The sequence below is a fragment of the Thiocapsa marina 5811 genome (genome assembly GCF_000223985.1).
Classification (GTDB): Bacteria; Pseudomonadota; Gammaproteobacteria; order Chromatiales; family Chromatiaceae; genus Thiocapsa; species Thiocapsa marina.
In genome coordinates, this window is record NZ_AFWV01000008.1 from 1 (window position 1) to 56035 (window position 56035).

55 protein-coding genes and 1 pseudogene (1 of these 56 cut by a window edge) are annotated in these 56035 nt (G+C 63.9%); 35 read left to right on the top strand and 21 right to left on the bottom strand.

Annotated features, from left to right (window positions below; translation table 11 throughout):
- The 6 genes from THIMADRAFT_RS12290 to THIMADRAFT_RS12310 all read left to right on the top strand — a co-directional run.
- Window positions 1-515 (top strand): ATP-binding protein (locus THIMADRAFT_RS12290; protein WP_007193366.1); only part of this gene is annotated, 515 nt, incomplete at its 5' end.
- 265 nt (window positions 516-780) lie between these two features.
- Window positions 781-2004: a hypothetical protein gene (locus THIMADRAFT_RS26655; protein ID WP_007193367.1), complete on the top strand. Its 1224-nt coding sequence runs from the start codon at window positions 781-783 to the stop codon at window positions 2002-2004.
- Between the two features lie 565 nt (window positions 2005-2569).
- Entirely contained in the window at window positions 2570-3511 is a 942-nt protein-coding gene (locus THIMADRAFT_RS12295) for an ADP-ribosylglycohydrolase family protein (protein ID WP_040731349.1), read from the top strand.
- Entirely contained in the window at window positions 3508-4284 is a 777-nt protein-coding gene (locus THIMADRAFT_RS24775) for a metallophosphoesterase (protein ID WP_007193369.1), read from the top strand. Before THIMADRAFT_RS12295 ends, THIMADRAFT_RS24775 begins: the two co-directional genes overlap by 4 nt.
- Window positions 4285-4363: 79 nt before the next feature.
- The gene (locus THIMADRAFT_RS12305; protein WP_007193370.1) at window positions 4364-5323 is read left to right on the top strand and encodes a metallophosphoesterase; all 960 of its coding nucleotides are present in this window, start codon (window positions 4364-4366) and stop codon (window positions 5321-5323) included.
- Window positions 5324-5572: 249 nt separating this feature from the next.
- Window positions 5573-5854, top strand: a complete 282-nt coding sequence (locus THIMADRAFT_RS12310; protein ID WP_007193371.1) for a hypothetical protein — start codon at window positions 5573-5575, stop codon at window positions 5852-5854.
- Window positions 5855-5907: 53 nt separating this feature from the next.
- On the opposite strand, the gene THIMADRAFT_RS24780 is transcribed toward THIMADRAFT_RS12310, so the two are convergent.
- The 3 genes from THIMADRAFT_RS24780 to THIMADRAFT_RS24785 form a co-directional block, all read right to left on the bottom strand.
- Window positions 5908-6285, bottom strand: coding sequence for a hypothetical protein (locus THIMADRAFT_RS24780; RefSeq protein ID WP_007193372.1), 378 nt, complete (start codon window positions 6283-6285; stop codon window positions 5908-5910).
- 191 nt (window positions 6286-6476) lie between these two features.
- Entirely contained in the window at window positions 6477-6635 is a 159-nt protein-coding gene (locus THIMADRAFT_RS27130; protein ID WP_007193373.1) for a hypothetical protein, read from the bottom strand.
- Window positions 6636-6699: 64 nt separating this feature from the next.
- Entirely contained in the window at window positions 6700-7323 is a 624-nt protein-coding gene (locus THIMADRAFT_RS24785) for a hypothetical protein (RefSeq protein ID WP_007193374.1), read from the bottom strand.
- Window positions 7324-7850: 527 nt separating this feature from the next.
- On the opposite strand from THIMADRAFT_RS24785, the gene THIMADRAFT_RS12325 reads away from it, so the two are divergent.
- A complete protein-coding gene (locus THIMADRAFT_RS12325; RefSeq protein ID WP_007193375.1) occupies window positions 7851-8285 on the top strand; it encodes a hypothetical protein in 435 nt (144 codons plus the stop codon).
- Window positions 8286-8604: 319 nt separating this feature from the next.
- On the opposite strand, the gene THIMADRAFT_RS12330 is transcribed toward THIMADRAFT_RS12325, so the two are convergent.
- On the bottom strand, window positions 8605-8931 hold the full coding sequence (locus THIMADRAFT_RS12330; RefSeq protein ID WP_007193376.1) for a hypothetical protein: 327 nt from the start codon (window positions 8929-8931) through the stop codon (window positions 8605-8607).
- A gap of 128 nt (window positions 8932-9059) precedes the next feature.
- On the opposite strand from THIMADRAFT_RS12330, the gene THIMADRAFT_RS12335 reads away from it, so the two are divergent.
- Window positions 9060-10049 carry a hypothetical protein gene (locus THIMADRAFT_RS12335; protein WP_007193377.1) on the top strand — a complete coding sequence of 330 codons (990 nt, stop codon included), beginning with the start codon at window positions 9060-9062 and terminating at the stop codon, window positions 10047-10049.
- Window positions 10050-10113: 64 nt separating this feature from the next.
- On the opposite strand, the gene THIMADRAFT_RS12340 is transcribed toward THIMADRAFT_RS12335, so the two are convergent.
- The 4 genes from THIMADRAFT_RS12340 to THIMADRAFT_RS27920 form a co-directional block, all read right to left on the bottom strand.
- Complete coding sequence (locus THIMADRAFT_RS12340; RefSeq protein WP_007193378.1) at window positions 10114-10998, bottom strand: cysteine hydrolase family protein; 885 nt, start codon at window positions 10996-10998, stop codon at window positions 10114-10116.
- Complete coding sequence (locus THIMADRAFT_RS12345) at window positions 10938-11150, bottom strand: alkylphosphonate utilization protein (RefSeq protein ID WP_007193379.1); 213 nt, start codon at window positions 11148-11150, stop codon at window positions 10938-10940. Before THIMADRAFT_RS12345 ends, THIMADRAFT_RS12340 begins: the two co-directional genes overlap by 61 nt.
- 153 nt (window positions 11151-11303) lie before the next feature.
- On the bottom strand, window positions 11304-11702 hold the full coding sequence (locus THIMADRAFT_RS12350) for a YkgJ family cysteine cluster protein (protein ID WP_139052819.1): 399 nt from the start codon (window positions 11700-11702) through the stop codon (window positions 11304-11306).
- A gap of 32 nt (window positions 11703-11734) precedes the next feature.
- Window positions 11735-12109, bottom strand: a complete 375-nt coding sequence (locus tag THIMADRAFT_RS27920) for a hypothetical protein (protein WP_007193381.1) — start codon at window positions 12107-12109, stop codon at window positions 11735-11737.
- A gap of 32 nt (window positions 12110-12141) precedes the next feature.
- Between THIMADRAFT_RS27920 and THIMADRAFT_RS12360 the strand changes: the two genes are divergently transcribed.
- Window positions 12142-13041, top strand: coding sequence for a spermine/spermidine synthase domain-containing protein (locus tag THIMADRAFT_RS12360; RefSeq protein ID WP_007193382.1), 900 nt, complete (start codon window positions 12142-12144; stop codon window positions 13039-13041).
- 106 nt (window positions 13042-13147) lie between these two features.
- On the opposite strand, the gene THIMADRAFT_RS12365 is transcribed toward THIMADRAFT_RS12360, so the two are convergent.
- Window positions 13148-13384: a VanZ family protein gene (locus THIMADRAFT_RS12365; protein ID WP_007193383.1), complete on the bottom strand. Its 237-nt coding sequence runs from the start codon at window positions 13382-13384 to the stop codon at window positions 13148-13150.
- A 157-nt stretch (window positions 13385-13541) separates the two neighbouring features.
- Window positions 13542-13709: a hypothetical protein gene (locus THIMADRAFT_RS27455; protein ID WP_007193384.1), complete on the bottom strand. Its 168-nt coding sequence runs from the start codon at window positions 13707-13709 to the stop codon at window positions 13542-13544.
- Between the two features lie 45 nt (window positions 13710-13754).
- Here THIMADRAFT_RS27455 and THIMADRAFT_RS28590 point away from each other — a divergent pair.
- Both THIMADRAFT_RS28590 and THIMADRAFT_RS27465 read left to right on the top strand, forming a co-directional pair.
- Window positions 13755-13925, top strand: a pseudogene (locus tag THIMADRAFT_RS28590) (hypothetical protein); the annotation flags it as partial.
- 242 nt (window positions 13926-14167) lie between these two features.
- Window positions 14168-14305 carry a hypothetical protein gene (locus THIMADRAFT_RS27465; protein ID WP_233490247.1) on the top strand — a complete coding sequence of 46 codons (138 nt, stop codon included), beginning with the start codon at window positions 14168-14170 and terminating at the stop codon, window positions 14303-14305.
- 75 nt (window positions 14306-14380) lie between these two features.
- On the opposite strand, the gene THIMADRAFT_RS12375 is transcribed toward THIMADRAFT_RS27465, so the two are convergent.
- The 5 genes from THIMADRAFT_RS12375 to THIMADRAFT_RS12395 form a co-directional block, all read right to left on the bottom strand.
- The gene (locus THIMADRAFT_RS12375; RefSeq protein ID WP_007193386.1) at window positions 14381-14764 is read right to left on the bottom strand and encodes a hypothetical protein; all 384 of its coding nucleotides are present in this window, start codon (window positions 14762-14764) and stop codon (window positions 14381-14383) included.
- 48 nt (window positions 14765-14812) lie between these two features.
- A complete protein-coding gene (locus tag THIMADRAFT_RS12380; RefSeq protein WP_007193387.1) occupies window positions 14813-15349 on the bottom strand; it encodes a GNAT family N-acetyltransferase in 537 nt (178 codons plus the stop codon).
- Window positions 15350-15924: 575 nt separating this feature from the next.
- Window positions 15925-18342, bottom strand: a complete 2418-nt coding sequence (locus tag THIMADRAFT_RS12385) for a TOTE conflict system archaeo-eukaryotic primase domain-containing protein (protein WP_007193388.1) — start codon at window positions 18340-18342, stop codon at window positions 15925-15927.
- Window positions 18343-18450: 108 nt separating this feature from the next.
- Window positions 18451-19020, bottom strand: a complete 570-nt coding sequence (locus THIMADRAFT_RS12390) for a PIN domain-containing protein (protein ID WP_007193389.1) — start codon at window positions 19018-19020, stop codon at window positions 18451-18453.
- Entirely contained in the window at window positions 19021-19479 is a 459-nt protein-coding gene (locus tag THIMADRAFT_RS12395) for a helix-turn-helix domain-containing protein (protein ID WP_007193390.1), read from the bottom strand.
- A 501-nt stretch (window positions 19480-19980) separates the two neighbouring features.
- On the opposite strand from THIMADRAFT_RS12395, the gene THIMADRAFT_RS12400 reads away from it, so the two are divergent.
- Window positions 19981-20805 (top strand): M48 family metallopeptidase, encoded by an 825-nt coding sequence (locus THIMADRAFT_RS12400; protein ID WP_007193391.1) that lies wholly within the window; start codon window positions 19981-19983, stop codon window positions 20803-20805.
- A gap of 27 nt (window positions 20806-20832) precedes the next feature.
- Here the strand turns inward: THIMADRAFT_RS12400 and THIMADRAFT_RS12405 are convergent, their stop codons facing one another.
- Window positions 20833-21465 (bottom strand): DUF1826 domain-containing protein, encoded by a 633-nt coding sequence (locus THIMADRAFT_RS12405; RefSeq protein WP_007193392.1) that lies wholly within the window; start codon window positions 21463-21465, stop codon window positions 20833-20835.
- Between the two features lie 363 nt (window positions 21466-21828).
- On the opposite strand from THIMADRAFT_RS12405, the gene hemP reads away from it, so the two are divergent.
- On the top strand, window positions 21829-22041 hold the full coding sequence (gene hemP, locus THIMADRAFT_RS12410; protein WP_007193393.1) for a hemin uptake protein HemP: 213 nt from the start codon (window positions 21829-21831) through the stop codon (window positions 22039-22041).
- A gap of 914 nt (window positions 22042-22955) precedes the next feature.
- Window positions 22956-23609 carry a peroxiredoxin gene (locus THIMADRAFT_RS12415; RefSeq protein WP_007193394.1) on the top strand — a complete coding sequence of 218 codons (654 nt, stop codon included), beginning with the start codon at window positions 22956-22958 and terminating at the stop codon, window positions 23607-23609.
- Between the two features lie 248 nt (window positions 23610-23857).
- Here THIMADRAFT_RS12415 and THIMADRAFT_RS12425 read toward each other — a convergent pair whose 3' ends face one another.
- Both THIMADRAFT_RS12425 and THIMADRAFT_RS12430 read right to left on the bottom strand, forming a co-directional pair.
- Window positions 23858-24181: a type II toxin-antitoxin system HicB family antitoxin gene (locus THIMADRAFT_RS12425; protein ID WP_007193395.1), complete on the bottom strand. Its 324-nt coding sequence runs from the start codon at window positions 24179-24181 to the stop codon at window positions 23858-23860.
- Window positions 24174-24449, bottom strand: a complete 276-nt coding sequence (locus THIMADRAFT_RS12430; protein WP_040731294.1) for a type II toxin-antitoxin system HicA family toxin — start codon at window positions 24447-24449, stop codon at window positions 24174-24176. The genes THIMADRAFT_RS12425 and THIMADRAFT_RS12430 overlap by 8 nt, the downstream gene beginning before the upstream one ends.
- A 118-nt stretch (window positions 24450-24567) precedes the next feature.
- Between THIMADRAFT_RS12430 and THIMADRAFT_RS12435 the strand changes: the two genes are divergently transcribed.
- From THIMADRAFT_RS12435 to THIMADRAFT_RS12455, 5 genes are all read left to right on the top strand, one after another.
- On the top strand, window positions 24568-25800 hold the full coding sequence (locus THIMADRAFT_RS12435) for a TolC family protein (protein WP_007193396.1): 1233 nt from the start codon (window positions 24568-24570) through the stop codon (window positions 25798-25800).
- Between the two features lie 203 nt (window positions 25801-26003).
- A complete protein-coding gene (locus THIMADRAFT_RS12440; protein WP_233490248.1) occupies window positions 26004-27074 on the top strand; it encodes an efflux RND transporter periplasmic adaptor subunit in 1071 nt (356 codons plus the stop codon).
- Window positions 27074-30172, top strand: a complete 3099-nt coding sequence (locus THIMADRAFT_RS12445; protein WP_007193398.1) for an efflux RND transporter permease subunit — start codon at window positions 27074-27076, stop codon at window positions 30170-30172. The genes THIMADRAFT_RS12440 and THIMADRAFT_RS12445 overlap by 1 nt, the downstream gene beginning before the upstream one ends.
- A 58-nt stretch (window positions 30173-30230) precedes the next feature.
- Complete coding sequence (locus THIMADRAFT_RS12450; RefSeq protein WP_007193399.1) at window positions 30231-30629, top strand: hypothetical protein; 399 nt, start codon at window positions 30231-30233, stop codon at window positions 30627-30629.
- Window positions 30630-30680: 51 nt separating this feature from the next.
- A complete protein-coding gene (locus THIMADRAFT_RS12455; protein ID WP_007193400.1) occupies window positions 30681-30983 on the top strand; it encodes a DUF3240 family protein in 303 nt (100 codons plus the stop codon).
- A gap of 186 nt (window positions 30984-31169) precedes the next feature.
- Here THIMADRAFT_RS12455 and THIMADRAFT_RS12460 read toward each other — a convergent pair whose 3' ends face one another.
- Window positions 31170-32090: a DNA ligase gene (locus tag THIMADRAFT_RS12460; protein ID WP_007193401.1), complete on the bottom strand. Its 921-nt coding sequence runs from the start codon at window positions 32088-32090 to the stop codon at window positions 31170-31172.
- Between the two features lie 352 nt (window positions 32091-32442).
- Between THIMADRAFT_RS12460 and THIMADRAFT_RS12465 the strand changes: the two genes are divergently transcribed.
- Window positions 32443-33876 (top strand): FAD-dependent oxidoreductase, encoded by a 1434-nt coding sequence (locus tag THIMADRAFT_RS12465; protein ID WP_007193402.1) that lies wholly within the window; start codon window positions 32443-32445, stop codon window positions 33874-33876.
- Window positions 33877-34259: 383 nt separating this feature from the next.
- On the opposite strand, the gene hemE is transcribed toward THIMADRAFT_RS12465, so the two are convergent.
- Window positions 34260-35324 (bottom strand): uroporphyrinogen decarboxylase, encoded by a 1065-nt coding sequence (gene hemE, locus THIMADRAFT_RS12470; RefSeq protein WP_007193403.1) that lies wholly within the window; start codon window positions 35322-35324, stop codon window positions 34260-34262.
- A gap of 575 nt (window positions 35325-35899) precedes the next feature.
- On the opposite strand from hemE, the gene uvrD reads away from it, so the two are divergent.
- The 7 genes from uvrD to THIMADRAFT_RS12505 all read left to right on the top strand — a co-directional run bounded on the left by uvrD (window position 35900) and on the right by THIMADRAFT_RS12505 (window position 45067).
- The gene (uvrD, locus tag THIMADRAFT_RS12475) at window positions 35900-38074 is read left to right on the top strand and encodes a DNA helicase II (RefSeq protein WP_007193404.1); all 2175 of its coding nucleotides are present in this window, start codon (window positions 35900-35902) and stop codon (window positions 38072-38074) included.
- A 205-nt stretch (window positions 38075-38279) separates the two neighbouring features.
- A complete protein-coding gene (locus THIMADRAFT_RS12480; protein ID WP_007193405.1) occupies window positions 38280-39494 on the top strand; it encodes a 30S ribosomal protein S1 in 1215 nt (404 codons plus the stop codon).
- A gap of 115 nt (window positions 39495-39609) precedes the next feature.
- On the top strand, window positions 39610-40695 hold the full coding sequence (locus THIMADRAFT_RS12485) for a TRAP transporter substrate-binding protein (RefSeq protein ID WP_007193406.1): 1086 nt from the start codon (window positions 39610-39612) through the stop codon (window positions 40693-40695).
- Window positions 40692-41879: a radical SAM family heme chaperone HemW gene (gene hemW, locus THIMADRAFT_RS12490; RefSeq protein ID WP_007193407.1), complete on the top strand. Its 1188-nt coding sequence runs from the start codon at window positions 40692-40694 to the stop codon at window positions 41877-41879. Before THIMADRAFT_RS12485 ends, hemW begins: the two co-directional genes overlap by 4 nt.
- A gap of 171 nt (window positions 41880-42050) precedes the next feature.
- On the top strand, window positions 42051-42251 hold the full coding sequence (gene rpmE / locus THIMADRAFT_RS12495; RefSeq protein ID WP_007193408.1) for a 50S ribosomal protein L31: 201 nt from the start codon (window positions 42051-42053) through the stop codon (window positions 42249-42251).
- A gap of 361 nt (window positions 42252-42612) precedes the next feature.
- Window positions 42613-43551: a malate dehydrogenase gene (gene mdh, locus THIMADRAFT_RS12500; protein WP_007193409.1), complete on the top strand. Its 939-nt coding sequence runs from the start codon at window positions 42613-42615 to the stop codon at window positions 43549-43551.
- Between the two features lie 220 nt (window positions 43552-43771).
- Window positions 43772-45067 (top strand): citrate synthase, encoded by a 1296-nt coding sequence (locus THIMADRAFT_RS12505; RefSeq protein ID WP_007193410.1) that lies wholly within the window; start codon window positions 43772-43774, stop codon window positions 45065-45067.
- Window positions 45068-45094: 27 nt separating this feature from the next.
- Here the strand turns inward: THIMADRAFT_RS12505 and THIMADRAFT_RS12510 are convergent, their stop codons facing one another.
- Window positions 45095-45703, bottom strand: a complete 609-nt coding sequence (locus THIMADRAFT_RS12510) for a glutathione S-transferase family protein (protein ID WP_007193411.1) — start codon at window positions 45701-45703, stop codon at window positions 45095-45097.
- 205 nt (window positions 45704-45908) lie between these two features.
- Between THIMADRAFT_RS12510 and THIMADRAFT_RS12515 the strand changes: the two genes are divergently transcribed.
- The 8 genes from THIMADRAFT_RS12515 to gltB all read left to right on the top strand — a co-directional run.
- Window positions 45909-46988: a pilus assembly protein PilM gene (locus THIMADRAFT_RS12515; RefSeq protein ID WP_040731382.1), complete on the top strand. Its 1080-nt coding sequence runs from the start codon at window positions 45909-45911 to the stop codon at window positions 46986-46988.
- Entirely contained in the window at window positions 46989-47606 is a 618-nt protein-coding gene (locus tag THIMADRAFT_RS12520) for a PilN domain-containing protein (RefSeq protein WP_007193413.1), read from the top strand. It abuts the gene before it with no gap.
- 22 nt (window positions 47607-47628) lie between these two features.
- A complete protein-coding gene (locus tag THIMADRAFT_RS12525) occupies window positions 47629-48234 on the top strand; it encodes a type IV pilus inner membrane component PilO (RefSeq protein WP_007193414.1) in 606 nt (201 codons plus the stop codon).
- Entirely contained in the window at window positions 48231-48761 is a 531-nt protein-coding gene (locus tag THIMADRAFT_RS12530) for a pilus assembly protein PilP (protein ID WP_007193415.1), read from the top strand. The genes THIMADRAFT_RS12525 and THIMADRAFT_RS12530 overlap by 4 nt, the downstream gene beginning before the upstream one ends.
- 19 nt (window positions 48762-48780) lie before the next feature.
- Entirely contained in the window at window positions 48781-51096 is a 2316-nt protein-coding gene (gene pilQ, locus THIMADRAFT_RS12535; RefSeq protein WP_007193416.1) for a type IV pilus secretin PilQ, read from the top strand.
- Between the two features lie 331 nt (window positions 51097-51427).
- Window positions 51428-51952: a shikimate kinase AroK gene (aroK, locus tag THIMADRAFT_RS12540; RefSeq protein ID WP_007193417.1), complete on the top strand. Its 525-nt coding sequence runs from the start codon at window positions 51428-51430 to the stop codon at window positions 51950-51952.
- Between the two features lie 225 nt (window positions 51953-52177).
- Complete coding sequence (aroB, locus tag THIMADRAFT_RS12545) at window positions 52178-53260, top strand: 3-dehydroquinate synthase (RefSeq protein WP_007193418.1); 1083 nt, start codon at window positions 52178-52180, stop codon at window positions 53258-53260.
- A 438-nt stretch (window positions 53261-53698) separates the two neighbouring features.
- A protein-coding gene (gene gltB / locus THIMADRAFT_RS12550; protein WP_007193419.1) for a glutamate synthase large subunit crosses the window boundary here: on the top strand, window positions 53699-56035 show its 5' portion. Its footprint extends 2319 nt past the window's final position; 2337 of the gene's 4656 nt are visible here — the first part of the coding sequence; its start codon is at window positions 53699-53701; its stop codon lies off the right edge, out of view.

Consider the following 56035-nt stretch of genomic DNA (forward strand, 5'->3'; position numbering starts at 1 on the left):
ATCTCGTCTCCCCCTACGTCGGCGAGACCGAGCAGAACCTCGCACGGCTCTTTCGCGACAGCGACCCCGCCCACAGCCTGCTGCTGCTCGACGAGGTCGACAGCTTCCTCGGCGACCGACGCGAGGCCCGCCACAGCTGGGAGCGCACCCAAGTCAACGAGCTGCTCCAGCAGATGGAGCAATACCCCGGCATCTTCGTCGCCGCCACCAACCTCATGTCCGGGATCGATCCCGCCGCGCTGCGCCGGTTCGACTTCAAGCTGCACTTTCGGGCGCTCGCACCGGCGCAACGGCTTGCGCTCTTCGCGCGCGAGGCGCTCGGGGATGTTTCCGCCCCGGTTCCGGCCGATCTCGCGCGGCACCTTGCGGCACTGGAGGGGCTCACGCCGGGCGACTTCGCGACCGTGGCGCGGCAGCGTACACTCCTCGGCGAGACGCTCACGCCGGAGCAGTTCCTGCGGCGGGTGGCTTCGGAGTGTCGGATGAAGGGGGAGGCTCGGCACAGTGTGGTCTGACATCTGCGGGTACGGGGACCCATGGTCACGATCAAGCGGGACCATGTCGGCGCGGAGCAGATCCGGATCCACGCAGCCGAATGACGGACTCGGCAGGTTTTGGGATGAACCTCCGCAAGGGCCCCTCTCAGCAGATCAGCCACCCGAACCTCAAGGGAAACGTGATACCCGATCCGCTGTTTGGCTTACGCTCCTCGCTTGGTTGAGCATGAACGGGTTCTGACACTGATGGGGTGTCGCCGCACTAACAGAAAAAGAGATAGCAATGCCATTAGTTGACCTTTGGAAAGCACGCAGATCATCAATCGAGCAGATGACTATTGAGCAAATTGCATCAATTGCGGGAGATGGCAAACTCTTAGACAACTCCGACTGCCAAAAGGAACTTCGCCAATATCTGAACGAAGCATCGACCGATTCGTTAGCCGATTACGCGACATACTGCCTCGAAAACTCCTTTTCAAAAAGCGGCCAAATTCTTCAGGATGTTGTTAACGAACTAGGCAGACGATTAGAGTATATTGTCGAGGACGGCCGCTACCAGGGCGTGAAAAACGCGATCGGATTTGATGGAATATGGCAAGATCAATCTCACACCCCATGGTCCCTAGTGGTGGAGGTCAAGACAACTGACGCTTACCGTCTGTCCTTGGACACTGTTGCAGGCTACAGAAATGGACTCATTGAATCAGGACGAATTACAGGCTCATCCTCCGTACTGATCGTCGTCGGCCGCACAGATACCGGTGAGTTAGAGGCGCAGGTCCGGGGATCCCGACATGCCTGGCAAACTCGAATCATCGGGGTGGAGTCACTAATCCAGCTTGTTCGCGTCAAGGAATCAGCGGACAGGCAAGACACTGTGTCGAAGATACGCACACTTTTATCACCAATCGAATACACGCGCATTGATGACTTGGTCGGCGTTGTATTTGCGACAGCAAGAGATATTGAAGAATCGATTGATGAGGTCGCTGACCGGAGCGAAGTGAGATCCGAGAAAGGCGTAGACATCATTGAGAAAACCGCACCAGAAAAACTGGGAGAGATCCGGGAGAGGGTCATCGCGGCCACTTCCTTTAAGTTTGATTTGTCGCTGATAAAGAAGTCTAGGGCGATGTATTGGTCTCCCGATCAACGCCTTCGGGTAGCATGTGCAGTTTCGAAGAGATACGATAACCCAGGAATCGTGAGGTACTGGTATGCGTATCTACCCACATGGGATTCCTTTCTTGAGCAGGGTGAACAATCATTCCTAGCTTTAGGATGTGTCGATCTTGAAGTTGCATTCCTGCTGCCACTAGATTTTGTGCGTTCAGTTATTTCCCATTTGAACGTCACCGAGAAAAACTCTGGACGCAAATACTGGCATGTCAAGATTATCGAGCCAACACCAGGCGAGTATAGCCTACAAGTGCCTTCGCCTGGCTCCAACGAACCACTTTCCCCTTACCTGATTTCACTCGCCGTGGCGACGCCGAGCAGTTAAAGATGGCCTTGGTGATTGAGACGCCTAACCGGTCTTGCTCGGAAAAAGACCAATGCGGCCTGGCAAAGCCGGATGTTTTCTCTAGTGAGGATCATATCTTAGTAGTCTCGTGCAGCGCATACATAGCCACAATAAGTATCAAACTGGTCGGGGCTCGAAATCACTTTAGTGGTTGATCAACTCTTCTGCAGTCGAGCCGGCCAGCAGCTGCGAGTTCGAACCAACGCGCGGCGTAACTGAGAGTGTCGCAGGGCCGGGCAATCAGCGTAGACCGGGAATAACCGATCACAAGACCTCCTCGTCCGCGATGTGAGCTGACCCCGGATGATGCGCTGGCCGGCCCGGCTTTCGCCAAGGTCACGCCGTCAGCCCTCACCGAGAAAGGGATCCGGCAACGCGGGCACAGATTCCCAGCCCCATACGACGACGGCTGTCGCATAGCCGCGCTATCCTTCGGAGGTAGCGGAATGTGGACAAACAGGATCGACTGACGCCGACTAAAGACGACGGAGATCGTAACCCTTACTCGGACAGGATCGAGCCTCACCCGATGGAGAAGAAACCGATGACCCGAACCGACGACAGCTCGACCTTTGCCGATCGCGGCCGTGCGGCCTTGCTCGCCCATGCCTGCGGCGACCGTTTCGGCGCCCCGCTCGAGTTCGTGCAGGACGCGAGCGTGCGCACCCGCCCGGTCCACTTGGGTCATTGGACCGACGACACCCACATGTCGCTCTATCTGGGGGAGGCCATCCTGGAACATGGACCGGGGCCGCTCGATCCCGACCGCTTCGGCACGCGGGTGGGCGAGGCCTTCGTGCGCTGGAGCCATGACCCGCTGACCCCGTCGACCGCGCCGGGCAACACCTGCTTGACCGGGGCCGCCCTCTTCGAGCGCGACCGCGATTGGACCGCCAGCGGGGTCCGAGACTCCGACGGCTGCGGGGCGGTGATGCGGATCGTCCCCCTGGCGCTGGCCTATCGGGGCGACGACTTGATCGAGGCCGCGCGCATCTCGGCGCTGCTCACCCACGCCCATCCGAACGCGGTCGAGGCGGCCATCGCCGGGGCCTGGCTGGTGCGGGCGATCCTGGAGACGGATCGTTGGGATGCGGCGTTGGTGGACGAAGCCATCCGGGGGCTCGACGGGCCTTGGCAGCAGGGTGGCGAGGTCGCCGCAAGTCTGCGCGCGGCCATCGCGTGGGCGCAGCGCGGCGAGGACTGGCTCGACGAGGAGGCCATCCCGCCGGGCGACGGCGGCTGGCGCTCCGGCAGTGCGCTCGGCCTTGCGGTGGCGGCGGCGCTGCGCTGGCCGGCCGATCTGGGTGTGGCGGTCGAGAAGGCCGCGCGGATCCGGGGTGATTCGGATTCGGTCGCCTGTCTCGCCGGCGCACTGCTTGGCGCGTCGCTCGGCACGGCGGCGATCCCGGCCGAGTGGCTCGACACCCTGCCGCAGCGCGAGCAGATCGCCGGGCTCGCGGATCGCCTGCTCGGGCTCGGCGCATGACAGCCACACGCCCGCCGTTGGTGGCGATCGGCGACCTGCACGGCCATCTGGACCTGTTCGAGCGCCTGCTGGAGCGGATCGACCGGGAGGTGCCCGATGCACGGATCGTCACCCTCGGCGACTATGTCGACAACGGCCTGCAGATCCAGGCTCTGCTGGATCGCCTGATCGCGTTGCAGGCCGAGCGACCCGGGCGCTTCTTTCCGATCCTCGGCAACCATGATCTCGCGCTGCTGCGGACGTTGGGGTGGCCGGGGAGCGTGCCCGACGGGGCTTGGTACGCACGCTGGAGCGCACGCTACTGGAATCCGGGACGCGGAACGGCCGACGCCTATGGAGCGCACGACCTCGCGAGCTTCGCCGCGGCATTCCCCGAACAGCATCGGCGTTTCTTGTCCGATCTACCGTGGTTCTACGACGACGGCGAGGTCTTCTGCGTGCACGCGGGATTGGATGTCGGCCCGATCGTCCCGCAGCGCGCGGCGCTCGAGAGCAAGACACTGCCCGCGGAGCCGTCCTTCATGCCCGACGCCCTGCGCGACAAGGCCAGGGCGACGCGGCACGATCCGAGCTGGGAGCGCGTCGTGGTGAGCAGCCATACCCATCTGCCCGGACAGGTGATGTTCTCCGCACCGCAGCGGGTCTGTCTCTCGGCGACCTCCGATCACGGGGGTGGCTTGCTGGCGGTACAGTTTCCCGAGCGACGCTGTTGGTGGACCGACGGAGACGAGGCGACCGAGGTCAGGTTCCCCGCAGGATCGGCATCCGGGTGATCCGCACGAACCCGTGTCCCGCCGAGCATCCTCGTCCCGCCTGCGCGGGCCGTTCGAGAGCGTCAACACAGGAGCGAACATGTACGATCTGATCGGCGACATCCACGGCTGTGCCAATGCGCTCAAGGCGCTGCTCGCGAAGATGGACTACCGGGAACACGACGGGGTCTGGCGACATGCGACACGCCAAGTGATCTTCCTGGGCGACTTCATCGATCGGGGACCGCAGCAGGTCGAGGTGATGAAGATCGTTCGCGCGATGGTCGACGCAGAGGCTGCGCTGACGGTCATGGGCAATCACGAGTTCAACGCCGTGGCTTGGGCTACCCCGATCTCGCCGGGCACGGACACCTATTTGCGGCCCCGCACCGACGACAATCGCCGGCAGCACGCGGAGTTTCTCGATCAAGTCGGCGAGGACAGTGAGGACCACGAGAAGCTGATCGAGTGGTTTCGCGGCCTGCCGCTCTGGCTCGATCTGCCCGGTCTGCGCGTCGTGCATGCCTGCTGGCATACGCCCTCCTTCGATGCCTTGGCGGAGCACCTGGACGCGCGACAACGCATCCGCGACGAGGCGGCCTGGGTCGCACTCACCCGAAAAGGCGACCCCGCCTACGAGGCGCTGGAGACGGTACTGAAAGGCTTGGAGATCCCGCTTCCCGAAGGCGTCGCGTTCAAGGACAAGGACGGCAAGGTCCGCCGGCATGTCCGCACCCGCTGGTGGAAGGACCACCCGATCACCTATCGGGATCTTGCCCTCGCACCGACCGAGGTCATCCCGCAGATCCCGCACGAGCCGGCACCCGAGGGCATCCTGCCGGGCTATGTCGGCGACAAGCCGGTGTTCGTCGGCCATTACTGGATGAGCGGCACGCCGCGGCCGCTGTCCCCGCGTGTCGCCTGTCTGGACTACAGCGTCGCCGCCGGCGGGAAGCTCTGCGCCTACCGCTGGGACGTCGAGCGTGAGCTTTTCGACGCGCATTTCTGCTGGGTCGACGTGGATCGCAGCCAACCCGCAACGCGAGGATCGGCGTTATGAAAGAGCACAAGGTCATTGAAGATGACCCACGCTGGACGGCTCCGGTTGCGAGCCAATGGGTTGATCCTTGGCGCGGCACGCGGGACCCGTCGTTTCCATTCGGAACGTGTCAGCGGCGGAGTCTCAAGTACCGTTAGGTTCTTTCTCTGTCTAAGCCGAATCTCCGGACAATAGGCATCTCGGAACTCTGTCGTTTCCGAGCTGGAATCCAAGCGTCACTCATGTACCCGGTAGAATTGGAGGATAACGATGAGCAAGTTCAATGAGGTTCCCGTAGAAAGCGATACGAGAATCCTGTTCCAGGAACTGACGACGCTCGGCACGTATGATGTCTTGCATCAAAAGTGGATCTGGGATGGCATCACCGCAGAGAGTATCATTTTCGCAAACGAGGACATCACAGACGTGACGGATCATGATCTTGAAATGCAAGTGAAGGCATTTCGGAATCTGGCGGCAGACACAAGCATGACGCTAAAGCGATCGGAATCCGGCTTTACCTTTGTCAACTTCAACTTCGAAGCGGACTAACCGGAGTTGGATGCGAAGTGTTTTTCTCAAGACCGACGATCCAACCCACCGATTCAGATTGATTGCGAGCTTTTCCCGAGCAGAGACAGGATCGCGAGCATTGTATTGAACTCCGCACGATCAGGATCATATCCCTTCATCAAAAAGCATTCCGCCAGAATGGCGGTTAGCGATTCCAAATCCAACTCCGAAATGATCTCCAATCGTTTTTCACCGGACATTGCGCAACTCGAAAATTCGCAGCTGCCAACGTCGAGAAGGTCTCTGATGTAGACCGGTTCTTCGAGATCTCCCGCAACGACATGGAGTCCTTCAATGCGATAACCTTGATGTTCGCCTCTTCGTGTCGCTTTCCATGCGTCGAACTTTTGCAGAACGTGCGCGTAGAAGTTATTCAAGAGTTCTTCGCGGTCTTTTCGCGATTTTTCCATGTCGGTGTGACCTCGTTGTCTTGTTCCGTAAGGATTGTTTGCCTGAAGCGGCCGCACGGGCGCTGCTCTCAGGGGCCTGACGCTGTTGCGCAGCACGTCATCTATGCGCACCCATCGCCCTGTGGCCGCAACAGTCCGAATTGGCCGGACCGGGCAGCACTTTGAGGTTGAGATGCGGGAATCGACCCGGTCTATTCGTCGAGCTTGAGCTCTCCGGACTCGATGAGCTTCTTGATCCTGCGCATGGTCTCGACCGAAACACCGCAGTCGCCCCAGCGCTCGTCGCGACTGAGTTCCTTCTTGGGCTCTTGTTGTTCTTTGTCCCGAGGTTCTTGTGTCTCGCGTTTCAAAACATCTGCTCCGGTGTTGGATTCATTACGCGTTATCCGTGTGATCCCATGATGAAACGACCGGTCAGTCGCGTGGACCCATCAGGGAGCGCAAAGGTACCGTTCGCCCTCCGATGCGCACCGTCGTCTGACCCAGGCGGATCGCCCGCCCGAAGCGCGCGACCTCGTGCCCCTCAAGGTCGAATTGCACCGCCTCATCCGGGCTGTAATTGACCACATACCCGACAATCCAGCCGAATCCGGGCACTCCAACGTCCAGTGGCAGGCGCTGGCGAGCCTGTTGGCTGAAGGTATCGGGTGGGGCGTCGGTATCCAGAGGAATATGCAGCAGACGCACGCCCCCCAGGAGGGCAGCAACGTGGATGGGACTCGGGACGCTGAGCGCGGTCAGGATCACCCCATGGGGTTGAAACGCTTCGCGGTAGGCGGCCTCTTCCTCGGCGTCGAGTGCGGCCCGGGTCGCCGCAAAGGCGTCCTCGACCACCTCGGGTGGAATCTCGAGGGCCATGGCGAGCGGGCCGTGAAACTGATCGGCGCGACGCAGGTCGCCTTGCTCGATCGCGGTCAACCGCCGCAGGCCCTTGGTGACGTTTGCATAGCCCATGCGCCTGAGCAACTGCATGCGCGTCAGGCCCCGTTCCTCGCAGCGGCGCGCGATCAACTCGGGTAAGGGATAGGTGGATTGCATTCTGGGTGTCCTCCGGTCGGAAGTGCGGATCACGCCGCGTGCTCGGTAGGCAGACAGAATGCCACCGATCTGCGACAGAGGATGACGCACCGCCTATGTCCAATCGGTCGTTAGGCCTGCCGAACTTTGCTTGGAGCCAGTCGCCTGTTCGGCGCGATCCGCTGCGCGGAACGGCGGCTCTGGCATCGTGGTGCTCCGTCGGCTCTCACTTGGGCGGGCTCAGCAGGGCGGAGCGCCGCGAGGTGGCGGGCGGGTGAAGACTTCGAGGAAAAGGGTCTCGTCGAGTTGTGGCGGTTCCGGAAGGCGGCTTTGACCTGTATCGGCAGCACAGGTAGTGTTCGCCAAGACAATCGGAGCAGAGACCGAGGCGCTTGGGCAGCCGAAGTGTTATGTAGCTTCGCCGCGTCGGCAGCGAGTTGACCGGGGGCGCTGCCCACGCGAACCCTACGGAAAGCTCGGTGTCGACGGACGGAGAACCACCCCCTGGGCCCACCGCCTACCCCTATTGATTGCGAAGGAGTTGCCTCATGACCGCCGCCCGACGCTCCTACCTGTTGCTTGCCGGCGCTGCCCTGATCGGCCACTTTCCGGCGCATGCCGCCCAACCTGCGATCTCCGCCGCGGAGATCGACGCCTTTCTGCAGAAATGCACGTTCATCGACATTCCCTACGAGGCTTCGGAGCGCCTACAGGGGGTATCGATCCGGGGCATGACGCCGATTCACTACATCGCGGCCAGTTCCGGGGAGGGCGATGTCTGGGGATTCGAGTTCAAACTCAGCGTTGCCGAGTTCAAGCGCAGGGCACCTGATCTCGCCGGACGCGTCGACATGCCGATACCTGTAGATGAACGCGAGTACGTGGTCGCTCTCTATCGGGTGCTCGAGGAGCCGTCCCATGAATCGGAGCCGCTCCGGCTTGTGTGTCGTAGCGAAGCTATAGAGGGGGACGATGAGCCTTAGGGGCCCTCCCCGGCGACCATCTTGCTTTGGCTTATCGGAACGGCTGCGGAGCGGCTTGGATTGCATGAGCAGCTACACCCGGGCAGTCGTCAACGCCGCGCCTACTTGCGCCTGTTGCTCGCTCGGCTGCTGCTGAGGCCGGAGGACTGCAAAGCGGCTCGGCGGACCTGGACGATGCCATCGGGCCACGAGACCAACGTCTAGCGGGTGAGCGTGCCGCCCTGCTCGCCGAGTGACTCGGGCGAACGCAGTTGAGGAGATACCTCAGGGCCGAAGCCCTTTGCTATTTCATGGCTTTGCGAACTCCGCGATCCTCCACTCAACGATTCCGCAGGCAATAATCCCCGCTGCTCGACCAACCCGACGGACACCCGGCGCCGATCTTCGGCACCGCCGGTCGCGCCTGCGTGCCCGCCAGACAGTAGGCACCGCTCGTTGAATAGCCGCTCGGGCAGGATCCGCGTTTCTCCAGCGCCGCGCGGGCCTTTGCGCCGGGTTTGCAATAGGCACCGCTGGTGCTGTAACCGCTCGGACAATTGCCCGACTTGGCGATCGGCTGCACCGGCAACGCCGAATCCGCCGACGCGGCGAGCGAGATCAGCGCCGCACCGACGAGCGCGCACCTGAGGGTTGCGATGACGGACATAGTTGCACTCCTGTTTTTGCCGTGTCGTAACGTCGGACGATGCCGCAGGGATGCGACATGACCTGTCGTAAAATCCCGGATCATGCCCGGCATCAAGCCCCTCAGATGCTCGTGAGGCCCGTCCCGCAATGAAACGCAGAACCTTCATCCACGCGATGGGCGCCGCCGGCGCGCTCGGGCTGTCCGGCCAATGGACCCTTGCCGAGGCCGTCGACCGTGCGGCGAGCGTCCAACCGCTGACCCCGGTCTTCGACCGCCTGCCGAGCGTCCTGGCGGCGGCCCGAGCGCAACCGTCCCCCGGTTTCGCCACGTTGCTCCCCGACGGCACCGATCCAAGCCTCGCCGCGCGTGAGCTTCTCGAGGACTGGGACACGCACCTTCACCCCTTGGTGATCGCACTCGGTCCCGCGGCGGAACGCATCCTGGATCGCCTTCCCGAGCGGATCGCGATCCCCGCGGATTGCGCTCTGTACCGCACCGGATCCACGCAAGGTCATCACGCGGCCGAAGCGCTGGCGCTGCGCCTGGACAGATGCGCCAGCGCCCTGCTGCTGATCGACCCCTCGGATGATCGGGCGCGACGCGATGCCCCGATCTGGACCCGACACCTGGCCGCATCCGAGGTCTATCTGCGCGCTGCGGTCGTTCTCGACACGCCGGCCGACGGTCTCGACCCCGATTGGCGCGCATCCCTGGACGGCCCGGTCATCGAGGTGGGCAGGGCGTGCGGCGATCTGGATACGGCGGCGCTCATCGAGGCCATGCTGCCCGGTCTGCCCTTCTTTCAACCGGCGATGATCTGCTGCGACCCGGTCGATGTGAACACCATCCTCGCCTCGGGACCACGCGCCCGAACCACGGCGGTGCGCTGGACGCGACCCGACGAGCGCACCGCCGCCATCGCCGACGCCTGCGCAGACCTGGTGACGACACGCAGCCAAGGCGCGCTGGGCTGGCTCAACACCGACCTGCAGTTCACGATCGACGAATGGGATGTCCTGAACACCCTGCTGACCGAGCGGCTCCCTCCGAACGCCGATCTGCTGCTGATTCCCTTTCCGGACTCGACGCGAGGCCACGGCGAGCGGGTGCTCAGCTTGACGGTGGTGGGGGATTAGGTGGAGCCGTGACCGGCACGACATGCGCTGGTTGATGGCGTTCCTGACGGTTTTGGGCTCGGCCTCAGAGCCCCATGAGCTCCCGCAGCTCCACGCTCCCGAGCACCTGGCAGTAGATCATGTTGAGGATCTCCAGCTCGCGCCGGTGCAGCTCGTCGGTGCCCGCGGCACAGCCGTCCTCGACCACGATGACGTTGAAGCTCTCGTCGGCGAGGCTGCGCACCGTGGAGGAGACGCACTGATCGGTAAAGATCCCGGTGAGCACGACGTTGCGGATGCCCAGGTTCGTGAGGATCAGGCGCAGGTTGGTCCCGGTCAGGGCGCTGTCGGTGGTCTTGGTCACCACGATCTCGCCGGGGAGCGGTGCCAGCTCCGGGACCAGTTGGCTCGCCGCGCTGTCCTTGGGCAGCAGCAGGGCGTTCCAGCCCGGCTTCTTCTGGCTGAGCGAGCGATCCCGCCCGTCCTCAAGCAGACAGGCGATGCGCGCGTGGATGACGTCCATCCCCTTCGCGCGGAAGGCGTCCTGTAGCCCGCGCGTGGTCGGGATCACGATCTCGCGCATGCGCCGGTGGAAGGGGAACCAGCGCGCCGCCTCCTGCGAATCGGACGGGATCTCCAGGTAGAGATTCTGCACGTCGATGCACAGCAGCGCCGTCTCGGCCGGGTCCAGCACCAGGTCCTCGGGCTCTGGGGCCTGCGCGTAGTAAAAGGAGCGGTAGGCGGTCTTCCAGCTCGTCGGGTTCTCCGGATGACGGGGCGGGCGGGTGGAGAGCGCGGTCGAGCCGTCGGCGCCGATGATTCCCGTGCCTGTTGCCCCTGTCGAGATCGCGATATAGGGCCGGGCGGCGCCCCCGCGGGGCGTGTCGCGACGCTGCCGTTTGTGAACCCTCAGACCTTTTTGAGAAAACAGGTCTTGAGCACCAAGCCTTTCACCTTGTCCGCGTTGCACTCGATTTCCTCTTCATCCGAGGTCAGGCGGATATTCTTGATCACCGTGCCTCGCTTCAGAGTCACGGAGGTGCCTTTCACCTTCAGATCTTTGATGACCTGAACCGAATCGCCGGCGTTCAACGCCGTTCCGTTGCTGTCTTTGACGTTCATTTCTCGATCCTTGGTCCTGATGTTGCGATGGGCTTGCGGGTGTGTTCTGGGCGGCGGCTCGCCGTCGCGCTCACGCAACCGGAGGACGCTGAACGTCGAGCGGCGCGGTCGTGCGATCCCGACGCGGATCCTCGGTCCTCGACCGGGTTCGGGTTAAACCAGGACCTGGCGTGTCTGCCCGAGAAAGCGATGGATCGCCTGCTCGGTGCGGCGATCGATCATGGCCTCGGGACGCTTGCCGCGTGGACACGGCATGTGCGGCGTCGTCCCGAACAACCGGCAAATCAGCGGGCGCTCCGCATAGACACGGCAACCCTCGGGCCCGAGATGCGGGCAACTCCACGCGGCCAGCGCAGCCGCATGCTCCGCCTCGGTTCTGGTCGGGAGTCTGGCCATCTCTTCGCTCGAAGCGGTGACCGGACCGCAACAATCACGACATCCGGGCTCGCATGCGAAGGTCGGGATCTTCCGCCGCAGCGCCTGGATCATCCGGTCGTTGCGGTCCACCGTCCATCGCCCTCCTCGCGCATCTGCCGTTCGACTCTCGGCCATTCCGTCACCGACAGGTCAACCCCTCGAGCGGTTCACTTGCCTTCGGGCTTCGGCGCAGTCGTCTTCAGCGAATCGGGCAGGTCGCGCGAGCCGGCGTGCTCGACGATGTACTCGCGGATCAGCTTGCGGATCACCTGCGACGGCGTGAGGTCTTGCTCGGCGCAGATCTCCTCGAAGAGCTGCTTTTTGACCGGATCGATCAGCACCGTGATTCTCGCGCTGCGGTTTTCCATGGCACTCAACCGATGTGCATGATATTTGTTTTGAATGTTAATGTGATTAACATACAAAAACCACTGGATCATTGCATGACGGGGGCCGGCGCCATTGTTGTCCGACGCGTTGCACCGGACCGCGTCGGGTGACGGAGCACCGACGGGACGCGTGCAGACATGCACCGTGCGCATTCAGAACAAGTCATCCGAAGAGAGACGACGCCGTGCAGCAACCCGTACTTTTGGAGTTACCCGGTGGGGCAGTGGGCGAGTACGGCCGTCTGCGGGTTCTCGAGTCAATGACCTGCGACCCGGAGCGACTCTACGAGCGCATTTTGAGCGGACGCTACGGCAAGCCGTTCATCGTCGAAGACGGCCGGACCCGGCGTCTCTACCTCAGCCTGAGTTACGTGCAGAGCTCCATGCGCATCGCGGATCCATACGCGCTGGATTTCGCCTACACGCGTAAGATGATGGCCTTCCTGTTGTTCGTGCCCGAGCCCGAGCATGTCGTGATGGTCGGTCTCGGCGGTGGTTCGATGGCCAAATTCTGTCATCGCCATCTGCCGCACACCCGCCTGACCGTGGTCGAGGTCAACGCCGACGTCATCGCCCTGAGCGCCGAGTTCGGGGTCCCCGAGGACGAGCGCCTCGTCATCGTGCGGGCCGATGCCGCCGACTACCTTCCCGCCGACGAGCACGACACCGACGTCCTGCTGCTGGACGGCTTCGATGCGGACGGCATCTCGCCCGCCTTTCTCAGTCGTGATTTCTACGCAGCGGCCCGCGGCCGGCTCCGGTCCGGCGGCGTGCTGGTCGCCAATTTTTGCGGATCCCCCGAGGGATGGCATGCGCACTTCATGCTGCTCGACGAGGTCTTCGAGGGGCGAGTCCACCTCGGACGCGTCACCCACGACGACAACTACATCGCCTTCGCGTTCGCCGATGCCGAATTTCCGCTCGACTGGGCGAGGCTGGATGAACTGGCAATCACGCTGAATCACCGATTTCCACTTGATTTTCGCTTCCTTGTCGAGCGCCTCCGCGACGGAGCCGATCTGCGTCGACAGCTCCGGAGGCAAGCGCACAGCGCCTTACAGCACAGAGAGCGGAGACGCGGTTGAAGGACGCTTGACGATGACCGGCGTCGTCGTCCCGAGGGTTTGGTCGAATGGGCGAACGACTGGAACGCCAGGACACCCGCCTGCCCGGTGACGCTCAACCCCGGCATCATGGCCGGCTGCGGCTCGGCACGCCCGGGCGCCGAAGGCGCCAGCCGACCCACGCACGCAGGCCGATATAGAGCAAGACACCGGCCAAATTCGCGACCAGGTCGAGCCAGGAGAACTCGCGATAGGACAGTGGCCACTGCACCAACTCGATGACGAGCCCATAGCCGAGCAGCAGCCCCCAGCGCGGCAACTCCCGGTCGCGACCCGGATAGCCACCGTCCGCCAGTGCAGCCATGACGCAAAAGGCCAGCAGGTGGTTGACCTTGTCCCACGAGAAGCCCGTGGGCTCGCGGCGAACGGCGCGAACGCAAGCCAGGCCACCACCAGGACGCTACCCCAGAGCGCCAGCCGAAAGCCTTGCCGAAACACGCCCTCCGGCATCAAGACCAACATCAGGAGAGGTCCCCCGGGTGGCATTGCAAGTCCGCCCGGTCGCAACGACCGGGCGAGCCGATCGCCTGCAGTGCCGTCTCGCCATTGCCGCTGCGGGTGAAGCCGGCGCGCGGCTTCATTGAACAGGTTTCCGGAGGCTCTGCGAAGAGCGTATCGGATTCGGGCATGAAGGCGCTCCGGATGGCGTGGCTCTCATGTCGATTCCAGGTCCGATGGTCCCCACTGTTGCCGACGGACGCAAGACCTTCAGACTCAGTCCGGCAGCCGGTCGACAGCCTTACGTGTTTACGAGCGATACGCGACTTTCCGGTCGACCGGCAGCGATCCGTGCATCGGGCGCCGCCGTCATCGCCCACGAGATCGCGCATGTGCTGGCGGATCACTCCAACGAACGCTTGACCCAGGAACTCGCGGTCCAGGGCGGGCTGATGCTGGTGGATCTGTTCGCCGAGGAGCCAAGCACGAGGTGCTGCGCGGGGCGCTGGGCATCGGGGCGAAGCGCGGTTTGCTGTGCCCTACAGCCGAACCCACGAGCGCGAGGCGGACCGCATCGGCTGCGATCCGATGGCGCGGGCCGGCTTTGATCCGCGCGCCGGCGTCGCGCTCTGGCGTGGCCGAGATGACCATGGTCCTCGCCACCCCGGACGACGAGCTCGCCGGTTTGGTGTTCGAGGTCGCACGTGAGGGAGAGCGCGAGGTGTTCGAAGGTCGCTACCATCGGCGACGGGCTGACGCTGGCGCGCAAACGGTGAAATCCACGTGAGGTTCAACGCGACGGCTCGATGCGGTCACGCCAGGACGGGTGGCCACAAACGCACGGCTTCGTTCGGGGCCGGCTCTAGCGGGAGACCCCGCAATACAGCCGCTCCACCCAGTCCCGGAACCAGGCGGGTCGCGCCAGAAGAATGTACGCGAGCAGCACCGACGCAAGCGGGACGGCGAAGGCCGCGGTATCGGCGACGACGATCAGCAGAGCCAGAACCAGGCGATGGGCGAGACGCATGACGACCTCGGGGTTGGCAATGTTCGAAACGCGGGCGGGATCCGGGTTGCTCCTGCGCCGGTGGGTGATTCGATTGCCGGGCAGGCCGAAGGCGAGGTGGCCGGAAACAGCCTTCGGGCAGAAGGGATCGGGTCCGACGCTCGGCGTCCAACTCGGCACGGGCTCGCGGTACGGCCGACACGGCACGGTCGACCCGGTGTCCGATCGGGCAGTGCGCATCGACCGACGCCGTGCACGTCTCGCTCGCCGGCAGCCTCGCTCGTCCTGTCACACCTCGTTCGCGCACGACGACGGGCCAACCGCGCCGAATCCTTCGTGGAACACGACAGTTCCCTGCGGCAGCGTCCCGTCGAAGGACACGGCGAAGAAGACCTCCGGCGGGACGCCCTCGAGGACGAGCTGCGGGCAGTTCTCGAACCCGAACCTTCGGTAGTATTCCGGATGCCCCACCAGGCAGCAGCCGCGCGCCTGCATGCCCTCGAGCCGCGACAAGCCTTCGCGCACCAGGGCTTGGCCGATCCCGCGGCGCTGAACCTGCGGCAAGACCGACACCGGGCCGAGTCCGTACCAATCCCGCGTACCGTCCGACAAGACCACGGGCGAGAAGGCGATGTGGCCGACGACACGGCCATCGAGCACCGCGACGAGCGAGAGGGCGAGGGCCTCGGCGGCGCGGAGCGCGTCGATGATGACGTGTTCGGTCTGGTTGCTGATATCCAGGTCGCGAAACGCCGCGATCGTCACCTCGGCGATCTCTTCGATGTCGTTTTTCGTCTCGTTCCTGATCTCGATGTCCGGCGTCATGATCGCGTTCTCCGCCGCTCGGAACCCACCGGACGTCGTCCTACGCCAGCGCCCGCGATCCCGCTTACGCGTTCGGTGGCGTCGCTTTGGTGGACCTGATCGGCGGGTGGAATGCCTAAGTCTCGCAGTATCCGGTCAGGGTCTCGGGTTGTCGATTCGGGATGGCATCCTTTGCGGCTTACGCCCTTCTGCACTCCCTTGAATGGGTAGATTGCCGGGGCGCGGACCGCCCGGCCGCAGGCACTCCCCATTGCCGCAAGGTCGATCGGGGCCGGAACGGCTGAGCTGATCGCGGGAGCGATTCGTCGAGGGGAGGAGCCGTCTCCCGTCAACCGCAAAAGACTGACCGGTCCATCCTGGTTGCGGACAGCCCGACCTGGTATCGGGGTGACCGGATCCCATCCCAGAGCCGCCGCGTCGACGTTCGTAATTTGGAGCAACCTCAAGAGAGCGGATGCTGCTCTCGTCTTACAAGGGGCACGATCGCGCACACACGGCGACCTCTGTTGACTGCGTCAGCGACAAGAAATGCCCCGCTTCAAAGACTCACTCGACGGCGGCGACCGGCAGAACGATCACCAGCCAGCGAGCTCAGATTGCATTGCGATGCGATAGCCGATCGCCCGATAGCCCTGTTGCCGTCGAGCCCACATTCGCAGCAATGTCGGATGGCCGGTGTCGACGAAGTCGATGATGCGGACGTTGGTCTTCGATGCGTGCTCCCGATGCAGTCGGCCGGCGTATTGCTGCAAGCTTCCCTTCCAGGAGATCGGCATTGCCAAGACCAAGGTGTCGAGCGGTGGGTGATCGAACCCCTCTCCGACCAGTCTGCCGATGGCCAGCACGACCCTTGGCGCCTCCGGCGGCAGCGCATTGAGCTGCGCAATCGTCTCGGATCGATGCCGACGCGGCATTCGGCCATGCAGGACAAAAGGCGCTGGAGCAATGCCGTCCAAAGCCGTGCGCAGGGACGACAAATGGTCGGCTCGCTCGGTCAGCACCAGGATCTTACGTCCCTGTTGAAAGCGTTCGAGAACGGTGGCTGCGATGGCCCGGGTGCGCGTCCCGTCCATCGCCAGGTGGCGGAAGATTCCGTGAATGGCGGCGTCTGCCGGCAGTTCGATCGGTGTCTGCAGCTCGTGGGGGATGACCGCGAGGTCGTGTGGAGCATCGGGCGGCGTGGCGGCCGTGTGCCGCAGCGGTCCACACTGCATGAAGATGATGGGATCCTGCCCGTCGCGGCGTGTCGGTGTTGCGCTCAGTCCCAGGACATATCGGGCTCTGACGCGCTTCAGGATCGCCTCGAAGGATCGCGCGCTGATGTGGTGGCACTCATCGACGATCACCTGGCCATAGTCCTCGACGAGCGACTTGACCTCGCCCTTGTGCGAAAGGGATTGCATCACCGCAATGTCGATCTGACCGCTGGGCTTGGTCTTGCCGCCACCGATGATGCCAACCCGATCGCGTCCGACGTCCAGGAACGCCAGCAGACGCTCATGCCATTGCTCGAGCAGGTCCGTGCGGTTCACAAGAATCAGCGAATTGACTCCCCGCCGTGCGATGAGCGCCGCGGCCACGACGGTTTTACCGAAGGCGGTCGGGGCGCTGAGCACACCCGTCTCATGCTTCAACATGGCCGTGACGGCGGCTTCCTGATCGCGGCGCAGCTCGCCCTGGAAGTGCAATGCGATTGCGTGTCCAGCAAACCGCTCGTCATGCAGGTCCGCCTGGATCCCGTTGTCACTCAGAAGCTCCAGCGCGGCATCCAGGCAGCCGCGCGGCAGCGCCAGATGCTGCGGGTAGCTCTCGGCGCAACCGATCACCCGAGGTTTGCCCCAAACCGACAGGCGCATCGCCTGCAACCGATAGAAATCCGGATTCTGGAAGGCGGCAAGCCGGATCAGGCGGTTCGCGAGCGGCTGTGGTAGCTGTGCTCTTTCGAGGTAGACGCCGTTGGCCAGCGTGATCCCAATCCGCTTCGGTAAAGGACCAGGGAGCCTCTTGCTCGGCGGCTTTGGAGGCTTCCATGGCCGCGCCAGATCCTCCTCGTCGATGAAGCTCACATCGAGTGGCTGAGCACCGCCGACCGCCTTCAGAATCGTCGGCTCGATGTCCCGCGGATCCATATGCCGCACGGAGGCGAGGAAGGTCCACTGGTCTGCATAGGCGCACCAGTCGCGGTCGACGAAGAGACTGCGCTGTTGCGCGCGCGGCGCCTTCTGCAAGGGCAAAGCGATCAGGTTGCCGAAGCCACCCTTGGGCAGCCGGTCCTGATTGGGAAAGAGCCGGTCGTAGGAGCTCAGCCTGAGCTGTCGGGTCCTCGCGCACGTGTGGCTGATGAGGGCGGCGCCGAGCCGTCGGACATCGCTCGCCGGAACGCCATCGGCGAAGAAGATCCAGGCGTGTGCGCCTTCACCCGAGCGGGAAATCTCAAGCGCGACCGGGACGCCAAGCTCATCGCATGACTGCGCAAAGGCCAGTGCGTCCTGTCGCCATTCCGCCTCGTCGAAATCGACCGCGAGGAAATGGCAGCGATCATCCTCGAGCAGGGGGTAGACGCCGATCGTGTGCTTGCCCGCCAGATGGCCGTAAATGACGGTATCGGTCAGTGGGAGGAGTTGGCGATGGCTGCAATCGGAGCACTTGATGTTTCGTTTGTCGCAGAGGCCTTCTCGCCACTCGTTCGCGCAGGCGGGTGTGTATCCGGAGTGACCACTTTTCTTGCTTTCCCAGCGGACCGGATAGACATCGTCGCGACCTCGGAAGAGGCGTCGAAACAGGGCCACCTTCTCGGCGGTCGAGAGCGGTGATTGATCCTGCTCCGACTCTGTCCGCCGGGACTCGGGCGATTGGCGCCACTCGATGCCGTGGGCTTCGAGAAGCGCGATCAGGCGCGCGTTCTCGGCCTGAAGCACGGCAATCTCGTCCAGGTCACGCATCGGGATGAAAATCCGTGCCAAGGCATTCCAGCGCCCCTCCAGCGTCAACACGCGTCAGTACACGGGCTTTCCGAGTATGAGAACAGGTGCCGTAGACGTGAGCCATGACTGGATCGACAGGCTTCGCTTGGACTTCTATCGGATGGACAAATCAGATTCTCAGATCAGGGCGATCTGGCTCTGCAGGAACCCGGCGACGCCGGGTAGCCCCTGGCGTCGCATCGTGTCGATGAAGGTCTCCGCCGAGAGCGGTGGATTCTTGAGTGCCGCACGCTGGAGCTTCGCCGCCGTGGTCACAACCGCCGGATCGAGATCGGCCAAATCGAGGATGAAGTCGTCGGGATGGCGAGCATTGATGTCAAAGTCGGCGAGCGCCTTCTGTGGAAAATCTCGGAGATTCGTCGTGACGATGACCTGGGCACCGGACCGGATGGCGGCCGCCAGCACATGCCGGTCGTTCGGATCGGGAAGGAAAAGCCGATCGATCAAGTCCCCGTAGCCCGTTACCAGGCAATCCGGAACGGCCTTGTTGATGAGCGTCATCGTGCGGTGCAGCTTGGCCTCATCGAGCTCGGGCCGGTGTCGCAGCAGAGCCGTCAACCATTCGTGCTGGATCTCCTCCGTCCAGCGGGCGTGAAAACGCCGCGTCTGAGCCAGCCGAATCATCAAATCCCGCAGCGGCGCCGGGTAAAACAGGCACGCATCGTAGATGACCGTGAAGCTCGCCACCTAGTACCCCAGACCCAATTCCTGAGCCTGGGCCGCAAGCTCATCTGCGGCATCGGCAGTCTGTTGATCGAGCCCTTCGCGATAGGCCATCAGATCGGAGAAGCGGACACGACGATGCCGACCGACCTTGTAGAAGGGAATGGCGCCGCCCTCCAGTTGCTTGACCAGGAAGGGGCGGGAGACATTGAGCAGATCGGCAGCCTGCTGGGTCGTCAGCTCCGCGTGAATCGGAACCAGTGACACCGCGTTCCCCTGCGCCATCTGATTCAGGATGTCGACCAGCATGTGAATCGCCGAGACGGGCACTGTCACATCGGTCTCGCCATCGATCAGCCGCAGCCGAGCCGACTCGCCTCGCCCAATGCAGGCGGCCAGCAAACGGCTACTCTCCAGCGCCAACGAAGCCTCGGCCTCCGTTGGCATCCGCACCCCAGGGTAGACCGGTGCAGCATGACTCATCGCTCGGTTCCTCTGTTCAATCACTTGAGGCGAAGTATAGTTGAATCTCGCCCACAATCGAAACATTCGAAACGCTGCGATCTACCCAGCTGCGCGTCACCAAGGTTTCCCGATCTCGCGCCGGCAGCCCGCGAGCTCTCAGGCACGTCAGAGACCGCAATATGACGTCAAGCGAACGCAGACCTAGGCTCACTGACCGACCCCTCCTGGGGCCCAGCCGCCGCCCACACCGGCGACTCGACTGAAAGCTATCCGAGTCCAGCATTCGCCGACATCCCCGGGGTCGAGAACCGGTCTTTGCGGGGGCCAATCCGTTGCGGCTTGCCCCGACAAATCGGCTCCTCACCGGAAACCGATGTACGCGCCGCTCCTCGACGCCAGGAGCGTCCCGTGAAGTCCCCGACGAGTATCCGCCACTGCTGCACAGTCATCCGGCGGCAATGTTCAACGGCGTTCAATCTGCGACCATAGCCCTCGAGCCCGTATCGCCGACGTCACGCCATGCCCATCCGCCGCCCCCAACCGTTTTGCTTCCTCCTCGTGCCGATCCTGCTCTCGGCCGCCCTGCTCGGCACCGGATGCGAGGAATCCCCCACAGGCCGCAAGCAAGTCACCCTGGTGCCGGAGGCGCAGATGAGCGCGCTCGGCGAGCGCAGCTTCGCGGAGCTGCTGCGCACCCTGCCGTTGAACGACGATCCCGACGTGCGCGCCTACGTCGGCTGTGTCGCCGAGGCGTTGGTGGACGCCCTGCCGCAGCCGCACGGGCGGTGGTCCATCGCCGTCTTCGACGACCCGACACCCAATGCCTTCGCGTTGCCCGGCGGGAAGATCGGCGTGCATGCCGGCATGCTGCACGTCGCCCGCACGCCCGATCAGCTCGCCGCCGTCATCGCCCACGAGATCGCGCATGTGCTGGCGGATCACTCCAACGAGCGCTTGACCCAGGAACTCGCGGTCCAGGGCGGGCTGATGCTGGTGGATCTGTTCGCCGAGGAGCCGGGGAGTCTCAAACACGAGGTGCTGCGCGGGGCGCTGGGTCTCGGCGCCGAATACGGGCTGCTGCTGCCTTACAGCCGAACCCACGAGCGCGAGGCGGACCGCATCGGCCGTGATCTGATGGCGCAGGCGGGTTTCGATCCCCGCGCCAGTGTGACGCTTTGGCGGAACATGGCCGCCGCCGGCGGGGGCCAACCGCCGGCCTTTCTCTCCACTCACCCCTCCCACGACAACCGTATGCAGGAGCTGGACGCGGACATGGAACAGGCCGTCGAGATCTACCGGCAGGCCCGTGCCACTGGGCGTGAGCCCGCGTGCTCGCCGCCGTGAGGATGACGTCATGTGACGCGCTCCGAGCTAGTCGTCCCGGAGGGCATCCATGGCCACGAGGATCCGCGGCTCCGAACCCGGCGCGACCATCGGGGAGCGATGGATCGCACCGCCGTCCGCGTTGCCCTGCCAGGCGCTGCCCTTGAGCAGCACAATATCGAAGGGTAGGGCTTGTCCGGTTGCAGGGGCACCCGCGGCGCTGTCGGGCAGACCCCGCGGGCCGATCCCGGAAGCGTCAAGCCATTCCGTCCCCGGACCGCACCAAGTGCAGAGCATTCGGATGCCGGTGCGATCGACATGCCAGCGGGGACACATAGCGCGATCAAGACGCTCGATGCGCAGGCCGATGGCCGTGCAGTCGAGCAGGTCGCCGTAGAGCTCCAGCAGGAAGGCGAGCTCGCGCCGAAGCGCCGGGTGTGCAAACGCCGGCGGCAGCGGCAGAGTATCCATATCGGGAACGCCATCGGCGGCGAGCCGGACGACCGCCCGCAGGCCGGACCAGCCGCTCGCTCGGAGGCCCGCGAGTGCGTCGAGGAGATTCGGGCTGCCGGGGGGCGAGTGGACACAGATCTGAGTCTCCGGGATGAAGATCCGGGTCAGATCGGCCAGGGTATCGGCCCGTTGCACCGCGTCGCTCCGGTTCACGGACTGCACGCTCATAGCTGACACCTCCGGGCTGAACGATTGAATCCGGGCGATGCCGGATGGCAGTCGCCCCTATTGGGATCGGCGAGGGCCGCGAGGATCCGTTTGGCGGCTCGGCGGACAGGATGCGCGGAGGCGGTACCTCGCCTCGGTGTTTCGCTCATGTGCCTCGGATCGGGGCGATCGCACACCGGCTTGGCTGTAGTAATGAATACGATGTTATAGCGTTACATTTCGAGACGTAAACCCCGCGGAGAATCTGGTTGTCGGCGATCGCCCGCACGTGCGACCGGCCGATCGAAGTCATCCCCTGTCGGAGCACGCCGCACTGCACGCCGGTCCCGCCGGATTGCCGACCACCGGCACGGGGATGGCCTCATGAGCGCCGCGGTCGAGCCTTCGGGGCATCCCCGGCGGTCGCAGCCGCATCCCGAGCTCCGAGACGCCGTCTTCAGCGCCGAGCTTTTCGATCCGGGCGGGGAGTTGCGCATCCTGCATCGCGGCCGGCTGTATCGGCTGCGCGTCGCGCGCGCCGGTCACCTCGAGCTTGTCGGTCCGAAGGAGACGTCGCGGACGCCCGGTCTGTGCTGAGGGATCGGCGCTGTCCGCAGCGATGCACGGACGCGCTCAAGCTGCATGGGGGGCCGAGGCAACGACGCGATCACACTCTGTTTGTCGCAATCCGAATGACCGAGACCGGCCTCGCGCCCGCACCCGTTAAAGTGCACATATGTGCGCTTCTAATTGCGATATCTCAGGGTAAAGCAGTCGGGAATGGGCCGATACTGTGCATGTGGGCGGCGCGCGAGTCGCCGCCTCGGAGCCCTGCCGCCCCGGCCGGTACCGAGGGCACGGGTGATCAGTCATTCAGGCGGACGCGCCGAGCGGCCCACGAGCGGGGAGCCGGCGTACGGGTCCGCTAGCAACGAGGAACAGTACATGCCGAAACAAGACGGGAGCGGTCCCCGCGGACTCGGGCGCGGTCGTGGTCCGGGGCAAGGTCACGGGCGTGGACGTGGCCCCTGCGGTGGCGGGCGGATGCGCGCGGGACGCGGCGGTGGCCGGCGCGGCACGCTCGCGGCCGGCGAAACTGCGACCCGACATCCGCATTTGCATGCGCCCGCGGCGCCGCCTCTGAGCGAGCAGATCGCGCAGTTGAGGGTGAGGCTCGAGCAGTTGGAGACCAGAGGGACGTCGGAACCCTTGTGACGGTAGCGCCCCACTGTCCGAAATCCGAATGACCAAGACCGTCGGCGCGAGCGTCTCGAACCCCGACGCCGGACACGATCCGGATCCATCGCGAGGCTGTGCAGGCTACGAGCCAAGGATCGCCCCTTCGCACCTCGCGTGATCGTTATTAGAAATCGCTTGATATAACTCAATCGTCGTTGACGATGGCCGCCATCGCAACAAACGACTTCTTAGGTTCATCACCGATCGCTAATCTAGCGTCAACCTCACGCGAGGGACGACGCAACAACCACTGAACACCGGGAGATCGAGCCATGACCAACGAGACCACTTCAGCCCCCGCCATGCCGCGTCTGAACGAGCCGGCGCCGGCCTTCGATGCCCCCACCACCCACGGGCGCAAGACCCTGGAAGACTATCGCGGCAAGTGGCTGGTGCTCTTCTCGCACCCGGCCGACTTCACGCCGGTCTGTACCACCGAGTTCATGGGCTTCGCCCGCCGCCATGCCGATTTCCAGGCGATCGACTGCGATCTGCTCGGCCTCTCCATCGACAGCCACTACAGCCACGTCGCCTGGGTGCGCAACATCAAGGAGAAGTTCGACGTGGAGATCGGGTTTCCGATCATCGCCGATCTCTCCATGCAGGTCGCCAAGGCCTACGGCATGATCCAGCCCGGCGCGAGCGACACCTCTGCGGTGCGCGCCACCTTCGTGATCGACCCGCAAGGCGTGCTGCGCGCGATGCTCTACTATCCGATGAGCAACGGCCGCTCCATCGACGAGATCCTGCGTCTGGTGAAGGCCATGCAGACCTCCGACGCCTACAAGGTCGCCACGCCCGAGAACTGGCAGCCGGGCGAGCAGGTCATCGTCCCGCCGCCGGGCAGCGTGGAGGAGGCGAACGCACGGGTGGCAAGCGGCGAGTACGACTGCGTGGATTGGTACTTCTGCAAGAAGTCGCTCTGAGTCAGCATCCGGATTGATTGATGCGCGAAGCCCCGGCCGAAAGGTCGGGGCTTTTTTGCGTTCCGGTCTGTGTTCGGTGAATGCACGATCGATCGCCACGCGAAGGTCATGGTGCTCGCCGCCGAGAGCGATCGACTGCAGCTCAACATCGCAAGCCGACGCCGGTCCGGATTCCGGACAGGTCGATTCGCGTGGCCGAGAGCGGGGCGGTTCCGCTACAACGCCATCACCGCGACGCTGCGGAATCATCAGGGCCTTGCGACCGCGGCCTCGATGCGCTTGGCGATCCACTGATTCAGGCTCAACCCTTCGGCTTCGGCTCGCGCGGCGGCGCGACGATGGACCTCGGGCGTTAGCCGGAGCGGTATCCTGCCTTTGAAGGTGCGGTCGGGCTGCTCACCACGTTCCGCGCAGAAGGCGAGGTAATCGTCAATGCTGTCGCGAAAGGCCTGCTCGACCTCGCGATAGGTCTCACCCTCGAACGTGATAACGTCCCTAAGCCCGACCACTCGCCCGATGAACGCGCCCTCGTCCGGCTCGACGGTTCCCACATAACCCTTATATTCAAGCATCGCCTTGCTCCCCGGCGGGTGTTATTCCCGCCGCTTCGAGGAATTCCCGTACGGACCGCACGGCCCCGCGCTTCGTCTGTGGACTCGGGTGCGGGCGGTGAAACACCGCGCGGACACCCTTGAGAGCAACCCTCACTCGGCTTCCGGCGCCTTCACTGACCTCAGCGCCAAGCGCCAGCAAGAGTGCCTCGATCTCGCTCCATCGGATGTCCGCGGGAACAGGGTCCGTGAAGATCCGGGACAAGATCAGTCGCTGGCGTCGGTTCATCTGCCAACGATATCAGATCGCCATATCACGTCTAAACCACATTTGGATTCAGCATCGATTCAGTTTGACCCCCTAGTCTCTCCCTCGTGTCCACCTCACGCAGGTCGCGATCGGAGCCATGTCCCGTCCACTTCTCATCATTCCGTTGATCGGTCTGCTGCTGACCGGTGCCGGCAGTGCTGCGGCGACGACCCTCGCCGAGGCGGTCGGCGCCGCGCTGGCGCTCGCAGAGCAGACGCCGCGGGTGACCGCCGCTCGGCGGGAGGCGGATGCGATCCGCACGCAGGCGGGAAGTCTCGTCGCGCAAGATCCCGCGCTGCGGGTGAAATATCTGTCCGACGAGCTGACCGAGGGCGGCGGGGCGAACGAATGGGAGGCGATGGTCGATCTGCCGCTCTGGCTGCCGGGTCAGCGCGGCGCCCGTCGGGAGGTGGCCGGTGCGCTCGATAGCCAAGCCGGAGCTCTCGAGCGTTTGCTGCGGTGGGAGATGGCCGGACGGGTTCGACAGGCCGCCTGGGAGGCCGCCTTCGCCGAGGGCCGGTTGCGCCAGGCCGAGATCGCCTTGGAGGCCTCGCGTACCCTGGAGGCAACGGTCGCCAAGCGCACGACGGCCGGGGAGCTTGCGCGGGTCGATCTCTTGATGGCCCGTCAGGAGACACTCGGCCGCGAGGTGGATCTGCAGTCCGCGCAGGTCGAGGCCCGACGTGCACACGACGCCTATCGGCAGCTGACCGGCGCCGACCGCTTGCCGGAGCCCCTCACCGAATCCCCGCCGCCGACATCCGATGCAGCACGGGGCACAGCGCCGGTGCTGCCGCCGAACCATCCGCTGTTGGCCGACAGCGACGGCGCCCTAGCCCGGGCGCGCGCCGATCGCAAGCAAGTCACGTTGGACCGGCGCGGCCATCCGACCCTGAGCCTCGGCGGCAAGCGCGCTCAGGAGCTGCGCGGCGAAGACACCCTGGACTCATTGCAGATCGAGGTCAGCATGCCCTTCGGTCTGGCCAGCCAATCCGCGCCTGCCCTGGCGTCGGCCGAACGCGCCTACACCGAGCGCCTCACCGAGCTGCATCGCATCCGTCTGGAAGCCGAGCAGGCCCTGGCCAGCGCCGACATCGAGCGTCTCGGCGCGGCCGAGGCCCTTGTCGTCGCCGAGCGCCGTCACGCGCTCGCGCAGGACGCGTTGCGTCTGATGCGCCGCGCCTTCGATCTCGGCGAGACCGATCTCGCCGAGCTGCTGCGCGCCGAGGAGCGCGCTCGCGAGGCGAGCATGGATCTGGAGCTGCGTCGCCTGGAGCAGGGCCGCGCCCTGGCCCGGCTCAATCAAGCCTTAGGAGTGATCCCGGAATGAGCCTTATCCGTCGTGTTGTCGATGCAGAAATGGGGCAGAAGCAGCCGCCAGCCCCCTGCCGCCAGCCTCCAGCTACGGGGTTGCCCTGCTTTGTCGGGTCCGAGGTCAAGTCCCGTCAGGGTCGCCGCGGCATCCGGCTTGCGGAAAGCAGCAGGAGGCGGGGGGCAGGAGGCTGGAGGCGCCCCCTAACGCCGACCCTCTGCTTGCTCCTCGCCATGCTGGCCCAGGGCGGCACCGTCTCGGCGGCTAGCCTGATCGCCGTGGATACCGACCAGCAGAGTGCGTTCGGCATCACCCTGACCGCCCCGCTCCCGGCCGCCGAGACCCTGACCCGGCGTTACCCGGCCGAGGTGGCGGTGCCGAACCGGCAGATGCGCGTGGTGGCGGCGCCGCAGAGCGGCGTGTTGGAGAGCCTTCTGGTCGCCGAGGGCGAGCGGGTCGAGGTCGGCCAAGTCCTGGCCGAGCTGCGCAGTCCCGAGCTGGTGGACGCCCAGAGTCAGTATCTGGAGTCATTGACGCGGCTCGAGCTGATCGAGACCGAGCTGGCCCGCGACCGGACCCTGTTCCGCGAAGGCGTGATCGCCGAGCGGCGTCTGCTGGAGAGCCAGTCCAAGCAGCGCGAGCTGACGACGATGGTCGAGCAGCGTCTTCAGTTGCTTGAGCTGGCCGGTTTCGGCAGCGAGGACATCATGACCCTGGCACGGACCCGGCGGCTGACCAGTCGGCTGCCGGTACGCGCACCGATCGGCGGCGTGGTGCTGGAGCAGATGGTGAGCACGGGCCAATCGGTCGCGACCGCGGCCCCGCTCTACCGGGTGGCCGAGCTCAATCCCTTGTGGCTCGAGATCCATGTTCCCGTGGAACGCATCGTCGGGGTGCAGGAAGGCGGGCGCGTCCTCCTGCCCCGCGAAGACACCGCCGGGACCGTCGTGACCATCGGGCGGATGGTCCATGGTCAGGACCAGGGCGTGCTGGTGCGCGCCGAGATCACCGAGGGGACCGAGCGTCTGCGTCCGGGTCAGTTCGTCGAGGTCCAGTTGAGTGCGGAGGCGCAAGGCGAGGGTTGGCGCGTCCCGCTGGAGTCCGTCGTACGCCATGCGGGTCACGCCTATGTGTTCGTGAATCGGGACGGCGGCTTCGAAGCGCTCCCGGTGCAGGTACTCGCGGAGGAGGAAGGCAGTGCCGTGGTCGCGGGTGAGCTCACAGCGGCCGACCGCCTCGCGGTCACGGGCGTCGTCGCCATCAAGGCGGCCTGGCTCGGGGGCGCCGAATAATGCTCGCCCGCCTGATCCAATTCGCGCTGACCCAGCGGCTTCTGATGTTGCTGGCCATGATGGCGCTCATCGGCGGCGGCTGGATGGCGTTCAAGGCCACCCCGATCGATGCCTTCCCGGATGTCTCCACCACCCAGGTGAAGATCATCGTGAAGGCGCCGGGGATGACGCCCGAGGAGGTGGAGACGCGCATCACCAATCGGATCGAGCTGGAGATGCTCGGCATCCCGAACCAGACGATGCTGCGCTCCATCGCCAAGTATGCCCTGACCGACATCACCCTGGATTTCGCCGAGGGCACGGATATCTTTTGGGCGCGCCAGCAGGTCGCCGAGCGGCTCGGCGCGATCTGGAGCGATCTGCCCGACGGCGTGGAAGGCGGGCTCGCGCCCATGACCACGCCGCTCGGGGAGATGTTCATGTTCAGCATCGAGGGCGGCGATCTCACCCTGGAGGCGCGTCGCGATCTGCTCGACTGGACCATCCGCCCGGCGCTGCGCGCCGTGCCCGGCGTGGCCGATGTCAATGCGCTCGGTGGCCTGGTCACGAGCTTCGAGGTGGTGCCGGACAATGCCCGCATGGCCGCGCGGGGGATCCGGCTGGCGGATTTGACCGCCGCGATCACGGCGAACAACCGCAACGACGGCGCCGGACGCCTGAGCGCCGGCGAGGAGGTGCTGCTGGTGCGCAGCCAAGGGGCGATCAAGACGCTTGAGGATCTCGGCGCCATCGTGGTCGGGGGCGATGCCCGCCAGCCGGTGCGGGTCGCCGATATCGCCGAGGTGCGTTTCGGCGCCCTGACCCGCTACGGCGCGGTTACGCGCAACGGTACCGGCGAGGCGGTCGAGGGCTTGGTGCTGGCGCTGCGCGGCGCCAATGCGCGCGAGGTCGTGCGCGGCATCCATGCCAAGCTCGACGAGTTGGCGCCGGCGCTGCCGGAGGGCGTAAGCATCGACGTCTTCTACGATCGCGGCGTCTTGGTCGACAAGGCGATCCACACGGTCACCAAGGCGTTGATCGAAGCAACCGTTCTGGTCCTGATCCTGCTGGTGCTCTTTCTGGGCGATCTGCGCGCGGCCCTGACGGTTGCCTTGATTCTGCCCCTGTCGGCCTTGGCGACCTTCATCCTGATGCGTCAGTTCGGCCTATCGGCCAATCTCATGTCGCTGGGCGGGCTGACCATCGCCATCGGCATGTTGGTGGACGCGGCTGTGGTGGTGGTCGAGAACCTGGTCACGCATCTCAATCGGGGCAGCGCGGGCGGACGCCTGCCGCGGCTGCACATCCTCTATCGGGCCACGCGCGAGGTGGCGTTGCCGGTCTCCTCCGGCATCCTGGTCATCATCATCGTCTTCCTGCCCTTGCTGACGCTGCAGGGTCTGGAGGGCAAGCTCTTCATGCCGGTGGCGCTGACGATCGTTTTTGCGCTCGCCAGCTCGCTGCTGCTCTCGTTGACGGTCATCCCGGTCCTGGCATCCTATCTGTTGGGTAAGGGCGCGGGAGCCGTCGGACGCGGGGGGGATGCCGAGCACGCCGAACCCTGGCTGGTGCGCATCCTCACCCGGATCTATGTCCCGGTGCTCGACTGGAGCCTGCGCCATCAGTGGGTTCTGCTGGGCGGGGCGCTCGCCCTGCTGATCGCCGCGGGCGCACTCTACACCCAGGTCGGCAAGTCCTTCATGCCGACCATGGACGAGGGCGATCTGATCGTCCAACTGGAGAAGCTGCCCTCGATCAACCTGGCCGAGTCCATCGCCATCGACCAACGCGTCCAGGCGGCGATCCTGGCCGAGGTGCCGGAGGTCGAATCGATCATCGCCCGCACCGGCTCGGACGAGCTTGGTCTCGACCCCATGGGGCTGAATCAGACCGACAGCTTCCTGGTGCTCAAGCCGCACGAGACCTGGCGCTTCACGACCAAGGACGAGCTGATGGACGCCATCCGCGCTGTGCTGGACCGTTTCCCAGGCATGGACTACGCCTTTACCCAGCCGATCGAGATGCGCGTCTCCGAGATGCTGACCGGGGTGCGGGGGGATCTCGCGGTGAAGATCTTCGGCCCGGACTCGGACACGCTCAACGGGCTTGCCGAGCAGATCGTCGGGGTGCTGGAAGGCATCGCCGGCTCGCAGGATGTCTACACCCCGCGCAACGACGGCGCCCAATACCTGAATCTGGTGGTGGACCGCCTGGAGGCCGGTCGACTCGGGGTGGACGCGGACGCCTTGGCCGATCTGTTGCGCGCCCAGGTCGAGGGGTTGACCGTCGGGACCCTTGATGTCGAAGGCAAGCGCCGCCCGCTGCTGGTGCGCGGTCCCGAGGCGCTGCGCGAGTCGCCCGCGCGTTTCGCCGGACTCCAGGTGTCTTTGCCTGACGGTCGTGCCGTGCCGCTGAACAATCTGGTGCGGATCGAGCGCATGGAGGGACCGGTGGCGATCGGGCGCGAGCGCGGCAGCCGTATGTCGGTCGCCATCGCGAACGTCGACGGGCGTGACCTGGTGGGATTCGTGGCCGAGGCGCGTGCGGCGGTCGCCGAGCAGGTGGAGCTGCCGCCCGGCTATCGGCTGGAATGGGGCGGCGAGTTCGAGAACCAGCAGCGCGCCGCGGCCCGCTTGGCCCTGGTGGTCCCGGTGGCGCTGGTGCTGATCTTTCTCGTGCTCTTCTCGACCTTCGGCTCGGTGAAACAGGCCGCCCTGGTCCTGTCGAACGTGCCCTTCGCCATGATCGGCGGCGTCTTCGCGCTGGCCCTCACCGGTGAGTATCTCTCGGTGCCGGCCTCGGTCGGATTCATCGCCCTGCTCGGCATCGCGGTGCTGAACGGCGTGGTGATGGTCACCTATTTCAACCAGCTGCGCGCGCTCGGCCGACCCATGCAGGAGGTGGTGGTCGAAGGAGCAAGACGACGCCTGCGCCCGGTGCTCATGACCGCAAGTATCGCGGCCTTCGGGCTGGTGCCATTGCTCTTCGCGACCGGACCCGGATCCGAGATCCAGCGCCCGCTGGCGATCGTGGTCATCGGCGGATTGGTCTCGGCCACCCTCCTGACACTCATTCTGTTGCCGATCCTCTACCGACGTTTCGGCGCGGACCGGATCTGATCGTTCGAGGGCCTGCGCCCGAGAACAGGGATTCATGACCCTACGGAGGACAAAAACCATGTCGAAATCAACCTTGAATGCCCTGGCAGCGGTGTTGCTGATGGCCGCGACCGTGATCCCGAGCCATGCGGGCGATCTGAAGCTGCTTATCGACGAGACGACCTCGGTCATCCCGACCGACGTCAGCTACCGACTCTCGCCCGAAGGACTCGAGGTGCAGGGGTGGGTCGCGAAACGTCATCCACACTCCGGGCGAATACTCGGTCATGTCGAGATTCGACTGCTCGACGCGAGCGGCTCCGTGCTCGCCCGGAAAGATACCTACATGGTCCATTATTCACCGACGCGGACCAATCCACAGAAGGCCAGCTTCAGCACGCTGCTCCCCGAGGTGCCGGAACAGACAGCGGTGATCGAGGTGGCGCACCGGGTCGGTAAGACCGCGGACGGGCGTTGAGCACCTTCAGGCTCGTCGATGCGCTTTCACGCCCCGATCGGAGACCGACACATGACGCACCATTTGCTCCATCTGATTGTCCCTCTCCAGGCCGAAGATGCTCTCGTGGAGTGGCTATTGGAGCGCGAGGACATCCCCGGCTTCACCAGCAGCGCGGTCGCCGGACACGGCTCGTCCGAACGCTCCATGACCACCGCCGAGCAGGTCGCCGGGCGCAGTCGCCGAGTGATGTTCATGCTGCTGCTCCCCGAGGAGACGGCCGAAGCGGTACTCGCAGGCTTGGGTGAGGATTTCGGGGGCAGCGGTATCCATTACTGGCTAGTGCCCGCCATCGAGCAGGGTCGATTGGTTTAAACCGCGTCGAGAGCGAAATGCGTCATTTTCATTTTGTCTTGGGCTTAGGGATTTTTCCGACCTTTGCGGAGACGCGGTTTAGAATTCAATCTTTTCTAATCTCTCAAACCGCGCCGACACCAACGGACTTCAAGGCTGCCGGCGCAGATCCCATCCAAAAACATCGCATACCGCGCTGGGCGCGGTTTAGAGGGTTTCGACCCTCCGCAGGAAGCTCGCGAACCGGGGCAGGCCGTTTGCCGTGCGCCCGTGATACTTGAAGTTGACGACGCTGCCCACGGGCGGCGGGTCATCGCGCTCGACATCGCTGAAGCCGGTGCCGAGCCTAAATCGGGTTCCGTCCGCCTCCTCGACCACAAGCGACCCCAACCGTCCTTCGTGTCGCCCGCGGCCGGGGACATGGGCGATCACCCTGGCGTCGGCTTCCAGGTAGGGTTTGACCTTGAGGAAATCGGCGGAACGTCCGACGCGGTAGAGCGAATCCCGCCGATGCAGCATCAAACCCTCCCCGCCCGCGGCGACCACTCGGTCCAACGCGGCCATCAAGGCGTCATGATCCGCAACGCGGGTTTGCTCGACCAGATCGAGAAAGGGGCTCGGCGAGGTCGCGAGAAGACCTCTCAATACGCTCAGGCGTGTCTCGAAATCGCCCGGGTGGTCCGGCAGGTCGAACACCATATAGCGGACACGACGCCAGGCGTCGTCATCCGGCTCGGATCGTCGTACGGTGCCCGACAGGAGGGCAAAGGTGCCGCGGCCCATCCAAAGCTCTCCGTCGAGTGCAACCGCGGGAAAATCGGCCGTAAACCAGGTGGGCGCCCTGATCGGCATGCCGCCGCGCGTCATGAAACGGCGGCCGTTCCAGTAGCCGCGCACGCCGTCGAGCTTCTCGCTGACCAAGTAACGGTCGAGATCGACGCCGGGACGATAGACCTCTCCCAGTGCCAGCCCGGGCACCGGCGTTGTCGACGACTCGCTCGCAACGGCGAGCGAGGTCGAGGACACATCCCCCGGGATCGCCCCCTCGGTCGTTGCGCCGGCATGACCGCGCTGCATGGCGAGAAGAAGCAGCAAGAGAGCGAAGCGAAGACTGGACAAGTGCGACATCGAACACTTTTCGTTTATTCTGCGATGACGACACTCTACCTCACGTAAGGAACGACACCAAATCCATTCACACGATATGGCTCCGACTCCGTCATGGAAGCAACACGGCTTCTTGCGTGCCGACCGCTCCCCAAGGCTCTAAGCCACGACGTTCTGAATCGTCATCCGCAGGAGCCTTCCCAAAACCCGATTGTTTTACTCAATACATTAAATCCGTCCCGCGGCATTCTTTCCTGTGCCGACATGGGCTAACGTGACGATATTGTTGCGCTGCACAAAAATCGTCCCGACGACCTCGGGATGTTTGACCCGAGCGCTCGGCTGCACGGCCGCCTGTCAGGACCAAAAAACCATGACTGCTTCGACACACTACGACGTTCTCATCGTCGGGGCCGGTGTCACCGGTACCGCACTCCTCTATCAGCTGGCGAAATTCACCGACCTGAACCGCCTCTGTCTGGTCGAAAAATACGACAGCATCGCCACGGTCAACTCGCACGCTCACAACAACAGTCAGACCATTCACTGCGGCGACATCGAGACCAACTACACGCTGGAAAAGGCACGCGCCATAAAGCGCACGGCCTACATGATCATCAACTATACGACCAAGCTCGCACCGCGCGATCGCGACCGCATCATCCACCGGATGCCGAAGATGGTGCTGGGCGTGGGAGAGAGCGAATGTCGCTACATCCGTGATCGCTACGAACGCTTCAAGGGGCTTTACCCGCGCATGGAACTGCTCGAGCGCAAGGACATCGCGGAAATCGAGCCCAACGTCGCCCTCGTGGACGGCGCCTGGCGAAAGGAAGAGATCGTCGCCACCGGCACGCCCGATGATTATTGTGCCGTCGACTTTCAGGCCCTGGCGCAGTCCTTCTCGGCCGATTGCGTGCGCCTGGACCGACAGACATCCAAGCAGATCACCCAGTTATTCTCGACCAAGGTCGACAAGATCCGCCGTGACGGCCAGGATTACGTCTTGGAGACCAACCGGGGCCTATTGAAGGCACGGGCCCTTGTGGTGTGTGCGGGCGGGCACTCGCTCTTGATGGCGCAGGAAATGGGGCTGGGACTGGACTACTCCTGCATGCCCGTCGCCGGATCCTTCTATTTCGCCCCGGAGGCGCTGAACGGCAAGGTCTACACGGTTCAGAACCCGAGCCTGCCGTTCGCCGCGGTCCACGGCGACCACGACATCAAGGAACGCGGTAAGACCCGTTTCGGGCCGACCGCCTTCATGCTGCCGATGCTCGAGCGCTACAACCGCGATAGCATCCCCGAGTTCTTCAAGGTCTTGAGATTCGATCGACGGGTTGCCGCGGCCTTTTGGGCCATGCTCAAAGAGCGCGATATCCGCCACTACATCCTGCGCAACCTCCTCTACGAGGTTCCGGGCCTGAATCGCCACTTCTTCGTACGCGAGATCCGCAAGATCGTGCCCTCGATCCAGGCGGCCGACATCAGCTATGCCGAACGCTTCGGCGGGCTGCGGCCCCAGTTGATCGACAAGGCATCCGGCAAGCTGCGCATGGGCGAGGCCAAGATCACCAACGACGCAGGTCTCATCTTCAACATGACTCCCTCGCCCGGCGGCACCAGTTGTCTGGGCAGCGGCGAGACCGACATGCGCTCGATTGCCGCCTATTTGGGCGCGCGAATCGACGAGCAGGCCTTGTCGCGGGAGCTGCTGATGGGATACGAGGACACGCGCGAGCAGGGTGACGCGATCGAGGCGGCGGAGACGGATTCCGAAGCCGTGACGCTAGCCGAGGCGGTCTGAAGTGAATCGCGTCCTCGGGGCCGTCTGCTTGGTTTGAGGGTGGTTTCACCCTCGGCGTGACCTGAAGCCTTTCAGCGGGACGCGATTCAGAGGTTAGAAGCGACGAAGGGATCGAAATCGCGGGACTTTCCGGTCGGTAAGCGCCGTAGGGTGGACAAGCGTAGCGCAGTCCACCAGCGCCGGCGCCGGGTTCGGTGGACTTCGCTCTCGCTCGTCCACCCTACGGGCGGTCTATCATCAAGGCCCAGCATCCAGGCGGCGACTTAGAGCCGAACCAAGGCAACCCTTTCGACAGAATGTCCTAAACCGCTTCACCGCCAAGGTCATGGGCTCACGCAACCGCAAGCCCAATCCCAAAGATCCTTTATCGCACCGGACGCGGTTTAGCCGTGGTAGGGGCGACTGAGCTCATGCACCGCCGCGACCATCGCCCCGGCATGCTCCGGATTGACGTCTGGCGTGATCCCGTGTCCGAGATTGAAGACATGGCCCGGACCCTTGCCGTAGCTGGCGAGCACGCGCGCGACCTCTTCGCGGATCCGCTCGGGTGAGGCGTAGAGCGCACAGGGATCGAGATTGCCCTGAAGCGAGACCCGATCGCCGGTCAGGATGCGCGCATCGGCCAGATCCGTCGTCCAGTCCACGCCGAGTCCGTCGCAGCCGGTATCGGCCATGTGTTTCAGCCACTGACCGCCGTTCTTGGTGAAGAGGATCACCGGGACGGCTCGTCCCTCCGCCTCGCGATTCAGACCCTCGACCACGCGCTGCATGTAGGCCAGGGAGAACTCGCGATAGTTCGCCGGCGCCAGCGCACCGCCCCAGGTATCGAAGATCATGGTCGCTTGCGCACCGCGGGCGATCTGGGCGTTCAGGTAGGCAATTACGGCGTCCGCGGTCTTCGCCAACAAGGCGTGGAGCAAATCCGGGCGGTCGAACATCATCCCCTTCACATGCGAGAAGTTCTTCGCACCGCCGCCCTCGACCATGTAGGTCGCGAGTGTCCAAGGGCTGCCGGAGAAGCCGATCAAAGGCACGCGCCCGGCGAGCTCGCGTCGAATCGTCGACACGGCATCCATCACGTAGCGCAGCTCGTCCTCGGGATCCGGCACGGCGATCCGATCCACGTCGGCCTGCGTGCGTACCGGGCGCTCGAAATGCGGCCCCTCACCCTCTGCGAAATACAGACCCAGACCCATCGCGTCCGGCACCGTCAGGATGTCCGAGAAAAGGATGGCGGCATCCAACGGAAAACGCTCCAACGGCTGAAGCGTGACCTCGCAGGCCAGCTCCGGGTTCTTGCACAGGTCCATGAAGCTGCCGGCCTTCGCGCGCGTCGCACGGTACTCGGGCAGATAGCGGCCTGCTTGGCGCATCATCCAAACCGGTGTGTATTCAACGGGTTCGCGCATCACTGCACGGAGGAAGGTGTCATTGATGAGTGGCGTCATGAAGCAGGACCTGGGCAGTCGAGGAAGAAGGGTCTCGGTGGTTCGGGCGCCCATTCTACATACGGGTTTTGCTCCTGACGAGGTTGCGAAGGGTGCAGGCGCCGAAGTTCGCCGTTCCGGTGCGGGCGCCAAGTCGCACGCAGGCCGAACAGCGACGGCTCGGCGGGGGAACCAGGGATCGGATAACTGTATAAGTCTGTTCACGACTGGGTCTAGAAGTCTGTGGATAAGGTGTGTTCATCTTGACGACCTCTTTTTGCACACCGGTTATGCACAGGTTGAGCGACCACCGGGAAACAGCCTGAAATTCACGCAAGGGATTGACCTTGATTATTTTTTCGACACGGATGAGTTATCCACAACGCTTATTAAGATTACTGTTTTTTTATTTAAGCTGTTTTGAATAAAGAAGCGGCCGAGGAACGGGGCGATGCTGCCCGCATAGCCCCGACAGTCACCCAACAGACTGAAATAAAAAGTTTTTAGGCCCCATCCCTGCGTCCGGCCACGCCTCGCTCGGAGCCAATCGACAACAACACATGTCATGCCGGAGCTGGTTTAGTAGAATCCAGGCGATGGATGTCTCCGCCCTTCTCGATTCACTCAACGACGCTCAGCGCGCGGCCGTTGCCGCCGAGTCCGGTCATCTTCTAGTGCTCGCGGGTGCCGGGTCCGGCAAGACGCGCGTTCTGGTCCATCGCATCGCTTGGTTGGTCCAGGTGCAGCAGGTGCCGTCCTATGCGGTGCTCGCGGTCACCTTCACGAACAAGGCAGCGCGCGAGATGCGCGGTCGCATCGAGACCATGCTCGGCGTGCCGATCGGCGGGATGTGGGTCGGGACCTTTCATGGCCTCGCCCATCGTTTTCTGCGTGCGCACTGGCAGGACGCGCAGCTCCCGCAGCATTTCCAGATCCTGGATTCGGACGATCAGTCCCGCCTGATCAAGCGGATCATGAAGGCGATGGAGCTCGACGAGGCGCGTTGGCCGCCCCGTCAGGTGCAGGGTTTCATCAACAAGCAGAAGGACGAGGGGCTGAGGCCGAACCACCTCGACGGCGGCGGCGATTTCTTTACCGACAAGATGATCGCGGTCTACCGCCAGTACGAGGAGGAGCGCGCACGCTCGGGCCTGCTCGACTTTGCCGATCTGCTGCTCAAGACGCTGGAGCTGCTGCGCGAGCGTCCGGATATCCTGCAGCATTACCAGCGACGCTTCGCCCATATCCTGGTCGACGAGTTCCAGGATACGAACGCCATCCAGTACGCTTGGCTACGACTCTTGGCCGGGACGAACGACAACCTCTTCGCCGTCGGCGACGACGATCAGTCGATCTACGGCTGGCGCGGCGCCAAGGTCGAAAATATTCAATCCTTTCAGCGCGATTATCCCGGCACGCAGGTCATCCGGCTGGAGCAGAATTACCGTTCGAGCGGCAACATCCTGGCCGCAGCCAACGCACTGATCGCACACAATCCAAGCCGTCTGGGGAAAAACCTCTGGACCCGAGACGGCGAGGGCGAGCCGATTCGCCGCTACACGGCCTTCAACGAGGTCGACGAGGCGCGATTCGTGGTGGAGAGAATCCGCCGCTTCACGCAGAACGAAGGGCATCGGCGCGACGAGTGCGCCATCCTCTATCGCACCACGGCCCAATCACGCCTGTTCGAAGAGGCGCTGATCCAGGCGCAGATCCCCTATCGGGTGTACGGCGGACTGCGGTTCTTCGAGCGCGCCGAGATCCGCGATGCGCTCGCCTATCTGCGCTTGGTCGCCAACCCGGACGACGATGCCGCCTTCGAGCGCGTGGTCAATACTCCGAACCGTGGCATCGGCGCACGCACCCTGGATCTGTTGCGCCGGCAGGCGCGCGAGACGCGGGTCTCGCTCTGGCAGGCGGCAGCCGATCTGACCGGGACATCCGTATTGGGTCCGAGGGGTGGCGCCGCACTGCTTGGATTCGTGGATCTGATTCGCGACCAGCGCCGAGCACGGGACGGATTGGCTTTGCATGAGCTGGTCACCGCACTCGTCGAGGCGGCCGGCTTGCCGGATTTCTACAAGAAGAACAAGGACGGCAAGGGCCAGGATCGGGTGGAGAACCTCGAGCAGCTGGTCGACACGGCCGCGCGCTTCGAGGAGGACCTGCACGAGGAAGAGACCGACGCGCTGGCGGTCTTTCTCGCGCATGCCGCGCTGGAAGCAGGCGACACCCAAGCCGACGGGTTCGAGGACAGTGTGCAGCTCATGACCCTGCACAGCGCCAAGGGTTTGGAGTTTCCGGTCGTCTTCTTGGTCGGGCTCGAAGAGGGGCTGTTCCCGCACAGTCTTTCGGCGGAGGATCCGAGCCGGCTCGAAGAGGAGCGCCGACTCTGCTATGTCGGTATGACGCGCGCGATGCGCGAGCTTTACGTGACCCACGCCGAGAGCCGGCGGCTCTACGGCCGCGAAGAGTCGCCGATGCCCTCGCGATTCCTGCGCGAGGTTCCACCCGGATTGGTCGAAGAGGTCAGAGCCCGCAGCGCGGTTCGCCGCACGACCTCCGGTCCGAGTCCGAGCCTGGCGTCGATGTCGAGCGGTGATGCCGGTCTCTTCAGGCTCGGGCAGCGTGTGGTTCACCCGAAGTTCGGCGAGGGCGTGGTCCTGAACAGCGAGGGCCGCGGATCCGCGGCTCGGATTCAGGTCAATTTTCAGAAGGCCGGGGCCAAGTGGTTGGTTCTGGCTTATGCTCGGCTCGAGCCGGCAGGTTGACGCGCTGCGCTCGGGCAGGACGACGGACCTTCGACCACCGCTGTGACAGGCGCTCGAATTGTTCTACATTGATCGCCTAAATCCGAAACCGCGTCTCGCCGATACCCTTGGTCTGCGACAAGGCAGCGGTGATCCCGAGACGACGCATCTCACTCCGGACGCGGTTTAGCCGCGACCCTCAACTCGACGACGGCACTCCGCAACCATGTCCGAACCCAGCTTCGAAGACCTCCTCAAGCAATTCGACCAGACCCATCCGCAGTCTGCCGCCGGCGAGGCAGCCGTCGGAGACAAGGTACGGGGCGTCGTGGTGTCGATCGGCGAGGATTACGCCTTCGTCGATCTGGGGGCCAAGTCGGAAGGTCGGCTCGAGGTCTCGGCACTGAAGGATGCCGAAGGCAATCTGACGTCCGCCGTCGGCGACACCATCGAGACGCATGTCACCGGCAAGGACGAAGACTCCGGGATGCTGCTGCTCGGCAGTCAGCACGGGCACCGCTATCACGGTATCGAGGAGATCGAGGGCGCCTACCGCCAAGGGCTTCCGGTACAAGGCCAGGTCAGTGCGGCGGTCAAAGGCGGCGTCGAGGTGCAAGTCGCCGGGTTGCGGGCCTTCTGTCCGGCCTCTCAGGTCGACATCCGCTTCATCGAAGACCTCTCCGAGCTGGTCGGTCAGCGGTTCGATTTTCGAATCACCAAGTTCGAAGGCGGCCGACGTCCGAATCTGGTTCTGTCGCGCAAGGTCCTGCTCGAAGAGGAACAACGCCTGCGCGCCGAGGAGACGCGGGCGCAACTGCACGAAGGTGCAGTGCTGTCCGGGGTTGTCACTTCGCTCAAGGACTACGGTGCGTTCGTGGATATCGGCGGTCTCGAGGGCATGATCCACATCAGCCAGCTGGCCTTCGGTCATGTAAAGCATCCCGGGGAGATCCTCAGCGTCGGCCAGCCCGTCGAGGTCTCGGTGCTGCGCATCGAGCCGCCGAGCGGTCCGAAGAGTCGGGAGAAGATTGCGCTCTCGATCCGCGCACTCGCCCGCGACCCCTGGCAGGAAGCCGCCGACACCTTCCCCGTCGGTCAGCGCGTGAGCGGCACGGTGAGTCGGCTGCAACCCTTCGGGGCCTTCGTCGAGCTGGCCCCGGGGATCGACGGTCTGGTGCATATCAGCGAGCTCGGCGCCGGGCGGCGCGTGAATCATCCAAGCGAGGTCCTGAACGTCGGGGACCCGGTCGAGGCAACCGTCTTGGGGGTCGATACGGAGCGGCGTCGGATCAGTCTGTCGCTCGACGAAACCAAGGGAGTCGAGGCTGGACTACAGGCGCCCGGCATCATGCCCGGCGCACCGGCTGCCGAGGCCCCGGAGAAGACCCTGGGCAGCTTCGGCGCGCTTCTTCAAGAGTCTTTGAAGAAGGGCCGATCGTAGGTTTATTCGGACCTTTGCGGACTGGACTATAGGCCCGGGGATCGCGCTTTGGCTCCGCCGTCGGCCCCCGGAGGCACGGCACAGAGATCATCAACACGCAGACTGGAGGACGGGGATGCAACGCCGCGATTTCATCAAAGGGGTTGGTGCTGGCTCGCTGGCTGTCGGGGCGTTGACCGGCGGTATCGGGTCGGCTCATGCGAAGGCCGAATACAAGTGGAAGATGGTCACCACCTGGCCGAAGAACTTTCCCGGTCTCGGCACAGGTGCGAATAACCTGGCGGCCTTGATCGGCGAGATGAGCGGCGGTCGCATCGAGGTCAAGGTCTTCGGCGCCGGCGAGCTGGTCCCCGCATTCGAGATCTTCGATGCCGTCTCGCGCGGGACCGCCGAGATGGGCCACGGCTCGGCCTATTACTGGAAAGGCAAAAGCGAAGCTGCCCAGTTCTTCTCCACCGTGCCTTTCGGTCTGACGGCACAGGAGATGAACGGCTGGATCTACCACGGCGGCGGAATGGAGCTCTGGACCGAGCTCTACGCGCAGTTCGGCTTGGTCCCTGCCCCTGCCGGGAACACCGGCGTTCAGATGGGCGGTTGGTTCAACAAGGAGATCAACTCGGTCGAGGACCTGAAAGGCCTGAAGATGCGCATCCCCGGCCTCGGCGGCGAGGTCTTGGCACGGGCTGGCGGTATCCCGGTCAATCTGCCGGGAGGCGAGCTCTTCACCGCGCTGCAGAACGGTACGATCGATGCGACCGAGTGGGTCGGACCCTACAACGATTTGGCATTCGGTCTCTACAAGGCGGCCAAGTATTACTACTATCCAGGCTGGCACGAGCCGGGCACGATCCTGGAGGCCATGATCAACAAGAAGGTCTACGAGGGGCTGCCGGCGGATCTTCAATCCATCGTCATGAATGCCTGCAAGGTCGTCAATCAGGACATGCTCGCCGAGTACACCGCACGCAACCCGGTCGCGCTGCAGACCCTCATCACCAAGCACAACGTCGACCTGCGACGGTTTCCCGACGACGTCATCCTCAAGCTGCGAGCACTCTCGGAGGAGGCCGTCGCGGAGATCGCGCAAAAGGACGAGTTCTCCTCGAAGGTCTACAGCTCCTACAAGAAATTCCTCAGCCAAAGCAAGGAGTGGAGTGGAATCGGGGAGTTGACCTACCTGCAGGCACGCGATCAGGCGTGATCGAGTCTGCAAGCAGCGGCGGCGCGCAGGCGTTGCCGCTTGCGCTCTACGTGCACACCCCCTGGTGTGTCAGTAAATGCCCCTACTGCGATTTCAACTCGCATGCCGCGGATGCGCCGCCGTTCGAACCCTATGTGACACGCCTGCTGGCGGATCTGGACTTGGAGCTCGATCGGCCCGGTGCACGCCGCCCCTTGAGCTCGGTGTTTATCGGCGGCGGTACACCCAGCCTATTTCCCGGTTCGGCGATTCGGCGTTTACTCGACGGTGTTCGGGAGCGCGCGGACTTGCTCCCCGAGGTGGAGATCACCCTCGAGGCAAACCCCGGGACGCGCGACGCGGCCTGTTTCGAAGATTATCGAGAGTCGGGGGTGAATCGGCTCTCGATCGGCGTGCAAAGTCTCTCGGCAGCGCGTTTGCGTGCGCTTGGGCGGATCCACGGGCCGGAGGATGTTCGCGACACCCTGCGGATGGCTCGCGCGGCCGGCTTCGACAATCTCAATCTGGACATGATGTTCGCCCTTCCCGGGCAGGACCTTGCCGGGGCGCGACAGGACCTCGCGAGGTTGATCGCTCTGGAACCCGAGCACGTCTCCTACTATCAGCTAACCCTCGAGCCCAATACGGCGTTTCATGCCCACCCGCCCCGTCTGCCGGATCCAGACTTGGCCGCCGACATGGCGGAACAGGGGCTCGAGGACCTGGCGCACGCCGGTTACCGTCAATACGAGGTCTCCGCACATGCACAGGACGGCGCGCGGTGTCGTCATAATCTCAACTACTGGGAGTTCGGCGACTATCTCGGGATCGGCGCGGGCGCACACGGAAAGTTAACAAGGGAGGACAGCGCACGCGTCGACCGGCAGGTGTCGCGAACCGCCAAACGCCGTCATCCCGTGGCGTATTTGAGTGCATCTCCCGACGACTTGCTCAGCAGCACGCGGATCCTGAACGAACAGGATCTCATTTTCGAATTCGCACTCAACGCACTCCGACTGACCGAAGGATTCCCGCGCGACCTCTTCACGCAAACCACCGGGCTGCCTTGGTCGCGTATCGCGAACATCGTCCGCGGCGCCGTAGACGACGGCATGCTTCGGATCCTCGCCGACCGGGTCGAGCCCACGAGCCCGGGCTATCGCTTCCTGGACGACCTCGTTGCGCGTTTCGCAACGCGGGCATGATCAGGGCCCCGAGGAGGAGCCCGGACCGGGACCGAAATTGCGCTCGGGGCGATCGACCCGCGACAAACGGGCGCAACACACGGTTGCGGGAGCCTGTTCCAGGTTGTATCCTACCGCGTTCCATCGATTTTTCAGCGCCCGATCGGGGCCAATGCCAACGCCAGGGTCATCATGAAAGAAGGAATCCATCCCAACTACGCCGACGTCAAGGTGGTCTGCAGCTGCGGTAACGAGTTTACGACCCGCTCAACCTTGGGCAAGGAAATGCACGTCGAGGTTTGCTCCGCTTGCCATCCCTTCTACACCGGCAAGCAAAAGGTCCTCGACACGGCCGGACGCGTCGACAAGTTCAGGCGCAAATACGCGCGCTGATGCCTATGCCCCGGGCGCTGTCCCGCCCGGCGCACGCCGGCTCGCCGACCGAGTCGGTTCCTCCTGCCGAACGTCTCCTGCCAAACGCGGTGCCCCGCGCATCGGCGCTCCTCGACCGTCTCTCCCGAGTCCGATCGCGATCAGCCGCGGACCGAGCGGTTATCCGCCTCCATTCAATCCGCGCCGGACAAGCGGTGGGCTGACTGCCTCGATCAAGCGCGCGCGTGCTGCGGGCCACGCACGCTGGCGCGGGTGTAAGATAGGCCGCGGGGCGAAGTCCGTCTGATGCCCCGGAGGCCACGGCGACGAGGCTGGTCCGCGCGACCGTGGTCAACAGACCACTGATCGGAGAAACAGTCACGTGAACAAGATCACCATCATCGGCGCCGGCCGAGTCGGCGAGACGACGGCGCAGATCCTGGCCGAGGAAGAGCTTTGTCGCGAGATCGCTCTCATGGATGTTCGCGAGGGGGTCCCCGAGGGAATCGCGCTGGACATCCTGCAAATGGCGCCCTTCTTCGAGTTCGATTGCGCGATCAGCGGCAGCAACGATCCGCAGATCCTCAGGGATTCAAATCTGGTCATCGTGACCGCGGGTCTGCCGCGTAAACCCGGCATGTCTCGTTCGGATGTTCTCGAAGCGAATGTCCGCATCATCGATGGCGTGACCGATCAGATCATGCAGTATGCGCCTGATGCCATGGTACTGATCGTCTCCAATCCGGTCGATACGCTGACCTATCGGGTCGCACAACGCACCGGTTGGGATCGCAGTCGGATCTTCGGACAAGCCGGTGTCCTCGACGCCTCGCGCATGGCGAGCTTCATCGCTCAGGAGACCGGTTTCTCGGCGCTCGACATCACGACCATGGTGCTCGGCGGGCATGGCGACACAATGGTGCCGGTGCCGCGTTTCTGCACCATCAACGGGATCCCGATCTCGCACTTTATCTCCGCGGAGCGTATCGAGGCCATCATGGAGCGCACGCGCCAAGGTGGTGCCGAGATCCTCGCCCTGCGCAAGAACTCGAGCGCCTACGATGCGCCCGGCGCCGCGGTTGCGGCGATGGTCGACGCCATCGTCAACAACCGCAGGCGACTGCTCTCCTGTGTCGCGCTACTCGAGGGCGAATACGGCGAAAGCGACATCGCCATGGGCGTCCCCTGCGTCCTCGGCGAGCGAGGCATGGAGTCGATCGTGGAGCTCGATCTGAATCCTCGCGAGCGCGCCGATTTCGACCGATCGACAAGCGCGGTTCGAGCCGACATCGAGCGACTGCGCAGCCTGTCGCTGCCTTGAGGTTGGGCTGATAATTGCTTGATTCCGTCACGCCCGAGGGCGCCGGGCCGAGCCGATGTCTCTTCTTGCAAAAAGGCAGCGCGCATCGCCGACCGCGGACAACGTCACGACCGACCCCGGCATATCGGCCTTGCTCGAGGTCACGCCGCGGTCGAGACTCGAGACCACTACACCAACGCCGGCGGGGCGCGATGTCCCGAAGACGGCCAGGAGCGAGCTTATGGCGAACCAAACGATCACCATCACCAACAACGTCACGGGCGAGAGCATCGACTTCCCGTTACGCTCCGGCAGTGTCGGCCCGTCGGCCGCGGACATCTCATCCCTCTATAAAGAGTCCGGAATCTTTACCTATGACCCCGGTTTCATGTCGACGGCCAGTTGCCACAGTGCCATCACCTATATCGACGGCGAGGACGGGATCCTTCTCTATCGGGGGTATCCGATCGAGCAACTCGCAACCAAGGCGAGTTTTCTAGAGGTTGCCTATCTGCTTCTCTACGGGGAGCTACCCGTCGAAACAGAGCTCGTCGGGTTCGAGAAGCTGATCACCCGCCACACCATGCTCAATGAAAACCTGAAGGATTTTCTCAACGGTTTTCATTACGACGCGCATCCCATGGCGATCCTGATCGGGGTCGTCGGATCACTTTCCGCCTTCTATCACGACTCGCTCAGCGTCAACGACGCACGCCACCGCGAGATCTCCGCGCATCGTCTCATCGCAAAGCTCCCGACTATCGCTGCAGCGGCTTACAAGCACAGCATCGGCGAGCCGATCATGTATCCACGCAACGATCTGAGGTATTGCGCGAACTTTCTGCACATGATGTTCGCCACACCCTGCGAGGTCTACAAGCCGACATTGATCGCCGAGAAGGCGATGAATCTGCTGTTCATTCTCCACGCCGACCACGAGCAAAACGCCAGCACCTCCACGGTGCGCCTCGCCGGCAGCTCGGGCGCGAATCCATTTGCCTGTGTCGCGGCGGGTATCGCCTCGCTCTGGGGTCCCGCGCATGGAGGAGCGAACGAAGCGGTCCTGGACATGCTCCATGAGATCGGGGATGTCAAGAACGTCCAACGTTACATGGAAAAGGCCAAGGACAAGGACGACCCGTTTCGCCTGATGGGTTTCGGACACCGGGTCTACAAGAACTACGATCCACGCGCGAAGATCATTCGCGAGGTGTGTCACCAAGTGCTCGAAGAGCTCGCCGACACCAACAATCCCTTATTCGAATTGGCCATGAAGCTCGAGGAGATCGCGCTCAGCGACGACTATTTCGTAGAACGGAAGCTCTATCCGAATGTCGACTTCTATTCCGGGATCATCTACCAGGCGCTCGGTATACCGCGCAACATGTTTACCGTCATGTTCGCGGTCGCGCGCACGGTCGGCTGGGTGTCGCATTGGATGGAAATGATGTCCGACCCCAACAATCGTATCGGACGTCCCCGCCAGATCTACCATGGCCCTACACAGAGAGACTACCTACCGATTTCGAAGCGATAGAGGGACGACGATTCAACCGATCCTCATTCAGCCGCCGAACGCGACCAGCCGGGCCACTTCTTCACGATCGGCTCCTCGCTGGACACGCTCGGTGACTGGATCCAGAGGTGGATTGCGCAAGGCCCGTCGCGGCAGCACGATCAGCTCGACATGAATGTCTCCGGCCACGAATCGAAAGGCCGGATGAGCGCAACGCAGTCCGTCCGGATAGCGCAGCGTGCGCTCGGCCCCGCGCCACGGGATACGCAGGTCGAGCAACGTGAAGATGACGTCTTCGGCGCGATCGGCAAACAATAGAAGCTCGATCCCCGATCCGGAGCCGAGCGCACCGCTGAGAGCGCCGCCGATGAGTCGCGGCGCGAACGCGTCGAGCTGTTCCATCGCCTGGAGGGCAGCCACCCGGAGGTCTCGCAGCTCATCTTCGTCGGCCCCGCCCATGAAGAGCCGACGCTGAGCGAGAACCGCGTCCTGCACCGCCTCGTTGGTCGGCCAATGACGCCGGTCCTGAACGCCGATGCGTTCGGCGGCTTTTCGCCTGGCCCGGTCGAAATCATCCAGACCTTGTTCGAGGACGATGCGAGCGGCCTCGTAGGCAAGTCGCTCACGCTGGGCGTCGATCCGTTCTCTCGTCGGCATGGCGTACCCCTCGTTCAGTTGCGCCCGGCATCGGTGCATCATTCATCTGCTCAAACCCCGCGCATCGGCGTTGAGCGTGTCTATAATGGGGCGAGCCGAGGTTCGGCCCCGGCGCGGTGCTCGGTCGCCCCGCCAAAGCACCCCGGCCGCTCGGGGACTGGCGCGGCGAGCCGAAACAGAACGGAAATCACCCTACGACATGGCGATGTTCGGCCTCAGCAGCAAAATAAAACCCCTCATCGGGATCGACATCAGCTCGACGGCGATCAAGCTCATCGAGCTGTCGCAATTGCCCGTAGAGACGGCGGCGGCGTATCGCGTCGAGTGTTTTGCTATCGAGCCTCTTCCGCCGGGCGCGCTGGTCGAGAAGAAGATCGCCGATGTGGATCGTGTCGCAGCCACGATCCGCAAAGCCGTCGCCAGCACCGGAACGCGAGCAAAACGGGCCGCGGTTGCCGTTGCCGGCTCCGCCGTGATCACCAAGGTGATCGCCATGGCCGGAACCCTCGGCGATGCCGAGATGGAGAATCAGATCCAGCTCGAAGCGGATCAATACATTCCTTATCCGCTGGAAGAGGTCAATCTCGACTTCCAGGTCGTTGGACCGACGAAGGGTAACCCATCGATGGTGGACGTGCTGTTGGTGGCCTCGCGTCAAGAGAACGTAGAAGACCGAGTAGGTGCGCTGGAGGCGGCCGGGTTGACCCCGGCAGTCGTCGATGTCGAGGCCTATGCGATGGAGAACGGCTGCTCGCTGATCCTCGCCGAGGACGCACAGACGGGTACCGAGACCGCTCGAACCTTGGCCGTGGCCGACGTCGGTGCCGCGACGACCACCTTGCATGTCATGCACGAAGGGCAGATCGTGTACACCCGCGAGCAGAACTTCGGAGGCCAACAACTGCTCGACGAGGTCCAGCGCCGCTACAGTCTGTCGCGCGAGGTGGCTCTCGGCAAGATCCTCGACGGCGATGTCGCGGATGGATACGAGACCGACGTGCTCGGACCCTTCAAGGAGGCGTTGGCGCAACAGATCGGGCGGGCGCTGCAATTCTTCTATTCCGGGACCAGCTTCAACCGCGTCGATCGCCTCTTGCTTGCCGGACGACCGGCGAGCATCCCCGGGATCGATGTGCTGATGGCCGAGCGTCTCAAACTGCCGACCGCCGTCGCCAACGCCTTTCGACACATGTCGATCTCGCCGAGCGTCAACACCCGGGAGTTGATGCGGGAGGCGCCCGGGATGATGGTCGCGGTCGGACTGGCCTTGCGAGGGTTCGACTAGATGACTCGCATCAATCTTCTGCCCTGGCGAGAAGAGGCCCGGCAACGGCGACGCAAGGAGTTTGCCACTGCGGGAGGTCTTGCACTGGTCTTCACCCTGCTTCTGGCGGTGTTGGTTCACCTGCAGATCGAAGGCAGGATCGGTGATCAGCTGGCCCGAAACCAGCTCCTGGAGGGCGAGATTGCTCAACTGGATCGTAAGATCAAGGAAATCCAGGATCTCGAGAAGATCAAGGCTGATCTGCTGTCGCGCATGGAGATCATCCAACAGCTTCAGGAGAGCCGCCCGGAGATCGTGCGCCTGTTCGAGGAATTGGTGGTCGCGATTCCCGAAGGGGTCTATCTCACCAAGCTCGAGCAGACCGGTCGAAATGTGGTCGTCGAAGGACGCGCGCAGTCGAATGCACGGGTATCGGCCTTTATGCGAAGTATCGAGGCATCGGAGTGGATCGGCGGCCCTCGCCTGCTCTTGATCGAGGACAAGACCGGGACCGGCCTGAGCCAGTTCCGCTTGGCGTTCAATCAAGTCAGCCCCTCGGCAAATGCCGCATCGACGCAGACGGATGTCCCTCGGGGCACTCGGTCAGAGACCCGGCTGGTCGCCGACAGTCGCCGATGAAGAGACGCGCGGAGACCTCGGGATGGATTTGAGCGAGCTCAACCAGCTCGATCTCAACAGCGTCGGCGAATGGCCGATCGCGGTCAAGGTGATCGCGATCCTGCTCGCCTGTATCGCCTTGGGCGGTGCGGTCTTCTATTTCGATACACAGGAGCAGTTGGATCGGCTCGAGCGCGCCGAGTCGACGGAGCGGGATTTGCGCGCGTCGTTCGAGACCAAGCAGCGCAAGGCGGCCAATCTCGATGCGTATCGCCAGCAGATCGAGGAGATGAAGGAGTCCTTCGGGGCGATGCTGCGTCAGCTGCCGAATCGAACCGAAGTCGCCTCGCTCCTGGTCGACGTCTCTCAAACCGGACTTGGCGCCGGGCTCGAGTTCGAGCTGTTTCAACCGGGAAGCGAACAGCTGAAGGACTTCTATGCCGAGCTCCCGATCCAGATTCGCGTAACCGGGAGTTATCACGACTTTGGACGCTTCGTCAGCGGGTTGGCATCCTTGCCGCGCATCGTGACCGTCCATGACACCAAGATCAACGATGCCGGCGGGACGACCGGCAGCGGGGCAGCGAAACTGTCGCTGCAGGCCACGGTGAAGACCTATCGCTATCTCGACGAGGACGCCGAAGAGTGAACAGGCGACTGCGCACCGCCTGCATTCGCGGATCGATGGTCTTGGTCGCGTTGCTCCCGGGGGGGTGCGATCGCGGCGGGACGCAGGAGCTGAGGGCCTATGTCGACGAGGTCAAGGCGCGCCCGCCGAAGGCGATCGAGCCTTTGCCCGAGATCCAACCCGTGGATGCCTTCATCTTCGATCCCGACGGGCGCCGGGATCCCTTCGTGATGGACACCCAAACCGCAGCGGCGGCCAGGACGGACGACAGTCTCGCCCCCGACCCGCTTCGACCCAAGGAGGAGCTCGAGAGCTATCCCCTGGATTCACTGCGCATGGTGGGAACGGTCCAGCAGCAAGACACGCGCTGGGCCTTGGTTCAGACGCGCGAAGGCCTGGTCTATCGCGTGCGGGTCGGAAATTATCTCGGAATGAACAACGGGCAGATCGTGGATATCACCGACGACGCTATCCGGGTGACGGAGATCGTCTCCGAGATACCCGGCGACTGGCGCGAACGCTCGGCCACGCTCGCTCTCACCCCGTGACAGGCAGAGGCACGCCGTGATGAACAGCCCCTATCGACCGAGCCCGCGCGGACTCCGCGGCACCCTGCGATGGATGTTCCAGTACGTCGCCCTGCTCGGTATGTCCATGGGCGCGGCAGATGCTGCCGCCGTCGATCTCACCGATGTGGAATTCGCGGCGCAGCCGGGGAATCGCGTCGAGATCCAACTCCTGTTCTCCGGGCCGGTCAATGCACCGCAGACCTTCGACACCGTGTCTCCCGCACGGATCGCGCTGGACTTCGAGGGTGTTGCAAACCGACTCGAGCGCAGATCCGTCCCGATCGGTGTCGGTCCGGTCCACAGCCTGGTCGCTGTGGAGGCGAGCGATCGCGCCCGTGTCGTGATCAATCTGAACGACTCGGTCCCCTATCGCGTGACGACCGAAGGCAATCGCGTGCGCGTGGATATCGACGCCCGGAGCGAGCCGGAAGGGGCCCCGCCCGCGCCGCCCGCACCGACTGTTGCGCGGGCCCAACCCCGGGCGCCCGCTTCGGCACCTTGGGATCGCCCCGCATCCGACGGAGGTGGTGCCCCGGGGCCAAGTGTTCGCGACATCGATTTTCGTCGAGGCCCCGAGGGCGAAGGGCGCGTCCTGATCAGGCTTCCGAATGCGACCACCCGCGTCACCGTGCGGGAGCAGGGAAGCCGTGTCATCGTCGACATCGTCGATGCGGCCTTGCCCCAGCGCCTGTTTCGGCGGCTCGACGTCGTGGACTTCGCAACGCCTGTCGTGGCAATCGAGTCGCGACCGAAAGGACGCAACGTCGAGGTCAACGTCCAGACCGGCAGCGATTTCGAGTACATGGCCTATCAGACCGACGACCTCTTCACCTTGGAGCTGCGCCCTCTGACCTCGGCGGAAAAGGAGCGTCTCGCGCGCGAGAAGGTCGTCTACGACGGCGAGCGGCTTTCGCTGAATTTTCAGGACATCGAGGTGCGTGCGGTCCTCCAGCTGCTCGCCGACTTCACCGATCTGAACCTGGTGGCCAGCGACTCGGTCGGCGGCAACATCACCTTGCGGCTGAAGAATGTCCCCTGGGATCAGGCGCTCGACATCATCCTCAAGACCAAGAATCTGACCAAGCGCCAGGAAGGCAATGTCATCATGATCGGGCCCTTCGACGAGATCGTCGGGCACGAAGAGCGTACCCTGACGGCCGACCAGCGTCTCGAGGAGTTGGCGCCGATCCGCTCGGAGTTCATCCCGGTCAAATTTGCCAAGGCGGCCGAGATCGCGGCCTTCATTCGGGGGGCATCCAGCCTACAGTCGAGTGTCAGCTCCCAATCGGGGCTCGGCGCGACCGGCCGCGATTCGCGCCAGTTCGATCGCACCGTGAGCGAATCCACCAAGGATTCCATTCTGACGCCGGGGCGCGGCAGCGTGACCTTCGACGAGCGCACCAATACCCTTTTGGTCATGGACACCTCCGCGCGCCTAGACCAGATCCGCGAGATCGTCGCCCGGCTGGATATCCCGGTGCGCCAAGTCATGATCGAGTCCCGAGTGGTGATAGCAAACAACGACTTCACACGCGATCTGGGCGTACGCTTCGGTCTCGCAACCTCGATGGGCGCGTTGTACAACAACGAGATGCTCATCGGCGGCGGACTGGAAGGCAACCTGACCGGGCGCGGCGACTATGACGCCGGACCCTTCGGGCTAAATACCGCCGGGGAGCCGAACAACTCGATCATCCTCAACCCGGTCGCAACCGACACGCCTTCGCTACTCGTCAACCTCCCGGCGACGGACCCGTCGGGTGCGGTGAATTTCCTGATCGGCAAGGTCGGCTCCTACCTGCTTCAGCTTGAGCTCTCGGCGATGCAACGCGAGGGACGCGGCGAGGTGATCTCGAGTCCGCGCGTCATCACCTCCGATCAGAAGGAGGCGAGGATCGAGGTGGGCAAAAAGATCCCCTATTCGACCACATCTCAAGACGGCACGAACGTGCAGTTCGAGAACGCCACCTTGAGTCTCACCGTCACACCCGCGATTACGCCCGACGACCGGATCATCATGGACTTGGTCGTCACCAAGGACGAGCCGGATTTCAGCCGTGTCGTCGACGGGACGCCGACCATCAACACCCGCGAGATCGAAACACGGGTCCTGGTCGACAACGGAGAGACCGTGGTCTTGGGCGGCGTCTACGAGCGCACCAAGGTCTTCGCCAAGGAGCAGGTTCCCTGGCTCGGGGACGTCCCGGTCCTGGGACGTCTCTTCAAACAGGAGGCCCGCGAGGACAACAACTCGGAGCTCCTGATCTTCGTGACACCCAAGATCCTCAAGGGCGATCTGGTCGGAAACCAATGAAGCAGCTCAGAGATTCCGAGACCGCCCGTTGTCGTAATCGGCCATCGCTACGACCACGATTGCGACAACAACTATGCAGGGTCCCGACACAGCACGGTCTCGACCCATCTGCCGTGCTTCACGAGCGGCGCCCGACCCCTCGGGCGGCAGCGTCGCACCGCAGCGGGTACGCGATGAAACTCAGAGGGTTGTGCTTGGCCTCCCCTCGGCTCGATCGGGCCGTGATCGAGCGCTCCGGTGCTTGCTCTGCCCTTGAGTCATCTTTCTTACCGCGCGTGTGTCGGGCGCCGTCGCCCTTGCCCGCGCGCCGAAAATCTGGCATACCTTCCCTATGATGCGCGCACAGAACATTTTTATCGTCGGGCCGATGGGTGCCGGCAAGAGTACCGTCGGACGGCAGCTTGCCGAGACGCTGTCCTATACCTTCAAAGACAGCGACCAGGAGATCCAACGCCGCACCGGCGTCGACATCCCGACCATCTTCGAGTTCGAGGGCGAAAGCGGCTTTCGTGCCCGTGAGCGCCAGGTCATCGAGGAACTGGTGGGCGAGGAGCGGATCGTGCTCGCGACCGGCGGCGGGGTCATCTTGTCGGCTGAGAATCGGCAAGACTTGGCGGCGCGCGGCGTCGTGATCTACCTGCATTGCAGCCCGGAGCAGCAGTACGCCCGCACCGCCCGCGACCGGAATCGCCCCTTGTTGGACACCGAGGATCCGCTCGCGAAACTGCGCGAGCTGATGGAGGAGCGTGAGCCGCTCTATCGACAGGTTGCCGACATGGTCGTATCGACCGAAAAACGCGGAACCAGCTCCGTCGTGAAGGAGATCTCTCGGCGCCTGGAGTCCGAAGAGATCTGAACGGCGCCCCGAGGCCATGGCGGCGGACAGGGTTCAGGATGACCCTTGCGGTCGCCCCCGAGGCACCCCTGATTCATTTGCGCCCCGAAGACCCAAACCGTGCCGGCTCCGACAGTTGTCGGAGCCGGCACGGCCAAGCCACTCCAACAAACAACGCATACCGCACCGGGCGCGGTTTAGACAAGAGCATCGCTCACGTCGAGACAGCATGATCGGAGAAAAGCCATGTCCTGGAGCCTTACCGTCGCCCTCGGGGCGCGTGCTTATCCCATTCACATCGGTTCCGGCCTGATCTCGGATCCGGATCTCTATCGGCCGCATCTGCTCGGCTCGCAGGTCATGATCGTGACCAACGAGACGGTTGCGCCTCTGTATCTGGAGTCGGTTCGCTCGGCATTGGAAGGTTATCGCATCGACGAGGTGGTGCTGCCGGACGGCGAGCAGTACAAGACACTCGAGGTCTGGAACCGGATCTTCGATGCCTTGCTCCAGGCGCGTTTCGGACGTGACTGCACACTGGTGGCGCTCGGCGGGGGCGTGGTGGGCGATATGACGGGCTTCGCCGCCGCCTGTTATCAGCGCGGGGTCGGCTTCATCCAGGTGCCGACGACCCTGCTGGCTCAGGTCGACTCCTCGGTCGGGGGCAAGACCGGCATCAATCATCCGGCCGGGAAGAATATGATCGGCGCCTTCCACCAACCCAGGGCGGTGATCGCAGATACTTCGACCCTGGCGACATTGCCGCAGCGCGAGCTCTCCGCCGGCTTGGCCGAGGTTTTAAAATACGGGCTCATCCGCGACGCGACCTTCCTCGCCTGGCTGGAAACGCACATGGCCGAGCTACTCGCGCGCGATGCCGATGCGTTGGCCTACATCATCCGCCGCTCCTGCGAGATCAAGGCGGAGATCGTCGCCGAAGACGAGCTCGAGGCCGGGCAGCGCGCCCTGCTCAATCTCGGGCACACCTTCGGGCATGCCATCGAGACCGCGACCGGTTACGGCACCTGGCTTCATGGCGAAGCGGTCGGGGTCGGCATCTGCATGGCAGCCGATCTCTCCGCCCGCATGGGTTGGCTCAGCGAAGGTGATGTCGAGCGCGTGCGCAGGCTCGTGGCAAGCGCGGGACTCCCCGTCGCCGCCCCGAACGACCTCTGCGCCGATCGCTTCCTCGAGCTCATGGCGGTCGACAAAAAGGTTCAGGATGGTCAGCTGCGCCTTGTTCTGCTGCAACAACCAGGGGATGCGGTGGTGACGGGCGACGTCGATCCGAACCTTCTGCGCGAGACTCTCGACTCGGCAGCTTGTTGAGAGACGGCTCGCTTGCACTGCTTTCGGGCGGGCGGCGTGTCTCGCGCACGACGATGGGGCGTATCCGGGTTGCACGATCGGCATTGCCGAGGTTCGCCGAGTCCGGTGCGGGCTCTCGAGCGGCCGTGAATCCCGCGGTTTCAGCGCGCGGACGCCGAGGAGTGCCGGTTCGCGCGCATCCCTTCGGTGGACTCCTTGATGTCGAGAAATGTGGCACAGCATCTGCTGAGCCGGTATGCTTTGGGGTTTTGCGGTGACCCGGCGACGATCGCACTCTTGACCCGGACGATCGACAAAGACCTCCCCGCTCCAAATTGACGACACGATTGTGATGTCGGGCTCCGGTTGCGACAATCACACACAGGTTTGAAGGTGTAAGCGCGCGCGTCGCGACTACACAATCCCCGGTAACATGCTCCCGTATCAGCGAGGTCAATGATGAGCCTTCGTGCCTATCCGCCCGCACAGGGTCTCTATGACCCGGTCAACGAACGCGACTCCTGCGGAGTCGGGTTCGTCTGCAACATCAAGAACACCAAGAGTCATGCGATCGTCAGGCAGGGTCTCGAGATCCTGAAACGTCTCGCTCACCGAGGCGCAGTCGGCGCGGATCCGAAGGCCGGCGACGGCGCGGGGATCCTGGTGCAGATCCCGGACGCCTTCCTGCGTGCCCGGGTCGGCTTCGACTTGCCGCCGATCGGCGAGTACGGGGTCGGCATGGTCTTCCTGCCCCGCGAGTCGGCGGCGCGTGCTTTGATGCAGGACATCATCGATCGCCACGTCCGCGAGGGCGGACAGCGGGTGCTGGGTTGGCGAGATGTCCCGGTCGACAACAGCGATCTGGGCAAGAGCGTGCTTCCGACCGAACCCCTTGTCCAGCAGGTCTTCATCGCCCGCGGCGAGGGCTGCGTCGATCAGGACGCATTCGAGCGCAAGCTCTTCGTGATCCGCAAGCGCATGGACAACGAGATCCGCGGCGCCGGATACGATCAGACCTCCTACTACACCGCCTCGCTGTCCTCGCGTACGCTCAACTACAAGGGGATGCTGCTTGCCGATCAGGTCGGAAACTACTACCTGGATCTCTCCGACGAGCGTTTCGAATCCGCCATCGCGCTGGTGCATCAACGCTTCTCGACCAATACCTTCCCGACCTGGGATCTGGCACAGCCGTTCCGCATGATCTGCCACAATGGCGAGATCAATACCCTACGCGGCAATGTCAACTGGATGGCCGCGCGCCGACACACCATGCGCTCGGAGATCCTCGGCGACGACCTTGACACCATCTGGCCCCTCATCCCGGAAGGTCAGTCGGATTCCGCATGCTTCGACAACGCGCTCGAGCTGCTGGTGATGGGCGGTTATTCGCTCGCGCACGCGATGATGGTGCTGATCCCCGAAGCCTGGACCGGCAACCGTCTGATGGACGAGAAGCGCCGCGCCTTCTACGAATATCACACGGCCTTGATGGAGCCCTGGGACGGTCCCGCCGCAGTCGCCTTCACCGACGGGCGCCAGATCGGCGCAACGCTGGATCGCAACGGCCTGCGTCCGGCACGCTACCTGGTGACCAAAGACGACATGGTCGTGATGGCTTCCGAAATGGGCGTGCTCGATATCGCCGAGGAACGCATCGTCAAGAAGTGGCGTCTGCAGCCCGGCAAGATGCTCCTCATCGACCTTGAGCAAGGCCGCATTATCGACGATGCCGAGATCAAGACCCAGCTCGCCGAGGCCAAGCCCTACGGCGAATGGCTCAAGAAGACGCAGATCCGACTCGACGAGCTGCCGACGAGTGTCGGACCCATGTCGCCGGACGATGCCACCCTGTTGGATGCCCAACAGGCCTTCGGCTACACGCAAGAAGACATCAAGTTCCTCTTGAGCCCGATGATCCTGACGGGTCAAGAAGCCGTCGGCTCGATGGGTGCCGATAATCCGCCGTCGGTGCTGTCGAGCCGGCCCAAGCACCTCTCGACCTATTTCAAGCAGAACTTTGCGCAGGTCACCAACCCGCCGATCGACCCGATCCGCGAAGAGTTGGTGATGTCGCTGGTGTGCATGATCGGGCCGCGTCCCAACCTGCTGGGGATCAACGAAGCCGGCAAGCACTGGCGCCTCGAGACCCCGCAGCCGGTGCTGACCAATCAAGACCTGGAGCGGATTCGACATATCGAGTACAGCGCCGGGGCGGCGTTTCGGACCCGCACGCTCGACATGGTCTACCCCGCGTCCGAGGGCGCGGAAGGCATGGGCCCGGCCTTGGATCGCCTCTGCGAGCAGGCCGAGCAGGCGGTCTTGGCGGGCTACAACATCCTGATCCTGTCCGACCGCAACACCAATCTGGACCAGATCCCGATCCCGGCACTGCTGGCGACCTCGTCCGTGCATCACCACCTGATCCGACGCGGCCTGCGCACCAGCTCGGGCATCGTCGTCGAGACCGGTGCCGCCTTGGAGGTTCATCACTTCGCGACGCTGGCCGGCTATGGAGCCGAGGCGATCAATCCCTACCTGGCCTTCGACACCATCCAATCGCTCCTGCCCCATCTCGCCGAGCGGCTGACCTTCGAAGAGGCCCAGAAGCGGTATATCAAGGCGGTCGGCAAGGGCCTGCTCAAGGTCATGTCGAAGATGGGCATCTCGATGCTCGAGTCCTATGGCGGGGCACAGATCTTCGACGCGATCGGATTGAACACGCCCTTTATCCAGCGCTACTTCACGGGTACCCAATCGAAGGTGGAAGGGATCGGTTTGAAGGAGGTTGCCGAG

Excerpts from the sequence above, each read along its gene's own strand:
- THIMADRAFT_RS26655 (WP_007193367.1), top strand. The coding sequence starts at position 781 with ATGCCATTAGTTGACCTTTGGAAAGCACGCAGATCATCAATCGAGCAG.
- THIMADRAFT_RS12295 (WP_040731349.1), top strand. The coding sequence starts at position 2,570 with ATGACCCGAACCGACGACAGCTCGACCTTTGCCGATCGCGGCCGTGCG.
- THIMADRAFT_RS24775 (WP_007193369.1), top strand. The coding sequence starts at position 3,508 with ATGACAGCCACACGCCCGCCGTTGGTGGCGATCGGCGACCTGCACGGC.
- THIMADRAFT_RS12305 (WP_007193370.1), top strand. The coding sequence starts at position 4,364 with ATGTACGATCTGATCGGCGACATCCACGGCTGTGCCAATGCGCTCAAG.
- THIMADRAFT_RS12310 (WP_007193371.1), top strand. The coding sequence starts at position 5,573 with ATGAGCAAGTTCAATGAGGTTCCCGTAGAAAGCGATACGAGAATCCTG.
- THIMADRAFT_RS24780 (WP_007193372.1), bottom strand. The coding sequence starts at position 6,285 with ATGGAAAAATCGCGAAAAGACCGCGAAGAACTCTTGAATAACTTCTAC.
- THIMADRAFT_RS24785 (WP_007193374.1), bottom strand. The coding sequence starts at position 7,323 with ATGCAATCCACCTATCCCTTACCCGAGTTGATCGCGCGCCGCTGCGAG.
- THIMADRAFT_RS12325 (WP_007193375.1), top strand. The coding sequence starts at position 7,851 with ATGACCGCCGCCCGACGCTCCTACCTGTTGCTTGCCGGCGCTGCCCTG.
- THIMADRAFT_RS12330 (WP_007193376.1), bottom strand. The coding sequence starts at position 8,931 with ATGTCCGTCATCGCAACCCTCAGGTGCGCGCTCGTCGGTGCGGCGCTG.
- THIMADRAFT_RS12335 (WP_007193377.1), top strand. The coding sequence starts at position 9,060 with ATGAAACGCAGAACCTTCATCCACGCGATGGGCGCCGCCGGCGCGCTC.
- THIMADRAFT_RS12345 (WP_007193379.1), bottom strand. The coding sequence starts at position 11,150 with ATGAACGTCAAAGACAGCAACGGAACGGCGTTGAACGCCGGCGATTCG.
- THIMADRAFT_RS12350 (WP_139052819.1), bottom strand. The coding sequence starts at position 11,702 with ATGGCCGAGAGTCGAACGGCAGATGCGCGAGGAGGGCGATGGACGGTG.
- THIMADRAFT_RS27920 (WP_007193381.1), bottom strand. The coding sequence starts at position 12,109 with ATGCGCACGGTGCATGTCTGCACGCGTCCCGTCGGTGCTCCGTCACCC.
- THIMADRAFT_RS12365 (WP_007193383.1), bottom strand. The coding sequence starts at position 13,384 with ATGGCTGCACTGGCGGACGGTGGCTATCCGGGTCGCGACCGGGAGTTG.
- THIMADRAFT_RS27455 (WP_007193384.1), bottom strand. The coding sequence starts at position 13,709 with ATGCCCGAATCCGATACGCTCTTCGCAGAGCCTCCGGAAACCTGTTCA.
- THIMADRAFT_RS27465 (WP_233490247.1), top strand. The coding sequence starts at position 14,168 with ATGGTCCTCGCCACCCCGGACGACGAGCTCGCCGGTTTGGTGTTCGAG.
- THIMADRAFT_RS12375 (WP_007193386.1), bottom strand. The coding sequence starts at position 14,764 with ATGCGCACTGCCCGATCGGACACCGGGTCGACCGTGCCGTGTCGGCCG.
- THIMADRAFT_RS12380 (WP_007193387.1), bottom strand. The coding sequence starts at position 15,349 with ATGACGCCGGACATCGAGATCAGGAACGAGACGAAAAACGACATCGAA.
- THIMADRAFT_RS12395 (WP_007193390.1), bottom strand. The coding sequence starts at position 19,479 with ATGAGTCATGCTGCACCGGTCTACCCTGGGGTGCGGATGCCAACGGAG.
- THIMADRAFT_RS12400 (WP_007193391.1), top strand. The coding sequence starts at position 19,981 with ATGCCCATCCGCCGCCCCCAACCGTTTTGCTTCCTCCTCGTGCCGATC.
- THIMADRAFT_RS12405 (WP_007193392.1), bottom strand. The coding sequence starts at position 21,465 with ATGAGCGTGCAGTCCGTGAACCGGAGCGACGCGGTGCAACGGGCCGAT.
- hemP (WP_007193393.1), top strand. The coding sequence starts at position 21,829 with ATGAGCGCCGCGGTCGAGCCTTCGGGGCATCCCCGGCGGTCGCAGCCG.
- THIMADRAFT_RS12415 (WP_007193394.1), top strand. The coding sequence starts at position 22,956 with ATGACCAACGAGACCACTTCAGCCCCCGCCATGCCGCGTCTGAACGAG.
- THIMADRAFT_RS12425 (WP_007193395.1), bottom strand. The coding sequence starts at position 24,181 with ATGCTTGAATATAAGGGTTATGTGGGAACCGTCGAGCCGGACGAGGGC.
- THIMADRAFT_RS12430 (WP_040731294.1), bottom strand. The coding sequence starts at position 24,449 with ATGAACCGACGCCAGCGACTGATCTTGTCCCGGATCTTCACGGACCCT.
- THIMADRAFT_RS12435 (WP_007193396.1), top strand. The coding sequence starts at position 24,568 with ATGTCCCGTCCACTTCTCATCATTCCGTTGATCGGTCTGCTGCTGACC.
- THIMADRAFT_RS12445 (WP_007193398.1), top strand. The coding sequence starts at position 27,074 with ATGCTCGCCCGCCTGATCCAATTCGCGCTGACCCAGCGGCTTCTGATG.
- THIMADRAFT_RS12450 (WP_007193399.1), top strand. The coding sequence starts at position 30,231 with ATGTCGAAATCAACCTTGAATGCCCTGGCAGCGGTGTTGCTGATGGCC.
- THIMADRAFT_RS12455 (WP_007193400.1), top strand. The coding sequence starts at position 30,681 with ATGACGCACCATTTGCTCCATCTGATTGTCCCTCTCCAGGCCGAAGAT.
- THIMADRAFT_RS12460 (WP_007193401.1), bottom strand. The coding sequence starts at position 32,090 with ATGTCGCACTTGTCCAGTCTTCGCTTCGCTCTCTTGCTGCTTCTTCTC.
- THIMADRAFT_RS12465 (WP_007193402.1), top strand. The coding sequence starts at position 32,443 with ATGACTGCTTCGACACACTACGACGTTCTCATCGTCGGGGCCGGTGTC.
- hemE (WP_007193403.1), bottom strand. The coding sequence starts at position 35,324 with ATGACGCCACTCATCAATGACACCTTCCTCCGTGCAGTGATGCGCGAA.
- uvrD (WP_007193404.1), top strand. The coding sequence starts at position 35,900 with ATGGATGTCTCCGCCCTTCTCGATTCACTCAACGACGCTCAGCGCGCG.
- THIMADRAFT_RS12480 (WP_007193405.1), top strand. The coding sequence starts at position 38,280 with ATGTCCGAACCCAGCTTCGAAGACCTCCTCAAGCAATTCGACCAGACC.
- THIMADRAFT_RS12485 (WP_007193406.1), top strand. The coding sequence starts at position 39,610 with ATGCAACGCCGCGATTTCATCAAAGGGGTTGGTGCTGGCTCGCTGGCT.
- rpmE (WP_007193408.1), top strand. The coding sequence starts at position 42,051 with ATGAAAGAAGGAATCCATCCCAACTACGCCGACGTCAAGGTGGTCTGC.
- THIMADRAFT_RS12505 (WP_007193410.1), top strand. The coding sequence starts at position 43,772 with ATGGCGAACCAAACGATCACCATCACCAACAACGTCACGGGCGAGAGC.
- THIMADRAFT_RS12510 (WP_007193411.1), bottom strand. The coding sequence starts at position 45,703 with ATGCCGACGAGAGAACGGATCGACGCCCAGCGTGAGCGACTTGCCTAC.
- THIMADRAFT_RS12515 (WP_040731382.1), top strand. The coding sequence starts at position 45,909 with ATGTTCGGCCTCAGCAGCAAAATAAAACCCCTCATCGGGATCGACATC.
- THIMADRAFT_RS12520 (WP_007193413.1), top strand. The coding sequence starts at position 46,989 with ATGACTCGCATCAATCTTCTGCCCTGGCGAGAAGAGGCCCGGCAACGG.
- THIMADRAFT_RS12525 (WP_007193414.1), top strand. The coding sequence starts at position 47,629 with ATGGATTTGAGCGAGCTCAACCAGCTCGATCTCAACAGCGTCGGCGAA.
- pilQ (WP_007193416.1), top strand. The coding sequence starts at position 48,781 with ATGAACAGCCCCTATCGACCGAGCCCGCGCGGACTCCGCGGCACCCTG.
- aroK (WP_007193417.1), top strand. The coding sequence starts at position 51,428 with ATGATGCGCGCACAGAACATTTTTATCGTCGGGCCGATGGGTGCCGGC.
- aroB (WP_007193418.1), top strand. The coding sequence starts at position 52,178 with ATGTCCTGGAGCCTTACCGTCGCCCTCGGGGCGCGTGCTTATCCCATT.